Source organism: Amycolatopsis sp. NPDC048633 (assembly GCF_040650695.1).
GTDB lineage: Bacteria > Actinomycetota > Actinomycetes > Mycobacteriales > Pseudonocardiaceae > Amycolatopsis.
Genome location: NZ_JBEZHS010000007.1, coordinates 224,659 through 280,465 on the forward strand (window position 1 = coordinate 224,659; position 55,807 = coordinate 280,465).

At 71.4% G+C, this 55,807-nt stretch carries 57 protein-coding genes (1 of these 57 cut by a window edge); 17 read left to right on the plus strand and 40 right to left on the minus strand.

Annotated features, from left to right (window positions below):
• Window positions 1-365: the 3' end of a GNAT family N-acetyltransferase gene (locus AB0C38_RS16645; protein ID WP_360673263.1), read on the plus strand. It extends 595 nt beyond the left edge of the window; 365 of the gene's 960 nt are visible here — the last part of the coding sequence; its start codon lies beyond the left edge, outside the window; its stop codon occupies window positions 363-365.
• Window positions 366-374: 9 nt separating this feature from the next.
• On the opposite strand, the gene ggt is transcribed toward AB0C38_RS16645, so the two are convergent.
• The gene (gene ggt, locus AB0C38_RS16650; protein WP_360673266.1) at window positions 375-2,174 is read right to left on the minus strand and encodes a gamma-glutamyltransferase; all 1,800 of its coding nucleotides are present in this window, start codon (window positions 2,172-2,174) and stop codon (window positions 375-377) included.
• 214 nt (window positions 2,175-2,388) lie between these two features.
• Between ggt and AB0C38_RS16655 the strand changes: the two genes are divergently transcribed.
• The 3 genes from AB0C38_RS16655 to AB0C38_RS16665 all read left to right on the plus strand — a co-directional run bounded on the left by AB0C38_RS16655 (window position 2,389) and on the right by AB0C38_RS16665 (window position 5,888).
• On the plus strand, window positions 2,389-3,204 hold the full coding sequence (locus tag AB0C38_RS16655) for a lysozyme (RefSeq protein ID WP_360673269.1): 816 nt from the start codon (window positions 2,389-2,391) through the stop codon (window positions 3,202-3,204).
• Between the two features lie 180 nt (window positions 3,205-3,384).
• On the plus strand, window positions 3,385-4,404 hold the full coding sequence (locus tag AB0C38_RS16660; RefSeq protein ID WP_360673272.1) for a YncE family protein: 1,020 nt from the start codon (window positions 3,385-3,387) through the stop codon (window positions 4,402-4,404).
• Between the two features lie 146 nt (window positions 4,405-4,550).
• The gene (locus tag AB0C38_RS16665; protein WP_360673276.1) at window positions 4,551-5,888 is read left to right on the plus strand and encodes a hypothetical protein; all 1,338 of its coding nucleotides are present in this window, start codon (window positions 4,551-4,553) and stop codon (window positions 5,886-5,888) included.
• Window positions 5,889-6,164: 276 nt separating this feature from the next.
• On the opposite strand, the gene AB0C38_RS16670 is transcribed toward AB0C38_RS16665, so the two are convergent.
• The 15 genes from AB0C38_RS16670 to pyrR form a co-directional block, all read right to left on the minus strand.
• The gene (locus AB0C38_RS16670; protein ID WP_360673279.1) at window positions 6,165-7,046 is read right to left on the minus strand and encodes an IS3 family transposase; all 882 of its coding nucleotides are present in this window, start codon (window positions 7,044-7,046) and stop codon (window positions 6,165-6,167) included.
• Window positions 7,043-7,333 (minus strand): transposase, encoded by a 291-nt coding sequence (locus tag AB0C38_RS16675; RefSeq protein WP_360673281.1) that lies wholly within the window; start codon window positions 7,331-7,333, stop codon window positions 7,043-7,045. The genes AB0C38_RS16670 and AB0C38_RS16675 overlap by 4 nt, the downstream gene beginning before the upstream one ends.
• A 132-nt stretch (window positions 7,334-7,465) precedes the next feature.
• Window positions 7,466-9,574 (minus strand): primosomal protein N', encoded by a 2,109-nt coding sequence (locus tag AB0C38_RS16680; protein WP_360673284.1) that lies wholly within the window; start codon window positions 9,572-9,574, stop codon window positions 7,466-7,468.
• 108 nt (window positions 9,575-9,682) lie between these two features.
• Window positions 9,683-10,885, minus strand: a complete 1,203-nt coding sequence (metK, locus tag AB0C38_RS16685; protein ID WP_360673426.1) for a methionine adenosyltransferase — start codon at window positions 10,883-10,885, stop codon at window positions 9,683-9,685.
• A 93-nt stretch (window positions 10,886-10,978) separates the two neighbouring features.
• The gene (gene coaBC, locus AB0C38_RS16690; protein WP_360673287.1) at window positions 10,979-12,199 is read right to left on the minus strand and encodes a bifunctional phosphopantothenoylcysteine decarboxylase/phosphopantothenate--cysteine ligase CoaBC; all 1,221 of its coding nucleotides are present in this window, start codon (window positions 12,197-12,199) and stop codon (window positions 10,979-10,981) included.
• Window positions 12,192-12,461 carry a DNA-directed RNA polymerase subunit omega gene (gene rpoZ, locus AB0C38_RS16695; RefSeq protein ID WP_005152353.1) on the minus strand — a complete coding sequence of 90 codons (270 nt, stop codon included), beginning with the start codon at window positions 12,459-12,461 and terminating at the stop codon, window positions 12,192-12,194. The genes coaBC and rpoZ overlap by 8 nt, the downstream gene beginning before the upstream one ends.
• Window positions 12,458-13,126 (minus strand): guanylate kinase, encoded by a 669-nt coding sequence (gmk, locus tag AB0C38_RS16700; RefSeq protein WP_360673290.1) that lies wholly within the window; start codon window positions 13,124-13,126, stop codon window positions 12,458-12,460. Before gmk ends, rpoZ begins: the two co-directional genes overlap by 4 nt.
• Complete coding sequence (gene mihF, locus AB0C38_RS16705) at window positions 13,123-13,440, minus strand: integration host factor, actinobacterial type (protein WP_013224622.1); 318 nt, start codon at window positions 13,438-13,440, stop codon at window positions 13,123-13,125. Before mihF ends, gmk begins: the two co-directional genes overlap by 4 nt.
• Before the next feature lie 107 nt (window positions 13,441-13,547).
• A complete protein-coding gene (gene pyrF, locus AB0C38_RS16710) occupies window positions 13,548-14,396 on the minus strand; it encodes an orotidine-5'-phosphate decarboxylase (RefSeq protein ID WP_360673292.1) in 849 nt (282 codons plus the stop codon).
• Complete coding sequence (gene carB, locus AB0C38_RS16715; RefSeq protein ID WP_360673296.1) at window positions 14,393-17,707, minus strand: carbamoyl-phosphate synthase large subunit; 3,315 nt, start codon at window positions 17,705-17,707, stop codon at window positions 14,393-14,395. The genes pyrF and carB overlap by 4 nt, the downstream gene beginning before the upstream one ends.
• Window positions 17,707-18,828: a glutamine-hydrolyzing carbamoyl-phosphate synthase small subunit gene (gene carA / locus AB0C38_RS16720; RefSeq protein WP_360673299.1), complete on the minus strand. Its 1,122-nt coding sequence runs from the start codon at window positions 18,826-18,828 to the stop codon at window positions 17,707-17,709. Before carA ends, carB begins: the two co-directional genes overlap by 1 nt.
• Window positions 18,825-19,319 carry a transporter gene (locus AB0C38_RS16725; RefSeq protein ID WP_360673302.1) on the minus strand — a complete coding sequence of 165 codons (495 nt, stop codon included), beginning with the start codon at window positions 19,317-19,319 and terminating at the stop codon, window positions 18,825-18,827. The genes carA and AB0C38_RS16725 overlap by 4 nt, the downstream gene beginning before the upstream one ends.
• Window positions 19,319-20,605: a dihydroorotase gene (locus AB0C38_RS16730; protein WP_360673304.1), complete on the minus strand. Its 1,287-nt coding sequence runs from the start codon at window positions 20,603-20,605 to the stop codon at window positions 19,319-19,321. The genes AB0C38_RS16725 and AB0C38_RS16730 overlap by 1 nt, the downstream gene beginning before the upstream one ends.
• A complete protein-coding gene (locus AB0C38_RS16735) occupies window positions 20,602-21,534 on the minus strand; it encodes an aspartate carbamoyltransferase catalytic subunit (protein WP_072480298.1) in 933 nt (310 codons plus the stop codon). Before AB0C38_RS16735 ends, AB0C38_RS16730 begins: the two co-directional genes overlap by 4 nt.
• The gene (gene pyrR, locus AB0C38_RS16740) at window positions 21,531-22,136 is read right to left on the minus strand and encodes a bifunctional pyr operon transcriptional regulator/uracil phosphoribosyltransferase PyrR (protein ID WP_360673307.1); all 606 of its coding nucleotides are present in this window, start codon (window positions 22,134-22,136) and stop codon (window positions 21,531-21,533) included. Before pyrR ends, AB0C38_RS16735 begins: the two co-directional genes overlap by 4 nt.
• A 248-nt stretch (window positions 22,137-22,384) precedes the next feature.
• On the opposite strand from pyrR, the gene AB0C38_RS16745 reads away from it, so the two are divergent.
• Window positions 22,385-22,873: a helix-turn-helix domain-containing protein gene (locus tag AB0C38_RS16745; protein ID WP_003096372.1), complete on the plus strand. Its 489-nt coding sequence runs from the start codon at window positions 22,385-22,387 to the stop codon at window positions 22,871-22,873.
• Between the two features lie 87 nt (window positions 22,874-22,960).
• Here the strand turns inward: AB0C38_RS16745 and nusB are convergent, their stop codons facing one another.
• The 3 genes from nusB to AB0C38_RS16760 are packed head-to-tail and all read right to left on the minus strand — an operon-like array spanning window position 22,961 to window position 25,111.
• Window positions 22,961-23,416, minus strand: a complete 456-nt coding sequence (gene nusB, locus AB0C38_RS16750) for a transcription antitermination factor NusB (protein WP_360673310.1) — start codon at window positions 23,414-23,416, stop codon at window positions 22,961-22,963.
• A complete protein-coding gene (gene efp, locus AB0C38_RS16755; protein ID WP_360673313.1) occupies window positions 23,416-23,979 on the minus strand; it encodes an elongation factor P in 564 nt (187 codons plus the stop codon). The genes nusB and efp overlap by 1 nt, the downstream gene beginning before the upstream one ends.
• A gap of 43 nt (window positions 23,980-24,022) precedes the next feature.
• Window positions 24,023-25,111: a Xaa-Pro peptidase family protein gene (locus tag AB0C38_RS16760; protein ID WP_360673317.1), complete on the minus strand. Its 1,089-nt coding sequence runs from the start codon at window positions 25,109-25,111 to the stop codon at window positions 24,023-24,025.
• A gap of 90 nt (window positions 25,112-25,201) precedes the next feature.
• On the opposite strand from AB0C38_RS16760, the gene AB0C38_RS16765 reads away from it, so the two are divergent.
• On the plus strand, window positions 25,202-25,786 hold the full coding sequence (locus AB0C38_RS16765) for a B-4DMT family transporter (protein WP_360673320.1): 585 nt from the start codon (window positions 25,202-25,204) through the stop codon (window positions 25,784-25,786).
• Between the two features lie 16 nt (window positions 25,787-25,802).
• Here the strand turns inward: AB0C38_RS16765 and AB0C38_RS16770 are convergent, their stop codons facing one another.
• The 10 genes from AB0C38_RS16770 to AB0C38_RS16815 form a co-directional block, all read right to left on the minus strand.
• A complete protein-coding gene (locus AB0C38_RS16770) occupies window positions 25,803-27,284 on the minus strand; it encodes a beta-xylosidase (RefSeq protein ID WP_360673323.1) in 1,482 nt (493 codons plus the stop codon).
• Between the two features lie 453 nt (window positions 27,285-27,737).
• A complete protein-coding gene (locus AB0C38_RS16775) occupies window positions 27,738-28,652 on the minus strand; it encodes a GNAT family N-acetyltransferase (protein ID WP_360673325.1) in 915 nt (304 codons plus the stop codon).
• Window positions 28,649-29,080, minus strand: a complete 432-nt coding sequence (gene aroQ, locus AB0C38_RS16780; protein WP_086856373.1) for a type II 3-dehydroquinate dehydratase — start codon at window positions 29,078-29,080, stop codon at window positions 28,649-28,651. The genes AB0C38_RS16775 and aroQ overlap by 4 nt, the downstream gene beginning before the upstream one ends.
• The gene (gene aroB, locus AB0C38_RS16785) at window positions 29,077-30,186 is read right to left on the minus strand and encodes a 3-dehydroquinate synthase (RefSeq protein ID WP_360673328.1); all 1,110 of its coding nucleotides are present in this window, start codon (window positions 30,184-30,186) and stop codon (window positions 29,077-29,079) included. Before aroB ends, aroQ begins: the two co-directional genes overlap by 4 nt.
• Before the next feature lie 8 nt (window positions 30,187-30,194).
• Window positions 30,195-30,719 (minus strand): shikimate kinase, encoded by a 525-nt coding sequence (locus tag AB0C38_RS16790; protein WP_360673331.1) that lies wholly within the window; start codon window positions 30,717-30,719, stop codon window positions 30,195-30,197.
• Window positions 30,716-31,903: a chorismate synthase gene (gene aroC / locus AB0C38_RS16795; protein WP_360673335.1), complete on the minus strand. Its 1,188-nt coding sequence runs from the start codon at window positions 31,901-31,903 to the stop codon at window positions 30,716-30,718. The genes AB0C38_RS16790 and aroC overlap by 4 nt, the downstream gene beginning before the upstream one ends.
• A 48-nt stretch (window positions 31,904-31,951) precedes the next feature.
• On the minus strand, window positions 31,952-32,797 hold the full coding sequence (locus AB0C38_RS16800) for an A24 family peptidase (RefSeq protein ID WP_360673338.1): 846 nt from the start codon (window positions 32,795-32,797) through the stop codon (window positions 31,952-31,954).
• A gap of 369 nt (window positions 32,798-33,166) precedes the next feature.
• Complete coding sequence (locus AB0C38_RS16805; RefSeq protein ID WP_360673341.1) at window positions 33,167-33,814, minus strand: zf-HC2 domain-containing protein; 648 nt, start codon at window positions 33,812-33,814, stop codon at window positions 33,167-33,169.
• Complete coding sequence (locus tag AB0C38_RS16810) at window positions 33,811-34,323, minus strand: sigma-70 family RNA polymerase sigma factor (protein WP_360673344.1); 513 nt, start codon at window positions 34,321-34,323, stop codon at window positions 33,811-33,813. The genes AB0C38_RS16805 and AB0C38_RS16810 overlap by 4 nt, the downstream gene beginning before the upstream one ends.
• A 5-nt stretch (window positions 34,324-34,328) precedes the next feature.
• Window positions 34,329-34,697 (minus strand): hypothetical protein, encoded by a 369-nt coding sequence (locus tag AB0C38_RS16815; RefSeq protein ID WP_360673347.1) that lies wholly within the window; start codon window positions 34,695-34,697, stop codon window positions 34,329-34,331.
• A 105-nt stretch (window positions 34,698-34,802) separates the two neighbouring features.
• Between AB0C38_RS16815 and AB0C38_RS16820 the strand changes: the two genes are divergently transcribed.
• On the plus strand, window positions 34,803-35,240 hold the full coding sequence (locus AB0C38_RS16820) for a Rieske (2Fe-2S) protein (RefSeq protein WP_360673350.1): 438 nt from the start codon (window positions 34,803-34,805) through the stop codon (window positions 35,238-35,240).
• Window positions 35,241-35,313: 73 nt separating this feature from the next.
• Here the strand turns inward: AB0C38_RS16820 and AB0C38_RS16825 are convergent, their stop codons facing one another.
• Both AB0C38_RS16825 and AB0C38_RS16830 read right to left on the minus strand, forming a co-directional pair.
• Window positions 35,314-35,769: a PTS glucose transporter subunit IIA gene (locus AB0C38_RS16825; protein WP_360673352.1), complete on the minus strand. Its 456-nt coding sequence runs from the start codon at window positions 35,767-35,769 to the stop codon at window positions 35,314-35,316.
• A complete protein-coding gene (locus AB0C38_RS16830; protein WP_167379806.1) occupies window positions 35,766-36,005 on the minus strand; it encodes a glucose PTS transporter subunit EIIB in 240 nt (79 codons plus the stop codon). Before AB0C38_RS16830 ends, AB0C38_RS16825 begins: the two co-directional genes overlap by 4 nt.
• Window positions 36,006-36,247: 242 nt before the next feature.
• On the opposite strand from AB0C38_RS16830, the gene AB0C38_RS16835 reads away from it, so the two are divergent.
• The 5 genes from AB0C38_RS16835 to AB0C38_RS16855 all read left to right on the plus strand — a co-directional run bounded on the left by AB0C38_RS16835 (window position 36,248) and on the right by AB0C38_RS16855 (window position 40,952).
• Entirely contained in the window at window positions 36,248-37,036 is a 789-nt protein-coding gene (locus AB0C38_RS16835) for a GntR family transcriptional regulator (protein ID WP_360673355.1), read from the plus strand.
• Window positions 37,033-38,271, plus strand: a complete 1,239-nt coding sequence (locus tag AB0C38_RS16840) for a PTS transporter subunit EIIC (protein ID WP_360673359.1) — start codon at window positions 37,033-37,035, stop codon at window positions 38,269-38,271. Before AB0C38_RS16835 ends, AB0C38_RS16840 begins: the two co-directional genes overlap by 4 nt.
• 40 nt (window positions 38,272-38,311) lie before the next feature.
• Window positions 38,312-38,578: an HPr family phosphocarrier protein gene (locus tag AB0C38_RS16845; protein ID WP_013224593.1), complete on the plus strand. Its 267-nt coding sequence runs from the start codon at window positions 38,312-38,314 to the stop codon at window positions 38,576-38,578.
• A gap of 77 nt (window positions 38,579-38,655) precedes the next feature.
• Window positions 38,656-39,471: a serine hydrolase domain-containing protein gene (locus AB0C38_RS16850; RefSeq protein WP_360673362.1), complete on the plus strand. Its 816-nt coding sequence runs from the start codon at window positions 38,656-38,658 to the stop codon at window positions 39,469-39,471.
• Window positions 39,468-40,952 carry an alpha/beta hydrolase gene (locus AB0C38_RS16855; protein WP_360673365.1) on the plus strand — a complete coding sequence of 495 codons (1,485 nt, stop codon included), beginning with the start codon at window positions 39,468-39,470 and terminating at the stop codon, window positions 40,950-40,952. The genes AB0C38_RS16850 and AB0C38_RS16855 overlap by 4 nt, the downstream gene beginning before the upstream one ends.
• Before the next feature lie 187 nt (window positions 40,953-41,139).
• Here AB0C38_RS16855 and AB0C38_RS16860 read toward each other — a convergent pair whose 3' ends face one another.
• Window positions 41,140-42,072, minus strand: a complete 933-nt coding sequence (locus AB0C38_RS16860) for a D-2-hydroxyacid dehydrogenase family protein (protein ID WP_360673368.1) — start codon at window positions 42,070-42,072, stop codon at window positions 41,140-41,142.
• A 332-nt stretch (window positions 42,073-42,404) separates the two neighbouring features.
• On the opposite strand from AB0C38_RS16860, the gene AB0C38_RS16865 reads away from it, so the two are divergent.
• Window positions 42,405-42,938, plus strand: coding sequence for a hypothetical protein (locus tag AB0C38_RS16865; RefSeq protein ID WP_360673371.1), 534 nt, complete (start codon window positions 42,405-42,407; stop codon window positions 42,936-42,938).
• A gap of 1 nt (window position 42,939) precedes the next feature.
• Entirely contained in the window at window positions 42,940-43,833 is an 894-nt protein-coding gene (locus AB0C38_RS16870; RefSeq protein ID WP_360673374.1) for an alpha/beta fold hydrolase, read from the plus strand.
• 1 nt (window position 43,834) lies between these two features.
• Here AB0C38_RS16870 and AB0C38_RS16875 read toward each other — a convergent pair whose 3' ends face one another.
• Window positions 43,835-45,028, minus strand: coding sequence for an endonuclease/exonuclease/phosphatase family protein (locus tag AB0C38_RS16875; protein ID WP_360673377.1), 1,194 nt, complete (start codon window positions 45,026-45,028; stop codon window positions 43,835-43,837).
• A gap of 151 nt (window positions 45,029-45,179) precedes the next feature.
• On the opposite strand from AB0C38_RS16875, the gene AB0C38_RS16880 reads away from it, so the two are divergent.
• Together AB0C38_RS16880 and AB0C38_RS16885 are read left to right on the plus strand one after the other, a co-directional pair.
• Window positions 45,180-45,599, plus strand: coding sequence for a hypothetical protein (locus AB0C38_RS16880; protein ID WP_360673380.1), 420 nt, complete (start codon window positions 45,180-45,182; stop codon window positions 45,597-45,599).
• Window positions 45,600-45,624: 25 nt separating this feature from the next.
• Window positions 45,625-46,284 carry a TetR family transcriptional regulator gene (locus AB0C38_RS16885; RefSeq protein ID WP_360673383.1) on the plus strand — a complete coding sequence of 220 codons (660 nt, stop codon included), beginning with the start codon at window positions 45,625-45,627 and terminating at the stop codon, window positions 46,282-46,284.
• Here the strand turns inward: AB0C38_RS16885 and AB0C38_RS16890 are convergent.
• The 7 genes from AB0C38_RS16890 to AB0C38_RS16920 form a co-directional block, all read right to left on the minus strand.
• Window positions 46,256-47,524 carry a GrpB family protein gene (locus AB0C38_RS16890; protein WP_360673385.1) on the minus strand — a complete coding sequence of 423 codons (1,269 nt, stop codon included), beginning with the start codon at window positions 47,522-47,524 and terminating at the stop codon, window positions 46,256-46,258. The two genes, AB0C38_RS16885 and AB0C38_RS16890, sit on opposite strands and share 29 nt — an antisense overlap.
• Window positions 47,525-47,660: 136 nt before the next feature.
• Window positions 47,661-48,515 (minus strand): shikimate dehydrogenase, encoded by an 855-nt coding sequence (locus tag AB0C38_RS16895; RefSeq protein WP_360673388.1) that lies wholly within the window; start codon window positions 48,513-48,515, stop codon window positions 47,661-47,663.
• Window positions 48,505-50,754, minus strand: a complete 2,250-nt coding sequence (mltG, locus tag AB0C38_RS16900; protein ID WP_360673391.1) for an endolytic transglycosylase MltG — start codon at window positions 50,752-50,754, stop codon at window positions 48,505-48,507. The genes AB0C38_RS16895 and mltG overlap by 11 nt, the downstream gene beginning before the upstream one ends.
• Complete coding sequence (ruvX, locus tag AB0C38_RS16905; protein ID WP_230862612.1) at window positions 50,751-51,179, minus strand: Holliday junction resolvase RuvX; 429 nt, start codon at window positions 51,177-51,179, stop codon at window positions 50,751-50,753. Before ruvX ends, mltG begins: the two co-directional genes overlap by 4 nt.
• A gap of 64 nt (window positions 51,180-51,243) precedes the next feature.
• Window positions 51,244-53,904 carry an alanine--tRNA ligase gene (gene alaS / locus AB0C38_RS16910; protein ID WP_360673394.1) on the minus strand — a complete coding sequence of 887 codons (2,661 nt, stop codon included), beginning with the start codon at window positions 53,902-53,904 and terminating at the stop codon, window positions 51,244-51,246.
• Window positions 53,905-53,987: 83 nt separating this feature from the next.
• Window positions 53,988-54,293, minus strand: coding sequence for a hypothetical protein (locus tag AB0C38_RS16915; RefSeq protein WP_360673397.1), 306 nt, complete (start codon window positions 54,291-54,293; stop codon window positions 53,988-53,990).
• Window positions 54,290-54,676: a DUF948 domain-containing protein gene (locus tag AB0C38_RS16920; RefSeq protein ID WP_284745343.1), complete on the minus strand. Its 387-nt coding sequence runs from the start codon at window positions 54,674-54,676 to the stop codon at window positions 54,290-54,292. The genes AB0C38_RS16915 and AB0C38_RS16920 overlap by 4 nt, the downstream gene beginning before the upstream one ends.
• 128 nt (window positions 54,677-54,804) lie before the next feature.
• Here AB0C38_RS16920 and AB0C38_RS16925 point away from each other — a divergent pair, with 128 nt between their 5' ends.
• Window positions 54,805-55,695 carry a hypothetical protein gene (locus AB0C38_RS16925; RefSeq protein ID WP_360673401.1) on the plus strand — a complete coding sequence of 297 codons (891 nt, stop codon included), beginning with the start codon at window positions 54,805-54,807 and terminating at the stop codon, window positions 55,693-55,695.
• Window positions 55,696-55,807 lie beyond the last annotated feature (112 nt).

Sequence of the window (55,807 nt, forward strand, 5' to 3'; positions counted from 1 at the left end):
TGCCCGCGGACCTCTGGCGGAACAAGATCACCAACCAGACGTTCCGGCCGGAGGTCAGCTTCCTGCTCCGGGACGCGACCGGGGCTCCGGCGGGGATGCTGGTGACGATGTCCTGGGACGCCGACACCGAGGCGACCGGGATCCGCGACGCCCACTTCATGGTCGTCGGGACGCTGCGGGAGCACCGGCGGCGGGGCGTGGCCGGGGCGCTGCTCGCCCACGCGTTGCGCGCGGCCGCCGACCAGGGCTACGACCGGGCGAGCCTGAACGTCGACTCGGCGAGCCCGTCCGGGGCGTCCGGCGTCTTCGGGAAGGCCGGGTTCGTGCCGACGACGCGTTACGTCCGCTGGGCGCTCGAAGCCTGAGCCGAAGCGCTACCAGTGCGTGGGCCACACCACCTGGGCCGCACCCTGACCGCGCCGGACCGGTTCCGCGGCCGCCAGCCAGCGGCCGTCACGCAGGCGCTCCACGCCCGTCGCCGCGCCGATCTCCGCCGGCGCCGTCGAGAAGCCCTGGCCGCGCGCCTTGAGCACGGCCGTCTCGGGCAGATTCAGGAACTCCTGCTCCACCTGGGCCTGCGCCGAGTTCCGCTGCGACGCCCGCGGCGCCGCGATGGCGTCCTCCAGCGACAGCCCGCGGTCGATCCGGCCGGTCAGCACCTGCAGCACCGTCGTGATGATCGACGCGCCGCCCGGCGAGCCGGTCGCGAAGAAGGGCTTGCCGTCCTTCAGCACGATCGTCGGCGCCATCGAGGAGCGCGGCCGCTTGCCCGGGCCGGGCAGGTTCGGGTCGGGCACGCCCGGCGTCACCGGCGTGAAGGAGAAGTCGGTCAGCTCGTTGTTGAGCAGGAACCCGCGGCCCGGCACGACGATCCCGCTGCCGCCCTCCTGCTCGATGGTCAGCGTGTAGGCGACGACGTTGCCCCACTTGTCGGCGACCGTCAGGTGCGTCGTGTTCTCGCCCTCGTACGGCGTCGGCGCGGCCGTGGTGCCCGCCGCGCACGGCGTGGGGTGCTTCGGGTCGGCCGGGGCGACCGGGCTGGTCGCGGCCTTGTCCTTCGAGATCAGGCACGCCCGCGAGTCGGCGAAGCGCTGGCTCAGCAGCTCCTTGGCCGGGACGTCGATCACGGCGGGGTCGCCGATCCAGCGGTTGCGGTCGGCGAAGGCGAACCGCGTCGACTCCAGGAAGTACTGCAGGTAGTCGGCCTTGCTCGCGTGCTTCAGGTCGAAGTTCTCGAGGATGTTGAGCGCCTCGCCGACCGTGAGCCCGCCCGAGGACGGCGCCGGCATGCCGTAGACGTCGAGGCCCTGGTAGGTCGCGTGGGTCGGGGTGCGCTCGATCGCCCGGTAGTCGGCGAGGTCGCGGGTGGTCAGCTTGCCGGGGCGCACGTTCAGCGTCGAGGCCGGGTCCTTCGGCGGCTGCTGGACGGTCTTCGCGATGTCCGCACCGATCGAGCCTTTGTACAGCGCATCGACGCCGCGACGCTCGAGCTGCGCGTACGTGTCCGCGAGGTCGGGGTTCCGGAAGACGGTCCCGGGCGCCGGCGGGGCGCCGCCCGGCAGGTAGAGCGACCGCGTCGACGGGAACGCCGCGAACCGCGCGGCGTTGTTCGCGATCTGCGTCTGGAACGTCGGGTCGACGACGAACCCCTTGCGCGCCAGGTCTTCCGCGGGCTTCAGCGACTTCGACAGCGAGCGCGTCCCCCACTTGCGGAGGGCCTCGGACCACGTCGCGGGCGTGCCGGGCACGCCGACGCTGAGCCCGCTCGTGACGGCGTCGTTGAACGGCAGCGGCTGACCGTTCTCGACGAACAGGTTCGCGTCCGCGGACTTCGGCGCGGTCTCCCGGCCGTCCAGGGTGTGGACGCGGTGGGTCTTCGCGTCGTAGTAGACGAAGAACCCGCCACCGCCGACGCCGGCGGAGAACGGGTCGGTGACGCCGAGCGCGGCGGCGACCGCGACGGCCGCGTCGACGGCGTTGCCGCCGTCGCGCAGGACCTTGGTGCCGATCGCGGTGGCGTCGGCGTCGATGCTGGCCACGGCGCCCCCGAAACCGACGGCGACCGGGGACTTCGGCGTGGGGGTGGCGGCGCCGGCGGGCCCGGCCGCGACGGTGGTGGCGAGCGCGGCGGTGGCCGCGATGACGAGGGCTCGGCGGCATCTGTGCGACGGCATGCGGGCGAGTCTGCCCCTCGGACCAGGCACCTTCAAGACGCAAAGGGCGCGGATCGGGTCACTTCGCCCGGCTTGTCAACTTTTTACGAGTTTCCCCAGACTTCGAAATTGGATCACATGGCGGAGTGACGCCGCCCACGTCGCTGCCACAGAATCGTCCGGCGCGGCCCTGCACAGCCGCGCACAGCGAGGGCAACCGAAAGGACAACTGAAGATGACCGCACCACGGAGGTGGCGCCGCCTGCTCGGCGCCGCTGTGGCTGTCTCGACCTCCCTGCTGGTCGTGACCGCCGCCGGCGCCGAAGCGGCGCCGGGCCTGCCCGAACAGGACGCGTCGAACAACCACGAGATGGGCGCGGCGATCCGCGCCCACGACGGGGTGGCCCCGGCCGGGCTCGCGCCGGCGTCGGTGGACGCGAGTGTCCCGGGCATCGACGTCAGCTCCTACCAGGGCAACGTCAACTGGGCATCGTACTGGAGCGCGGGCAAGAAGTTCGCCTACGTCAAGGCGACCGAGGGCACCAGCTACCAGAACGCGTACTTCAGCCAGCAGTACACGGGGTCGTACAACGTCGGCATGATCCGCGGGGCCTACCACTACGGCCGCCCGGACGGGGCCGGCGGCGCGGCCCAGGCGGACTACTTCGTCGCCCACGGCGGCGGCTGGTCGAAGGACGGCAAGACCCTCCCGGGCACGCTCGACATCGAGTGGGGCCCGGACAACGCGTGCTACGGCAAGACGCCGGCGCAGATGGTGTCGTGGATCAAGGCGTTCAGCGACGAGTACCACGCGAAGACGACCCGCTGGCCGGTGATCTACACGGCGACCAGCTGGTGGAGCCAGTGCACCGGCAACACGGGCGACTTCAGTTCGACGAACCCTCTGTGGGTGGCGCGGTACGCGTCGTCGGCGGGGACGCTGCCGTACAACTGGGGCTTCTACACGTTCTGGCAGTACAGCTCTTCGCCCATTGATCAGGACCAGTTCAGCGCGGACATCTCGCGCCTGAAGGTGCTGGCGACCGGCTGATCCGCTGAGCCGGGAGCACGCGACGGCGTGCTCCCGGCTCGATCTCACCGCTCGACATTTCCGCAACGATTTGGTCGTCGCCGTAGCACCGCCACGCTCTCCGACGACACCGACGCCATGCGAAACCGACGGTTCCGGAGAGACAAAACATCGACTCCGGTCAGAGTCCTCGCCATCTTTGTGCTGGCCGGTATTCTGGCAGTCATCGCAACGGCATGTGCGCCATCGCCAGCACTCGACGAATCCGAAGCCACCGTCGACCCGGCCACCGGTCCCGGCGCACCCGTCCGGTACGCGGTGATCGCCACCGTCGCGGCCGGAAGCCAACCGTTCGGGGTCACCGTCGATTCCACCCTGCGAAGGGTCTTCGTCGCCGACGACGCCGTGGATTCTTCTCGCACCATCATGACGTTCGATGCGGACACCGGAGCGCGGATATCCTCATCTTCGGCGCGAATCGAGGGTGACACCGTCCTCGACATCACGGTCGATCCGCTGACACACACGCTCTACCTGCCACACTATCCCGAGAAGACCGGTGGTGGGATCACCGTGATCAATGCCGATAAAGGAGCGATCGCGGCGGAGATTCCCGTAGGCTCCGCGCCCTATGCCACCGACACCGATCCCGGCGAACACCTGCTCTACGTCGCCAATCATTCCGATGACACCGTCTCGGTGATCGACGAGCTGAGCAACACGGTCTCGACCGTGCTTCCCGCCGGAGAAAGCCCCATGGACATCGCCGTCGATCCGGCGACGCACACGGTGTATTGCGTGAACCAAGTCGGTACCGTCACCGTCATCGACGGAATCACGCACTCAGTGCGGAAGACCATTCCGGTCGGGCACAACGCCAGCAGCATCGCTGTCGCATCCGACACCCGGACCATCTTCGTCTCCAACCACGACGACAACACCGTTTCCGTCATCGATGGAGCCAAGAATGTCGTCACAGCGACCTTTTCCACTGCCGGTCGACCCGGCCGTCTCGCCGTCGATCCTGGCCGCCACGTTCTCTACATGGCAAGCTCCAACACCTCGGTCTCCGTCGTCGACACGGCGACCTACGCGATTCTGGCCACGGTGCCGGTCGGCCAGTACCCGTCCTCGATAGCGGTCGACCCGACGAAGCACCACGCCTATGTGACGAGCAACAAGACCAACACCCTCTCCGTCATCGGCCCACAAAGCCCGTAGCGGAAGTCGATGAGGTCCAGGGCCCCAGCCGGACATCTCGCGCCTGAAGGTGCTGGCGACCGGCTGATCCCGACTTCCGCGGGTTACGCGGGTGGCGCGGTCGCCGGAAGACTCGGCCGCGTCACCCACGCCGTGGAGGGAAATCCGTGCGCCTGACCGCCCTGCTCCCCCTGCTCGCCGCCGTCCCGCTCTTCGCGCTCCCCGTTCCCGCGGCGGCCGCGGGCGGCTGCTTCGACCCGGCCGCGCCGCTGACCGTCGAGGAACAGCGCCTGACCGCTTCCCTGCCGGCGGGTGGTCCCGCCGTCGGGCCCGAGCTCGTGCGGCTGGCGGGGCTCGATCCGCTCGTCGCCGAGGTGAAGCACGACCTCTGCGCGGCACGCACCCCGCGCCGGGCCGAGCGCGTCGTCACGCGGGCCGGCGACCGGCTGTGGCGGACGGCCGTCGACCGCGCGCAGGGCCGGCGTCCGGACCTCGGCACGCTCGACCGGTTCGACGACCGGCCTCTGTACTGGGCGCGGCTGCAGCTCAGCAGCGCGATTCGCCAGTGGATGCCGGCTTCCGCGTCGCAACGGACTTCGCTGCTGACGGCGTTCGACCGCGGCTCGCGCGGCCTCGACGACGTCCGGTTCCCGCTCGGCAAGACGCGGCGGGTGCTGGTGAGCGGCTTCGACCCGTTCCAGCTGGACGGCCCGGGGATCACCATTTCGAACCCGGCCGGGGCGTCGGCGCTGCAGCTGGACGGGCGCGTCCTGGACACGCCGTCCGGCCCGGCCGTGGCGCAGGCGGTGAGTTTCCCGGTCGTGTGGGGGTACTTCGACCAGGGCATCGTCGAAGCGGCGTACGGCACGGCGTTGCGCGACCGCGCGCGGCGGCCGGACGTGGTGCTGACGATCAGCCAGGGCCGTCCCGGCCGTTTCGACGTCGAACGCTGGGCCGGCGCCTGGCGCGGTGGCTTCCCGGACAACAACAACGCGTCCGTGACGGGCGGGGTCCCGCCGGCCGCGGGCTGGCCGCAGCCGGACGTCCAGTTCATCGAGACGACGCTGCCGTACGCGCGGATGCTCGAGGTGCCGGGCGCCTACCCGGTCAACTTCAACCAGGCGTTCTGCGTGTGGCCGGATTCGGCGCACCCGGGCGCGGGCACCCCGGTGTGCCGCTCGGACGCCCCGGCGCCGGGCGAGATCGCGGCATCCGGCGGCGGCGGGAACTACCTGTCCAACGAGTCGATGTTCCGCGCGAACCGGGTCCGGCTCGGTCTGGGCTTGTCGTCGGTGGCGGGCGGCCACCTGCACACGCCGGTGCTGGGCCAGCCGACGGGGTTGACGGACGCGGCTTTCGAGGCCCGCCGCCAAGCGATCGCGACCCAGGTGATCGCGTTGACGTCCGCCGCGGCCGGCGGCCCGGGTCCGGCGGTTGCCTTGCGGGAAACGGAATCCCCGCGGCCGGCGGTGAACTCCCTGCCGGGCACGGTCCTCCCCGGCTGACCCCGTGTCGTCCCCCCGATCACGAGAGTCGACCCCGAATCACGAGTGATACCCCTCCAATCACACGTGATGCCCCGGAGAACACACGAGTTCGCGTCCCGAACACGCGAGTTACGCCTGCGATCACGTGAGTTCCGTCTTCCGTCACGCGAGTTCCGGGTTCCAGCACGCGGGTGCGGTGTTCCCTACGCAGAACAACCGTGCGGCAAAGGGAATCAGCCGTGTTCAGAGGGTCGACACTCGTGTGGAGTTGCCCCGGTGAGGCGGACACGGGGTTTAGGCAGCTGGGGCCTGAACGTAGCTGATTCGGGCTTCGGCTGGGGGATTCTGGCCGACGGTGGAATGCAGCCGCTTGTGGTTGTAGTAGCGCAGATAGCCGAACACGTCCTGGCGAGCTTGGGCCCGGGTCCGCCAGATCGTGGCGCCGATCTCGGTTTTCAACGTGGCGAAGAAGGCTTCGGCGACGGCGTTGTCGTAGCAGGACCCGACCCGCCCGACCAACGGGCGGATGTCGTGTTCGGCGAGAGCGGCCCGGAACCGGCCGGAGGTGTATTGCACCCCGCGGTCGGAGTGAAACACCGCATTGTCGCTGATTAGGCCGCGGGCAGTGGCCAGGTCGACGGCGTCGCAGACCAAATCGGTGCGCATGTGCTCGGCCATGGCGTGCCCGACGACCTCGCGGGTGTGCAGGTCGATGACGGTGGCCAGATAGAGCCAGCCTTCGAAGGTGGGCAGGCAGGTGATGTCCCCGACGAACCGCTGCCCTGGTTTCTCGGCGGTGAAGTCGCGGCGGATCAGATCACCGACCGGCGTGACCGGGCCGGCCGCAGGCCGGGTCAAAGCTCGGCGTTTGCGGCGGGTGATCCCGGCCAGACCATGCTCGCGCATCAGCCGCTCGACCCGCTTGTGGTTGATCATCAGTCCGCGGCGGTGCAGCTCGGCGGTCACCCGCGGCACCCCGTAAGCGCCCCGATGCTCGGCATGGATCGAGGTGATCAGGGTGAGCAGTTCTTGCTCGGCCTCGGCCCGCGCCGCCCGGGCCGTCTCGGCGGCGACCCATTCGTGGAAGCCCTGCCGCCGCAGCCCGAGGACCTGGCACAACCGCTTCACCCCGAACTCGGGGCGGTGTTCGGAGATGAACCGGTAGCGGTAGATCATCGATCCATCTCGCGCGCAAAATAGGCGGCCGCTTTGCGCAGGATCTCCTTCTCTTTCTGCAGCTCAGCGACCTGTTTCCGCAGCCGCGTCACCTCGTCGGTGACGGCGGGATCCTCTACTGGCGGCCCGGCCTCGGTGGCCTGCTTGGCGGTGTTGACCCACGAGCGCAGGGTCTCGTGGTCGACCCCGAGTTCGCGGGCGATCTGCCGCAACGGCCGGTCGCTGGAGTTGACCAGCTCGATCGCGTCCCGTCGGAACTGCTCCGGATATTTCGACCTGCGCGACATCAGGACATCCTCCCTCCAGACCACTGTCTGGAATCAAGGTGTCCGGCCCCACGGGGCAACTCCATGTGATTGAGCGGGCATCACTCGTGATTGGGGGGTCGACACGCGTGATTGGGGGGTCGACACGGTCGGCTAGATGAGGTCCAGGGGATCGAGCTGGATGCGGATCGGTTCCGTCGCCTTCTTGGCATCCCGCCGGGCCGCCGCCGCGTGGATCGAGGCCGACAGGGCCTTGCCCTCCGCGCGGGACACCCGGACCAAAGCCCGTTCCCGCGAGGCGTTCCCCTCTTCGTCGATCTCGCCCAGCGGAACCGGGCCCAGGACCTCACCCGACGAAGGCAACGGCAAGTCCGAGAGGAACCCGGCCACCGCGTCCGGACTTCCCTCCACGCTCGCCATCCGCATGGCCGGCGGGAAGCCCAGCTCCTGGCGTGCGGCGAGCTCCTGCCCCGCGTGCCACGCCGGGTCCCAGCGGACGAGGGCCTGGACCACCGCCATGCCCGCCTCCGCCCCGACGATGACCCGCCCACCCGAAGACGAAGGGCGCACCAGGGCCGCCGCCGCCATCCAGCGGCGCAGCGTCTCCTCCCCCGCCCGCAGGTCCTGGCGCCCCAGCAACGCCCAGCCGTCCAGCAGCAGCGCCGCGCCGTAGCCGCCTTCCGCCACCGGCTCCGCGCCCGGGGTGCACACCACCAGCGCCGGCTTGCCCGGCACCGAGGCCAGCACCTCCGCCGCCCCCGAGGTGCGGACCGGGATGCCCGGGAACGCGCGGCCCAGCTCCTCCGCCGTCCGCTTCGCGCCGACGATCACCGCGCGCAGGCGGACCGAGCCGCACGCCGTGCAGCGGAACGCCGTCTCCGGGACGCCGCACCAGCGGCACGCGGGCGGCTTCGGCTGCCCGTCCACCGAGCCGCCGGGCAGGGCCAGCGGCCCCGCGCAACGGCGGCAGTGCGCAGGCGTGCGGCAGTTGCCGCAGGCCAGGCCCGGCACATACCCGCGCCGCGGCACCTGGATCAGCGTCGGGTGCCCCGCCGCGAACGCTTGCCTGGCGGCTTCGAACGCCACCGCCGGCAACCGGGCGACGCGGGCGGCCTCGTCGCGGGCGACGTCGAAGTCCTCGCCGACCGGCGTGACGCGCGGGGCCGCGGACCGCAGCACCGTGCGGTCGGCCAGGACCGGCGCGGCCCAGCCCGACTCGACCAGCAGCTGCGCCTCGGCCGTCCGGGCGAACCCGCCGACCAGCAGCGACGCCTTCGCCGCGTGCGCGCGGTCCATCAGCACGTCCCGGACGTGCGGGTAGGGCGCGTGCTGGTCGAGGTGCAGGTCGTCGCCGTCGTCCCAGACGACGAACAGCCCGGGGTCGTGGACCGGCGCGAACATCGCCGCCCGCGTCCCGACCACCACCCGCACCGCGCCGCGCAGCACCGCCAGCCAGCGCCGGTACCGCTCGGCGGGCCCGAGCCCGGCGATCAGCGCCACCACGGCGTCCTCGCCCACCAGCTCGGCGCACGCCTCGTGCACCCGGTTCAGGTCGCGGTGGTCCGGCACCACCAGGACCGCGCCCCGCCCCGCGGCCGCCACGGCACCGGCGGCCTCGGCGAGCCGGCGCGGCCAGTCTTCGCCCGGCAGGGCCTGCCAGACGGCGTTCGCGGGCTTGCCCTCGGTCAGCGCCTCCAGGAACGCCGGGCCACGCTGGTAGCGCGCCCAAGCCTCGGTGTCCGGAGAGGAAGGGGCCGCCGCGGGCGGCACGGGCGGCTCGCCCTCGACCTTCGCGTGGCGTGGCGGGATCGCGAGCCGCAGGACGTCCGACAGCGTGCCGCCGTAGCGGTCGGCGACCGCGCGGCACAGCGTGTGCAACGACGGCGGCAGCACCGGCTCGGCCGACGTCACGCGGTCGAGGAACGCCAGCTTGCTGCCGTAGTCACTGGTTTCGCCGCGCTCGATCAGGTAGCCGTCGACGAGCTGCCCGGCGAACCGGACGCGCACCCGGCACCCGGGCACGGCGGTCTCGTGCAGCTTCTCCGGCACGAGGTAGTCGAAGGTCCGGTCGAGGTGGGCCAGCGGGATGTCGACGACGATCCGCGCGACCGGCCGCTCGGGTGCGGGCTGCTGGGCGCCCTTCGCCTTCTGCCCCGGCTTCGGCGCCTTCGACTTCCGGGCACGCGACGGCGCCGCCTTCGGCACGGCGGGCGGCGGCTCCTCGGGAAGGTCCCAGAGGGCGGCGGGCTCGGAACTGCTCACGCCGTGATCTCTACCAGACCCCTCCGACACCCCGGACGCCAGAATGCCGTGAAGGGCACCTTCAGGGCTTATATGTCCCTGAAGGTGCCCTTCACGGCGAACAGATGATCAGGCGCCGGCCGCGTTCTTCAGCGCCTCGGCACGGGCCGTGCTCTCCCAGGGGAGGTCCAGCTCGGGCCGGCCGAAGTGGCCGTACGCCGCCGTCGGCGCGTAGATCGGGCGCAGCAGGTCGAGGTCGCGGATGATCGCGGCGGGCCGGAGGTCGAAGACCTCGGTGATGGCCTGCTGGATCTTCGACGGGTCGACCGTCTCGGTCCCGAACGTCTCGACGAACAGGCCCACCGGGGCCGCCTTGCCGATCGCGTAGGCGACCTGCACCTCGGTCCGCGTGGCCAGCCCGGCCGCGACGACGTTCTTGGCGACCCAGCGCATCGCGTACGCGGCGGAGCGGTCGACCTTGGACGGGTCCTTGCCGGAGAACGCGCCGCCACCGTGGCGGGCCATGCCGCCGTAGGTGTCGACGATGATCTTGCGCCCGGTCAGGCCGGCGTCACCCATCGGGCCGCCGATGACGAAGCGGCCGGTCGGGTTGACCAGCAGCCGCGCGCCGGTGGTGTCGATGCCCAGGCCCTCGAGCTCGGGGCCGACGACGTGCTCCTTGACGTCGACGCTGAGCATCCGGTCCAGGTCGATGCCGTCGGCGTGCTGCGAGGACACGACGACCGTGTCGAGGCGCACCGGCTGGTCGCCGGCGTACTCGATGGTCACCTGGGTCTTGCCGTCCGGGCGCAGGTACGGCAGCACGCCGTCCTTGCGGACCGCGGTCAGCCGCTTCGACAGCCGGTGCGCCAGCGCGATCGGCAGCGGCATCAGCTCGGGGGTGTCCGAGCAGGCGTAGCCGAACATCAGGCCCTGGTCGCCGGCGCCCTGGCGGTTGATCTCGTCCTCGTCGGACTCGACGCGGGACTCGTAAGCGGTGTCGACACCCTGCGCGATGTCGGCCGACTGCGACCCGATCGCGACGTTGACGCCGCACGAGTTGCCGTCGAAGCCCTTGGCGGAGGAGTCGTAGCCGATCCGCAGGATGACGTCGCGGACGATCGTCGGGATGTCGGCGTAGGCCTCGGTCGTCACCTCGCCGGCGACGTGCACCTGGCCGGTGGTGATCAGGGTCTCGACCGCGACGCGGCTACGAGGATCCTTCGACAGCAGGCCGTCGAGGATCGAGTCGCTGATGGCGTCGCAAATCTTGTCGGGGTGCCCTTCGGTCACCGACTCCGAGGTGAACAATCTGCTGGTAGACGCGGTCACGGTGGCCGTCACTTCCTCACCTTGTCGTCGGATGCCCCGTAACTTAGGCACCCCTTACCTGTGCAAGCGTACTGACTATCGCTCGGGGGACGGTCAACGCTTCATGAAGCTCACCACAGCGTCCCACAGGGTGGACGCAAGCTCGGCTTTCGCGCCGAGGGGTATGGGGATTTCCGTACCGTCGGAGCCGAGCAACCAGCCCGAATTGTCCTCTGTGCCGAACGCCTTGCCGTCGCCGACCGCGTTGACGACCAGCAGGTCGGCGCCCTTGCGCTTGAGCTTCACGCGGGCGTGGTCGAGGACGTCGCCGTGCTCGTCGCCGGTCTCCGCGGCGAATCCCACGACGACCTGGCCCGGCCGCCGGGCGCGCACCAGTTCGGCGAGGATGTCCGCATTGCGGTCGAGTGTGATCACCGGGTCCGGCTGGTCGTCGGACTTCTTGATCTTGTGGTCGGCCCGGTTCGCCGGCCGGAAGTCGGCGACGGCGGCGGCCATCACGACGACGTCGGCGGTCTCGGCCGCGGCGTGCACCGCCTGCCGCAGCTCCTCCGCCGTCGAGACGTGCGAGACGGTCGCGCCCGCCGGGTCCGGCAGGGCGACGGTGTGCGCGGTGACCAGGGTGACCTCGGCGCCGCGCTGGGCGGCGACGCGGGCCAGCGCGTAGCCCTGCTTGCCGGACGAGCGGTTGCCCAGGTAGCGGACCGGGTCCAGCGGTTCGCGCGTGCCGCCCGCGGACACGACGACGCGGATGCCTTCGAGGTCGCGGGGCAGGGCGCCGGGCTTGGCCAGCAGGAGCCGGGCGAGGTCGACGATCTCGGCGGGGTTCGCGAGGCGGCCCTTGCCGGTGTCGACGCCGGTCAACCGGCCCGAATCCGGTTCGGTGACGATCACGCCGCGTGAGCGCAGCAGCGCCACGTTGGCGCGGGTCGCCGGGTGCTCCCACATCTCCGTGTGCATCGCCGGGAAGAAGGCGACCGGGCACCGGGCGGTGAGCAGGGTGTTCGTCAGCAGGTCGTCGGCCAGGCCGTGGGCGGCCTTGGCGAGGAGGTTCGCGGTCGCCGGGACGACCACGACGAGGTCGGCCTCCTTGCCGACGCGGACGTGCTGCACTTCGGGCACCTCGGTGAACACGCCGGTGTGCACCGGGTGCCCGGAAAGTGCTTCGAAGGTGGCCGCGCCGACGAAGTTCAGCGCGGCTTCGGTGGGTACCACGCGGACGTCGTGACCGGACTCGGTCAGACCCCGCAGGACCTCACAGGCCTTGTAGGCGGCGATGCCGCCGCCCACGCCCAGGACGACCTTGGGTTTACTCACCCTCGGTGTGCTCGAGCAGGCCACCGTGGATCTCGCGCAGCGCGATCGAGAGCGGCTTCTCGCGCGGGCCCGGCTCGACGAGCGGGCCGACGTACTCGAGCAGGCCCTCGCCCAGCTGGGCGTAGTAGTCGTTGATCTGGCGGGCACGCTTGGCCGAGTAGATCACCAGCGCGTACTTCGAGCTGACCTTCTCGAGCAGGTCGTCGATCGGCGGGTTGGTGATGCCCTCGAGCTCTTCGTGCAGCGTCGCCTGAGTCGTCACTCTTGGTGCTCCGAATCTGTGGGACTACCGGCGGCAAACTGCTCGCCGGTAATCAAGTTTAGCAAGTGCTCAGCGGCGTCCCGCACGTCGGCGTTGACGACGCGGTGGTCGAACTCCCCGGCGGCGGCCAGCTCACGCTCCGCTTCCGCCAGCCGGGCCTGCACGGCGGCCTCGTTTTCGGTGCCGCGCCCGGTGAGCCGGCCGACCAGTTCCTCCCAGGACGGCGGCATCAGCATCACCAGCCGGGCCTCCGGCATGGCCGCGCGGACCTGGCGGGCGCCCTGCAGTTCGATCTCCAGGACGGCCGGGCGGCCCTCGGCGAGCGCCTTCTCGACCGGTTCGCGCGGGGTGCCGTAGCGGTTGCCGGTGAACTCGGCCCACTCCAGGAGCCGGCCGTCGACGACCATCGCGTCGAACTCGGCGCGGTCGACGAAGTGGTAGTGCGCGCCCTCGATCTCGCCGGGACGCGGCTTGCGCGTCGTGACCGAGACGCTGAAGTAGATGTCGGGCTCCAGCTTCCGCAGTTCGCCCACCACACTCGACTTCCCGACTCCGGACGGCCCCGATACGACGGTGAGCCGGTGCCGGGGGATGTCCCCCGCCACCGGCTCACTGCCGCGGTCGGCGTCCCGGCTCACCGGGTAGTCACGACCGACGCCGTTCACTCGCCGCTGAACTCGGCCAGCAGCGCCTTGCGCTGCCGGTCGCCGAGGCCGCGGAGACGACGGCTGGGGGCGATCTCCAGTCGTTCCATGGTCTGCTGAGCGCGGACCTTGCCGACGCCCGGAAGGGCCTCGAGCAGAGCCGAAACCTTCATCTTGCCGAGGACTTCGTTCTCCTCGGCCTGCTTCAGCACGTCGACCAGAGTGGTACCGCCCCGCTTCAGCCGCTCCTTCAGCTCAGCACGGATCTTGCGAGCAGCGGCGGCCTTCTCCAGCGCCGCAGCGCGCTGTTCCTCTGTCAGCTGGGGAAGTGCCACGTTTTCCTCCGGTAGTTCTCAAATCTGGGTGGGTGACGCGACGGTACCCACCCGTGAGCACCGGCCACAATGCGGGGGTGCCTGGTGGGACCCGGTTCCGGACCCTGCTATTGGCCGTTTTCCTGCGGGTTGGCCAGCACTTCGGCGACCCGTTCGACCGCTTGGCGCAAAGCCGGTTGCTCCGGTCCGTGACGCAAGAGGTCCCGGGACGACGCGGGAAGCACGCCGGGGATCCCCGTACCGAAAAGTGCTCGCAGATCAGCCACCGTGGCTCCCTGGGCCCCGAAACCGGGCGCCAGCACCGGACCGTTCAGCCGCGAAAGATCGAGCTCCCCCGGCGGAACCGTGGCGCCGACGACGACGCCCACATCGCCGAGCGGCCCCGCGGATGCGTTGAACGCCGCCGCGGAGTCGACGATCGCCTGCGCGACGGTCCGGCCGTCGGGCAGCTTCGCGTTCTGGACGGCGGCCGCTTCCGGGTTGGAAGTTCGCGCAAGCACGAAGATGCCGCGTCCGGCGGCCATCGCCGTTTCGGCGCATTGGGCCAAAGAGCCGAACCCGAGGTACGGCGAAACGGTGATCGCGTCGGCCGCGATCGCCGCGCCGTCGGCCACGTACGCGGCCGTGTACGCCGCCATCGTGGAGCCGATGTCGCCGCGTTTGACGTCCAGCAGCACCAGCGCGCCGGCTTCGCGCGCGGTCGCGACGACCCGTTCCAGCACCCGGATGCCCGCCGCCCCGAAACTTTCGAAGAACGCCGACTGCGGCTTCACGATCGCCGTGCGCGCCGCCAGGACCTCCGTGGCGGACAGCGCGAACCGTTCCAGGCCCGAAGCGTCCACCGGGAGCCCCCAGGCCTCGATCAGGCCCGGGTGGGGGTCGATCCCGGCGCACAGCGGGCCCCGGTCCGCGACGGCTTTCGCCAGCCGCGCCCCGAACCGCTCGGGCGCGCTCACGACTTCGCCTTCAGCGCCGCCTGCAGCTCCTGCAGGGACTTGACCCCGATGTCGCCCCGGATGAGCGCCTCGATGCCGTGCACGGCCGCCGCGGCGCCCTGCACGGTCGTCACGCACGGGATGTCGCGCGACACCGCGGCGGTGCGGATTTCGTAACCGTCGACGCGCGGACCGCTGTTGCCGTAAGGCGTGTTGATCACCATGTCGACGTCGCCGTTCAGGATGACGTCCACGATGTTCGGCTCGGCTTCGGTCGAACCCTCGTAGTGCTTGCGCACCACGGTGCACGCGACCCCGTTGCGCCGCAGCACTTCCGCGGTGCCGGACGTGGCGAGGATCTCGAAGCCGAGGTCCGCCAGGCGCTTCACCGGGAACACCATCGAGCGCTTGTCGCGGTTGGCGACCGAGACGAACACGCGCCCGGCCGTCGGCAGCGAACCGTAGGCCGCGCTCTGCGACTTGGCGAACGCCTTGCCGAAGTCGACGTCGACGCCCATCACCTCGCCGGTGGACTTCATCTCCGGGCCCAGCAGCGAGTCGACGCCGTGGCCTTCGGGGGTGCGGAAGCGGTGGAAAGGCAGCACCGCTTCCTTCACCGCGACCGGCGAGTCGGCCGGCATCTGCCCGCCGTCGCCGTCGGCCGGCAGGACACCGCTCTCGCGCAGATCCTTGATCGTCGAGCCGGTCATGATCAGCGCGGCGGCCTTGGCCAGCGGCACCGCGGTCGCCTTGGAGACGAACGGCACCGTCCGCGACGCGCGCGGGTTGGCCTCCAGGACGTACAGGACGTCGTCCTTGAGCGCGTACTGGACGTTCAGGAGCCCGCGCACGCCCACGCCGCGCGCGATCGCCTCGGTGGAGCGGCGGACGGCCTGCAGGTCGGTGTGCCCGAGCGTGATCGGCGGCAGCGCGCACGAGGAGTCGCCGGAGTGGATGCCGGCTTCCTCGATGTGCTCCATCACGCCGCCGAGGTAGAGCTCCTCGCCGTCGAACAGCGCGTCGACGTCGATCTCGATGGCGTCGTCGAGGAAGCGGTCCACCAGCACCGGGTGCTCGGGGGTGATCTCGGTGGCGCGGCCGATGTAGCCGGCCAGGGTCTCCTCGTCATAGACGATCTCCATGCCGCGCCCGCCGAGCACGTAGGACGGCCGGACGAGCACCGGGTAGCCGATCTCGTCGGCGATCCGCTTGGCGCCCTCGAACGACGTCGCCGTGCCGTAGCGCGGCGCGGGCAGCCCGGCGTCGGTGAGGACCTCGCCGAACGCGCCGCGGTCCTCGGCCAGGTGGATGGCCTCCGGCGGCGTCCCGACCACCGGGACACCGGCGTCGGCGAGCCGCTTGGCCAGGCTCAGCGGGGTCTGGCCGCCGAGCTGGACGATGACGCCGGCGACCGTGCCGGACGCCTGCTCGGCGTGCACGACCTCGAGCACGTCCTCGAAGGACAGCGGCTCGAAGTACAGCCGGTCGGACGTGTCGTAGTCGGTGGACACGGTTTCCGGGTTGCAGTTGACCATGACGGCCTCGAAGCCGGCCTCCCGCAACGCGATCGCCGCGTGCACGCAGGAGTAGTCGAACTCGATGCCCTGCCCGATCCGGTTCGGGCCCGAGCCGAGGATGAGCACCTTCGGCTTTTCCGTCTGCACGGCCACTTCGGACTGCGCCTCGGGGTCGGACTCGTAGGCCGAGTAGTGGTACGGCGTGTTCGCGGCGAACTCGGCCGCGCAGGTGTCGACGGTCTTGAACACCGGCCGGACGCCGAGGCGGTGGCGCAGCGTGCGGACGCCGTCCTCCCCCGCGAGCTCCGGGCGCAGAACCGCGACCTGGCGGTCCGACAGGCCCGTGCGCTTGGCGCGGCGCAGCAGGTCGCCGTCGAGGACCGGCGCGTCGCGGACCTCGGTGCCGACCTCGCCGATCAAGGCGATCTGGTCGATGAACCACGGGTCGATGCCGGAGGCTTCGTGCACCTGCGCGACGGTGCCGCCCAGGCGCAGCGCGCGTTCCACCTCGTACAGCCGGCCTTCGTGCGGCGTGCGCAGCGAGTCCAAAGTGGACTCCAGCGTGACGCCCTCGGGGTCGGGCAGCGTCCAGAACCCGGTCGCCTTCGTCTCGATCGAGCGCATCACCTTGCCGAGCGCCTCGGGGAAGCTGCGGCCGAACGACATCGCCTCGCCGACGCTCTTCATCGTCGTGGTCAGCGTCGGGTCGGCGCCCGGGAACTTCTCGAACGCGAACCGCGGCATCTTCACGACGACGTAGTCCAAGGTGGGCTCGAACGCCGCCGGCGTCGCCTTCGTGATGTCGTTCTGGATCTCGTCGAGCGTGTAGCCGATGGCGAGCTTCGCGGCGATCTTGGCGATCGGGAAGCCGGTCGCCTTCGACGCCAGCGCGGAACTGCGGGAGACGCGCGGGTTCATCTCGATGACGACCATCCGGCCGTCTTCCGGGTTGATCGCGAACTGGATGTTGCAGCCGCCGGTGTCCACGCCGACCGCGCGCAGCACGTCGATGCCGACGTCGCGCATCACCTGGTACTCGCGGTCGGTGAGCGTCATGGTCGGCGCCACGGTGACGGAGTCGCCGGTGTGCACGCCCATGGCGTCGATGTTTTCGATCGAGCAGACGACCACGACGTTGTCGCTCTTGTCGCGCATCAGCTCGAGCTCGTACTCCTTCCAGCCGAGCACGCTCTCCTCGATGAGCACCTCGGTGACCGGCGACTCGGTGAGCCCGGTGGAAGCCAGCCGCTCCAGGTCCTCGGGCGTGTGCGCCATGCCGGAGCCGAGCCCGCCCATGGTGAACGACGGCCGGATGACGACCGGCAGGCCCAGGTCGGCGACGGTCGCGCGGACCTCGTCCATGGTGTTGCAGACGCGGCTTCGCGGGGTCTCGGCGCCGACTTCGGCGACGATGTTCTTGAACTTCTGCCGGTCCTCGCCGCGCTGGATGGCGTCGATGTCGGCGCCGATCAGCTCGACGCCGTACTTGGCGAGCACGCCGCGCTCGTGCAGGGCGACCGCGCAGTTCAGCGCCGTCTGCCCGCCGAGGGTGGCGAGGATCGCGTCCGGCCGTTCCGCCGCGATGACCTTCTCGACGAAGTCCGGCGTCACCGGCTCGATGTAGGTCGCGTCGGCGAACTCGGGGTCGGTCATGATGGTCGCGGGGTTCGAGTTCACCAGGGACACGCGCAGGCCTTCGCTGCGCAGCACCCGGCAGGCCTGGGTACCGGAGTAGTCGAACTCCGCGGCCTGCCCGATCACGATCGGCCCGGAGCCGATCACCAGCACGTGCTGGATGTCCGTCCTCTTCGGCATCAGGCCTTCTTCTCCATGAGCGTCACGAAATCGTCGAACAGGGGCGCGGCGTCGTGCGGTCCGGCCGCCGCCTCGGGGTGGTACTGGACCGAGAACGCCGGGACGTCGAAGGCCCGCAGGCCCTCGACCGCGCCGTCGTTCGCGCAGTAGTGGCTGACCTGAGCCGCGCCGAAGGGCGACTCGAAGCGCTGCCCGGGCTCGCCTTCGAGGGCGAAGCCGTGGTTCTGCGCGGTGATCGCGACCTGCTTGGTCACGACGTCGATCACCGGGATGTTGATGCCGCGGTGGCCGTAGCGCATCTTGTACGTTCCCAGGCCCAGCGCGCGGCCGAGGACCTGGTTGCCGAAGCAGATGCCGAACAGCGGGATCTCGCGGCCCAGGACCTGCTTCGTCAGCTCGGTGGCGTGCACCGTGGTGGCCGGGTCGCCCGGGCCGTTGGAGAGGAACACGCCGTCCGGCTCGATCGCCAGCAGCTCGTCCAACGTCGACGTCGAGGGCAGGACGTGCACCTCGATGCCGCGCTGGATCAGCTGGCGCGGGGTGTTGGACTTGATGCCCAGGTCCAGCGCGACGACGCGGAAGCGAACCTCTCCGGAAGGCGAGACCACGTACGGCTTCGGCGTGGTGACCTGGCCGGCCAGGTCGGCGCCCTCCATCTTGGGGCTGGCCAGCACCTCGGCGACCATTTCGTCGACGGTGCCCAGCGCGTCGCCGGAGAACACCCCGGCGCGCATCGCGCCGAGCTCGCGCAGGTGCCGCGTCAGCGAGCGGGTGTCGACCTCGGCGATGCCGACGATCCCCTGGCGCACCAGCTCGTCGTCCAGCGTCCGCTTCGAGCGCCAGTTGGACGGCGTGCGCGCGGGGTCGCGCACCACGTAGCCGTTGACCCAGATCCTCGAGGACTCGTCGTCCTCGTCGTTCCAGCCGGTGTTGCCGATCTGCGGGGCGGTCTGCACCACGATCTGCCCGTGGTAGGACGGGTCGGTCAGCGTCTCCTGGTAGCCGGTCATGCCGGTGCAGAACACCGCCTCGCCGAGGCTCCGCCCCTGCGCGCCGTAGGCAGCGCCGCGGAACACCCGGCCGTCTTCGAGTACCAGTGCGGCCTGAGCGCGCGCGTTCACTGGGCACCTCCCTTGATCTTCAGCTGTTCAGTCCATTGTGGATAGTCGTCGAGGTCGTCGCCGCGGAAGCCGGTGTCGAGCTCGGTCTCGCCGGCACGCCAGGTGAGCACCAGCAGCGCGTCGGTGCCCATCACCTTCCCGGCGATCTTGCTGTCGCGCCGGACACCGGTGATCGCCTCGCGCGGGATCCAGAAGTCGGGCGCTCCCCCGCGTTCGACCGCGACACCGCCGCCGTGCAGCCGCAGGACCGCGCCGGTGCGCAGGCCCGCGCCGCGGGTGACGACCCGGTTCTGCCACTCCCCGGCGAACGTCGTGGCGACGTAGACGCCGGTGGACTCCAGCAGCGTCTCGCCCGCGTCTTCGGGGATGGCGGGGAACGGCGGCACCTGCACGCTCTGCGAGCGCGCCTTGCGCCGCCAGCCGACGTACATGCCCCAGAGGCAGAGCAGGAAGAAGGCGACGATCGCCAACACCAGCCAAAGGCGTTCCATCAGCAGATCTTCCCGTCCCGGGCGGTGACCCGCCCGCGCAGCAGCGTGGCGGTCACCACGCCGGGCAGCCGCATTCCCTCGTACGGGGTGTTGGCGGCGATGCTGGCGAGCTCCGCGCCCCGGACCGTCCACTCGGCGTCCGGGTCGACCAGCGTCAGGTTCGCCGGCTCGCCCACCGCGATCGGGCGGCCCTGGTCGGCGAGGTTGCCGATCTCGGCCGGGCGCTCGCTCATGACGCGGGCGACGCCGCGCCAGTCGAGCAACCCGGTGCGGACCATGGTCTCGGCCACGATGGACAGCGCCGTCTGCAGCCCGAGCATGCCCGGCCGGGCCGCGCTCCACTCGGTGTCCTTGTCCTGCACCGCGTGCGGCGCGTGGTCGGTCGCGACGCAGTCGATCACGCCTTCCGCCAGCGCGGCCCGCAGCTTCCCGGCGTCGGACTCGGTGCGCAGCGGCGGGTTCACCTTGTTGACCGGGTCGTAGGTCGCCAGGCGCTCGTCGGTGAGCAGCAGGTGATGGGGCGTGACCTCCGCCGACACCTTCGTGCCGCGGTCCTTCGCCCAGCGCAGCACGTCCGCCGTGCCCGAAGTGGAGACGTGGCAGACGTGCAGCCGCGCGTTCGCGTGCAGGGCCAGGAGGCAGTCGCGGGCCACGATGGACTCTTCCGCCGCGGCCGGCCAGCCGGTGTACCCGAGCCGGGCCGCCTGCTCGCCTTCGTGCGCCTGGGCGCCGACGGTCAGCCGCGGCTCCTCGGCGTGCTGCGCGATGACGACGTCGAGCGCGGTCGAGTACTCCAGCGCGCGGCGCATCAGCAGCGGGTCGGCGACGCAGAGGCCGTCGTCGGAGAACACCTTGACCCGCGCCTGCGACGCCGCCATCGTGCCCAGCTCGGCGAGCCGCTCGCCCTTGAGCCCGACGGTGACCGCGCCGACCGGGTGGACGTCGACCAGGCCGGCCTCCTGCCCGCGCCGCCACACGTGCTCGACGATCACGGCGTTGTCGGCGACCGGGTCGGTGTTGGCCATGGCGAACACCGCGGTGTAGCCGCCGAGCGCCGCCGCGGCCGAGCCGCTGTCGATCGTCTCGGTGTCCTCACGGCCGGGTTCACGCAGGTGGGTGTGCAGGTCGACGAAGCCGGGGAGCAGCACCTGGCCGCCCGCTTCGATGACTTCGGCGTCCTCCGGGACGTCGACGGCGCCGATCGCGGTGATCACGCCGTCCTCGACCAGGACGTCGACCGGGTCACCCTCGCCGTAGGGGCGGGCGCCCTTGATCACGGTGCTCACGCTGCGGCTCCTTCACTGGCCAAGAGGTGGTAGAGGACCGCCATCCGGACGTGGACGCCGTTGCGGACCTGTTCGGTGATGGCCGAGGCCGGGGAGTCGGCGACCGCGCTCGCGATCTCCATCCCGCGCAGCATCGGGCCGGGGTGCAGCACGACCGCGTGGTCCGGCAGCAGCTTCTGGCGCCGTTCCGAGAGGCCGTAGGCGATCGAGTACTCGCGTGCCGAGGGAAAGAACCCGCCGTGCATGCGTTCGGCCTGGACCCGCAGCATCATCACCGCGTCGACCGCGGGCAGCTCGGCGTCCAGGTCGTGGGAAACGGTCACCGGCAGGCTTTCCACGCCGTAAGGCAGCAACGTCGGCGGCGCGACGAGCACCACCTCCGCGCCGAGCGCCGAAAGCAGGTGGATGTTCGAGCGGGCGACGCGGCTGTGCAGGACGTCCCCGACGATCGCGATCCGGCGGTCCTTGAGCGAACCGAGGCGCTCCCGCAGCGTCGCCGCGTCGAGCAGCGCCTGCGTCGGGTGCTCGTGGGTGCCGTCGCCGGCGTTGACCACCGACGTGCCGGGCTCGGCCAGCCACTCCGAGAGCCGCTGGGCCGCGCCGCTGGCGGGGTGCCGGACGATCACGCAGTCGGCGCCCGCGGCGGCCAGCGTCAAGGCGGTGTCGCGCAAGGACTCCCCCTTGTTCACCGAGGAGCTGGACGCGGAGACGTTGATCACGTCGGCGCTCATCCACTTCCCGGCGATCTCGAACGACACCCGGGTGCGCGTCGAGTTCTCGTAGAACAGGGTGATCACGGTGCGGCCGCGCAACGTCGGCAGCTTCTTGACCTCGCGGCCGAGCAGCGTGTGCTTCAGCTCGTCGGCGGTGTCCAGCACCGCGGTGGCGACGGCCGGGTCCAGGCCGTCGGTGGCGAGCAGGTGCTTCAAGACTCTTCTCCCGGGGCTTCTTCTTCGGTCGCGCGGAGCAGGACCGCGTCGCGGCCGTCGATTTCGGCCAGCAGGACGGACACGCCCTCGGTGCGCGCGGTCGGGACGTTCTTGCCCACGTAGTCGGCGCGGATCGGCAGCTCACGGTGGCCGCGGTCGACCAGCACGGCCAGCTGCACCGAGCGGGGGCGGCCATGATCACGGAGGGCATCGAGCGCGGCCCGGATCGTGCGGCCGGAGAAGAGGACGTCGTCGACCAGGATCACCACCCGGTCGTCGATGCCGTCGGGGGGCAGCTGCGTCTGTTCGAGCGCGCGCGGCGGCCGGCGGCGGAGGTCGTCCCGGTAGAGGGTGACGTCGAGGGCGCCGGTCGGCGGGCGGACCCCGGAGAACTCGCCGATCTTGCCGGCCAGGCGGGCCGCGAGGGGCGTGCCGCGGGACGGGATACCGAGCAACACGGGCGGGGTAGTGTTCTCCGCACCGTTCGCGGTCTTTTCTATGACCTGATGGGCCATTCGGGCGATCGTGCGCGCGACATCGCCGGCCGTCAGGAGCTCGCGCTCCCCGGCCGAACCAGCCGCGCCACGCGGACGTGACGACACTTCGGACTCCTTCCCCGCCTCACCGGACGGGTCCTTAAAGGACGTCTGTTCCCCTGCTGGTCGGGGCTTTCGCACCGACAGTAGCAGGCACTTTGCTCAGTCTTACGGGTGGTGTGGCGTGATTCGCGGCAAGCTCCTGCTTGACCTGGTGACAACAATGCGTAACCATTACTCTGAGTATTCGACTCGAAGAGTCCCCTGGACCGGTCACCCCGACCGGGAGGGGGTGGAGAACGGAGAACGACCAGATGGGCGATTACGCCAAGGCGCTCGGGGCCAAGCTCCGCGGGATCCGCCAGCAGCAGGGCCTGTCCCTGCACGGGGTCGAGCAGAAGTCCGGTGGGCGCTGGAAGGCCGTCGTCGTCGGCTCGTACGAGCGTGGCGACCGTGCCGTCACCGTGCAGAAGCTGGCCGAGCTGGCCGACTTCTACGGCGTGCCGGTGGTCGAGCTGCTGCCCGAGGGCCGAGTCCCCTCCGGCGCCGAGCCCGCCACCAAGATCGTGATCAACCTCGAGCGCCTGCAGCAGCTGCCGGCCGAGAAGGTCGGCCCCCTGGCCCGCTACGCGGCGACGATCCAGAGCCAGCGCGGCGACTACAACGGCAAGGTGCTCTCGATCCGCACCGAGGACCTGCGGTCCCTGGCGATCATCTACGACATGACGCCGGGCGAGCTGACCGAGCAGCTCATCGACTGGGGCGTCCTCCCGCCGGAGGCGCGCCCGTCCAAGGAGGACTGATCGCCCGATGTGCTGCACCGACGAGGTGAGCGTTCCCCGGTGGGGCACCGGAGACGCTCACTGACTCGTCGGGGGGCCTGCAGTACGTCAGAGGACGGCGCGCAGGCGGTCGGCGATCGTGCCGATCCGGCCGAGCACGCCGTTGACGAACCGCGGCGAGTCGTCCGTGGACAGTTCCTTCGCCAGGCCGACGGCCTCGTCGATCGCGACGGGGTCCGGCACGTCCTCGGCCCAGAGCAGCTCGTAGACCCCGACCCGCAGCACCGCGAGGTCGACCTTCGGCATCCGCTCGACGGTCCAGCCCTGCGCGTGCTCGGCCAGCAGCTCGTCGATCTGCACGCGCCGCGCCGTGACGCCCTCGACCAGGCTGATCGTGTAGTCACCGATCGGGTCGACCTCGGTCGCGCCGACGCGGTCGGCCAGCAGCGTCACCGCATCGGCGTCGCGCTGCGAGGCCTCGTACAACATTTCCACCGCGCGACGACGCGCCTGCCGCCGGCTGATCGCGCCGCCGCGGTTGGGGTGGGGCTTCGACGTCGGCATCAGTTGGAGACGCGGCCCAGGTAACGGCCGTCGCGGGTGTCGACCTTGATCTTCTCGCCGGTGGACAGGAACAGCGGGACCTGGATCTCCGCGCCGGTCTCCAGCGTCGCCGGCTTGGTGCCCCCGGTGGAGCGGTCGCCCTGCAGGCCCGGGTCGGTGTGCTGGATGACGATCTCGACCGAGGTCGGGAGCTCGATGTAGAGCGCCTCGTTCTCGTGCACCGCGACCTGGACCTCGGTGTTCTCCAGCATGTAGTTGGCGTTGTCGCCGACGACCGCGGGCAGCACGGTGATCTGGTCGTAGGTGTCGCCGTCCATGAACACGAAGTCCTGGCCGTCCTTGTACAGGTAGGTCATGTTCCGGCGGTCCACCGTGGCCGTCTCGACCTTCGTGCCCGCGTTGAACGTCTTGTCGACCACCTTGCCGGTGAGCACGTGCTTGAGCGTCGTGCGCACGAACGCACCGCCCTTGCCCGGCTTGACGTGCTGGAACGCGGTGACGGTCCACAGCTGGCCCTCGAGGTTGAGGACGAGCCCGTTCTTCAGGTCGTTGGTCGTGGCCACGAGCTTGCAGTCTCCTGTGTCGATCTCGGGTTCGGGGCCGCTGTCAGACGACCACGAGGTTCTTGGTGCTCAGGGTGAGGAGCTCGGGCTCCCCGGCCCGCACGACGAGCGTGTCCTCGATGCGCACGCCACCGCGCCCCGCGAGGTAGACGCCGGGCTCGACGGTGACCGCCATACCGGCGGACAGTGTACCGACGCCCGTCGCGGCGAAGCTGGGCGCCTCGTGGATCTGCAGGCCGACGCCGTGGCCGAGACCGTGCGCGAAGTGCTCGCCGTGCCCCGCGGCGGTGATCACCTTCCGCGCCGCGGCGTCCACATCGGACACCTCGGTGCCGGGCACGACGGCATCGACCCCGGCCGCCTGGGCGGTGTGCACGAGGTCGTACACCTCCCGCTGCCAGTCCGCGGGGGCGCCGAGGACGAAGGTGCGGGTCATGTCGGAGTGGTAGCCGTCGACGGTCGCGCCGAAGTCCAGCTTGACGAAGTCGCCGCGCTTCAGCTCCGCGTGCGTGGGCCGGTGGTGCGGGATGGCCGAGTGCGCGCCGGCGGCGACGATGGAGGCGAAGCTGGGCTCGGCCGAGCCGTGCTCCAGCATCCGGTTCTCCAGGTCGCGGGCGACTTCCAGCTCGGTCCGCCCGGGCCGCAGGCCGCCGCCGGCGACCAGGTCGTCGAGTGCCCGGTCGGCGGCGGCGCACGCCTGGCGCAGCGCCTCGACCTCGGCTTCGTCCTTCACCAGCCGCAGCCGCTCGACCAGCCCCGGGGTCCGCTGCAGCTGCAGCCGCGTCTGGAGCGCTTCGTACTCCTCGACGCTGACGTGCTGGCTCTCGAAGCCGACCCGCCCGTAGGTCTTGGTGTCCTTCGCGGCTCTCGCGACGAGAGCGGCGGCGCTGGCCCGGTCGACGACCTTGTCCAGGTCGGGCACCTCGGCGGCCGACTGGGTCGTGTAGCGGCCGTCGGTGCAGAAGAGCGTCTTCCCGTCGCCCTCGGCGTGCAGCAGCACGGCGGCGTTCGAGCCGGTGAACCCGGTGAGGTAGCGGATGTTGAGCAGATCGGTGACCAGCAGCGCGTCGACACCGGCTTCGGTCAGAAGCCCGCGCAGCGCCGCCCGGCGTCGTCCATGGGTTTCAGGCACTTCCCCACCCTAGTGCGCCCCGGACCGGACGTTCGTCGCGTTCCGTCGGTGACTAAGCGACTCGCCAGTAGGCCGCCTACACTCCGCAGGATGAGTGCTTGGGTGATCCGCGGCCTCGGCATGGCGGTGCTGCACGGCGTGGCGCTGACGCTGCTGGCCAAGTACGCCGTCTACCACCCGACCGACCAGACGCTGGTGGTGTCGGTGGCCCTGGCGGTCCTGGTCGGCGCGGCGGCGCTGTGGAGCGCGCTGGACGCGTGGCGAGGCCTCCCCGACCGCGGCCGCGCGTGGTTCATCGCGGCGCTGGTGACGGGGGTCGTGTCGGGGATCCTGTACGTGATCGGGCGCGCGGTGTTCGTCGACCAGACGGGCGTGTCGGAGCTGGGCGGAGCGCTGACCGGCGGGGCCGCGTTCTCGGCGTTGCTGGTGCTGGTCCCGGCCGGGCTCGGGCTGTTCGTGGGCGGCCGGATCGGACGCTCCAAGGCGGCTGACGAGGACGAGGACGAGGACGAAGAGGTGCGTGAGGCGCCTTCGCCGCGGCCGCGGCGCCAGGATCGAGCGTCCGGCGAAGAGCTCTCACCACAGCCGCCCCACCGGGTCCGGCCGGCTGACGAGGCCCCCTCGCCGCGGCCGTCCCGCCGGATCCGGCCACACAGCGGGGAACCCCGCGCCTAGCGCGCCGTTTTCCGGCTCAGCCGACCAGCGAGGTGGCCTGCGGGGAGCCGTCCCACTGGGCGTCGGTCACCGGGTGTGCCGCCGAGCCGTTGCCCGCGATGATCCCCGCGTCCGGGACCCGCCACAGCCGGTGGTCGTCCAGGACCAGCGCGAGCCCGCGGCCCGGGGCCTGGACCGCTTCCGCGCCCGAGCGCAGCCGCGTCGCCACCGGGAGCGCCGCCACCTCGGGCGGTTCCTTCTCCAGCAGCTCGCCGGCCAGGGCCGCGGCGACCCCGCGCCGGTCGACCCGCACCCGCTGGCCGGCGCGGACCAGGTCCATCGTCCGGTCCGGCGACGGCATCGTCACGCCGTCGAACGTCGCGGCCAGCCGGCCCGCGTCCGCGCAGGCCTGGCTGCCGACCAGGTCGAGCCCGAAGTGCCGCAGGCCGGTCGGCGCGGCGGCCCCGCCGATCACGGTGGCGCGCACGACGTCGAGCGGCACCCGGTCGCACGGGAGGGCCGACGACAGCGGCGCGTGCCCGTCCGCGCGGCGCACCAGCCCCGGCCCTTCCTTCCACGGGCCCGGGATGACCACGGCCCGGTACGGATTCTCGGTGAAGTCCGCGGTCCAGAAGGTCAGCGTCGTCCCGGTGTCGGTCTCGTGGGCGATGACGAACGCGTCGAGCGCGCCCACCCACATCAGGTCGGCGCTGAACCCCTCGACCACCGAGCGGCCGCGCGGCTGGGAGGTCGTGGGCACCGGCACGAACCCGCCGACGTCGAGGGCCTGCACCCCGGACCCGAACGCGGGGTCGTGCGACCGGAGCACGAACTGCCCGGCGCCGTTCCAGGCCGCGGCGCGGCCGGTGGTGTCGGTGAACATCAGGTAGAACCAGCCGTCGAGGTAGACGGCCGAGGGCTGGCCGGCGCCGTAGACGTTGGCGCGGTGCACGTCGTGCGACGGCCCGAGGATCGGCTTCCCGCCCGCCGCGCGGGTCCAGTGCACGCCGTCCGGGCTGGTGGCGAGCCCGACGGCGTTGCCGAGCGCGTGGTCACCGGCCGCGCCGGTGTAGTAGAGGTAGTAGGTCGTGCCGACGCGCAGCACCGACGGGTCGCAGGTGTGCATGCCGTCGAACTGCCCGGGCGCGCCGGAGAAGACAGCGGCCGGGATCCCGCCCCCGGGCCCGGCGAACGGCCCGTCGATCGACTGGGCCTGGGCGTAGAGGATGTCGTCGCCGGCGGGCCCCGCGCCGCCGTACTGGCTGCACCACCACATCCGGGTCTGGCCGCGGTCGAGCATGACGGAAGGCCCGTAGTTGTAGACGGCATCCGCCCCACCGGCGGCGATCACGCCACCACTCTCCCGGGGGTCACCCGAAGCGAGCTTGACGTCCACGGGCCGCGGCGGAGAGCTGGTCTTCCCCCCGGCGATGGCGGGCTTGTCCCCCGCCGCCTGGGGCTGGGCGTAACCCTCGGTGCACCCGGCGACGAGCAGCCCGGCCAGGACACTGGCGAGCAAGGCACGAGCGGGTCGCCGACCCCCACGACGAAACGGGCGCACGGCATCGGAGTGTAGCGAGACCCACCCTGTCCGAGTGACGGCACGCCTACTCGACGGTCCCTCGATCGCGCACAAGATCGCGGGCGGGACAAGGGTTTCCGGGGAGTGCGCCGGTCAGACCCGGTGGCAGCCCGCTCGGGCGGCGGCCTCGCGGGTGGCTCGCCGCGGCCGGTTGCCGGCGAAGTCGGGATGGCGCGGCTGGGTCGCGTTGGCCGCCCGGACGTCATGAACGACTCTTTCATGTCGTCGGGCGAGGTGAACGAGTCGTTCATGACTTCGCAGCGGCCCGCCGGTCACACACGCCCCGACTTTGCCGTGGGCCCGCCCCGGCGGCGCAGGCGCTCGGCTGCCCCAGCAACCCGGACCCACGGCCGCTCCGAGCTTCGCGGCCGATCGGCCGCGAAGCTCGGGTCAGTCCCCGGCCGGCGGCCCTTCGAGCGCGACCAGCTCGACCTCGAAACCGGCGTCGTTCTCGAGATAAGCCGCGTAGTGCGCTTCCCCGCCCGCGTACGGGTAGCGGTCGGCGAACAGCGGGCGCCAGCCGTGTTCCGCCGCGCGCCGCGCCAGGGCGTCGACCTCGGCCCGCGTGCCCACGTGCAGCGCCAGGTGGTTCAGGCCCGGCCGGGTGCGTTCGTGCTCCGGCGCGCTCATCGCCGGCGAGGCCTCCACCACCACGTACGTCCCGCCGAGCCGCCAGCTGACGCCCGCCGGCCAGCGCTGGAACTCACGCCACCCCAGCTCGCCGAGCAGCCAGCCCCAGCTCCGCTCGGCCTCGGCGAGGTCCGGCACCCACAGCTCGATGTGGTGCGGCCGCCCGGCCACCGGCGCCAGCGCCACGAGCACGCGGTGCAGGTCGCCGTAGTGGATGCCACTGCCGACGTCGAGGAAGCCCAGCCGGGCCGCCACCTTGCGGCTCGCCGCGTTGTTCTCGTGCACCAGCGCCCAGACCGCCGGGAGCCCGAGCGTGCCGAGGCCGTGGTCCAGCACTGCCTGGGCCGCTTCGGTCGCCAGGCCTTGCCCCGCGTGCGCGCTCGCGACGTAGTAACCCAGTTCGGCCACTCCGCCGGGCAGTTCCGTCGACGGGCGCAAGTGCGCGACGCCGATCACCTCGCCGTCGCGCTCGATGACCCAGTGGCCCTGGCCGGCCGGGCCGCGGTAGGCCAGGCGGCGGTCGACCATCGCGCTCGCCGAGGCCGGGTCGGAGAAGTCCGCGGCGAAGAACCGGCTCATCTCCGGGTCGGAGAACACCTTCACGACGGCTTCGCGGTCGGCCTCGACCAGCTGCCGCAGGCGCAGCCGCGCCGTGGTCAGCGTCGGCAGCGTCATCCCGGGTGCGCGGCGAGCCACCGCAGGGCCAGCGGGTAGCCGTCGACGCCGAGACCGGCGATCACCGCGGTCGCGATGTCCGACAGCACGCTGTGGTGCCGGAACGCCTCCCGCTTGTGCACGTTCGAGATGTGCAGCTCGATCAGCGGCGCGGACAGCTGCGCCGCGGCGTCACGGACAGCGATCGAGTAGTGGGTCCACGCGCCGGCGTTGAGCACCACCGGGTTCCCGCCGTCGGCGGCTTCGTGCAGCCAGCCGACCATCTCGCCTTCGTGGTCGGTCTGCCGGACCTCGACCTCGATCCCGAGCTCTTCGCCCGTCTTCACGCACAGCGCCGCGAGGTCGTCGTGGGTGGTCGAGCCGTAGACCGACGGCTCGCGCTTGCCGAGCCGGCCCAGGTTCGGTCCGTTGAACACGAACGCCTTCACAGCAGCACACTCCCGCCGCTCGCCGGGGCGTCCGCGGCGATCGCCGAGTACGCGGCCGCCAGCAGCGACGGATCCGGGCCCTCGAGCCGGCCGGGCTTGCCGACCGCGTCGAGGACGACGAACCGCAGCACCCCGGAGCGCGTCTTCTTGTCGCCCTTCATGGTTTCCAGCAGCTGCGGCAACGCGTCGGCGTCGTACGTCGTCGGCAGGCCGATCAGCTTCAGCACGGCCGAGTGCCGCTCCGCCGTGGCGTCGTCGAGGCGTCCGGCCAGGCGCGCGAGCTCAGCGGCGAACACCAGGCCGACGCTCACCGCGGCGCCGTGGCGCCACCGGTACCGCTCGCGGCGCTCGATGGCGTGGGCGAGGGTGTGCCCGTAGTTGAGGATCTCCCGCAGGTCGGACTCGCGCAGGTCCGCGGCCACGACGTCGGCCTTGACCTGGATCGACCGGCGGACCAGCTCGGCCAGCACGTCGCCGCTCGCGTCGAGCGCCCCGGCCGGGTCGGCCTCGATCAGCTCGAGGATCCGCGGGTCGGCGATGAAGCCCGTCTTCACGACCTCGGCCATCCCGGCGACGAGCTCGTTCGGCGGCAGCGTCTCCAGCGTCGCGAGGTCGACGAACACCGCGCTCGGCTCGTGGAACACCCCGACGAGGTTCTTACCCGCCTCGGTGTTGATGCCGGTCTTGCCGCCGACCGCGGCGTCGACCATGCCGAGCAGCGTCGTCGGGACGTTGACCAGCCGGACCCCGCGCATCCACGTACCCGCGACGAACCCGGCGAGGTCGGTGACGGCGCCGCCGCCGAGCCCGACCACGGCACCGCGGCGGTCCAGCCCGATCCGGCCGAGCACCTCCCAGCAGAAGCTCGCGACGGTCAGCGCCTTGCCGTCCTCGGCGTCGGGGATCTCGACGCGGTGGGCGTCGAGCCCGGCCGCGATCAGCTCGTCGCGGATGGCTTCGGCCGTGGTGGTCAGCGTGGGCGGGTGGATCAGCGCGATCTTCGAGGCGTCGACCAGGTGCGCGGTGAGGTCGCCGAGCAGGCCGCGGCCGACCACGACGTCGTAGGGATGGGCGGTGGCGACGGGGATGCGCACCGGATCGGACACGGGGTGACTCACTCCTTGGCTTCGGCGGGGACGGCGAGCTCGGCCGCCAGGCCCGCGACGATCTCGGCGGGCGTCCGGTCGTCGGTGACGACCTCGACGGTGGCGACTTCGCGGTAGACGGGCACCCGCTCGTCGAGCAGTTTCTTGAACGTGGCGCGGGGGTTCACCCCGGCCAGCAGCGGCCGCGCGGAAGACAGGCCGGTGCGCTGCACCCCGGCGGCGAGGCCGACGTTGAGGAACACGACGGTGTGCTCGGCCAGCCGGGCCCGGGTGCCGGCGGTGAGCGGCGCGCCGCCGCCGAGGGAAAGCACGCCATCGTGCTCCGCCAGTCCGGTGGCGACCGCTTCTTCTTCCAGCGCGCGGAAAGCGGGTTCGCCGTCTTCCGCGAAGATGTCGGAGATGCTGCGCCCGGTGCGCGCGACGATGTCGGCGTCGCTGTCCCGGAACACGACGCCGAGCGCGGCCGCCAGCAGCGGACCGATCGTGCTCTTGCCCGAGCCCGGCGGGCCGACGATCACCGCGAGAGGGCTCACCAGCGCTCCTCCAGGGCCTTCAGGTACGCCTCGGCGTTGCGCTTGCTTTCGACGAGGGAGTCGCCGCCGAACTTCTCGAGCGCGGCGTCCGCCAGGACGAGCGCCACGACCGACTCCAGCACGACCCCGGCGCGCGGCACCGCGCAGACGTCGGACCGCTGGTGGATGGCGACGGCGGGCTCACCGGTCTTGACGTCTACTGTGGACAGTGCTTTGGGGACGGTCGAGATCGGCTTCATCGCGACGCGCACCCGCAGCGGCTCGCCGTTGGTGATGCCGCCTTCGAGGCCGCCCGCGCGGTTGGACCGGCGGGTGACGCCGACCGGGCCGGTGCCGCGGTCGATCTCGTCGTGGGCCTGGCTGCCCCAGCGGCGGGCGGTGGTGAAGCCGTCGCCGACCTCGACGCCTTTCATGGCCTGGACGCCCATCAGCGCGCCGGCGAGCCGGGCGTCGAGCCGGCGGTCCCAGTGGACGTGGGAGCCGAGGCCCGGCGGGAGACCGTAGGCGAGGACCTCGATCACGCCGCCGACGGTGTCGCCCGCCTTCCGCACGGCGTCGACCTCGGCGACCATCGCGTCGGTGCCCTCCTGGCCGAAGGCGCGCACCGGGCTCTCGTCGATGGCGGCCAGGTCGGCGGCGACGGGCAGTGGGCCTTCGGGCGCGTCGGCCCCGCCGATCGAGACGACGTGGCTGAGGATCTCGACGCCGAGCAGCTGCTTCAGGAAGTTCCGCGCGACGGTGCCGAGCGCGGTCCGCGACGCCGTCTCCCGTGCGCTGGCCCGTTCGAGGACGGGGCGCGCCTCGTCGAAGCCGTACTTCTGCATGCCGGGCAGGTCGGCGTGGCCCGGGCGGGGCCGGGTGAGCGGTTCGTTGCGCGCGAGGCCTTCGAGGATCTGCGGGTCGACCGGGTCGGCCGCCATGACCTGCTCCCACTTGGGCCACTCGGCGTTCTCGATCTGGACCGCGACCGGGCCGCCCTGGGTGAGGCCGTGGCGCACGCCGCCGAGGAAGTCGATGTGGTCGGTCTCGAAGCCCATCCGCGGGCTGCGCCCGAAGCCGAGGCGGCGCCGGGCGAGCTGCTCGGTGACGTCGGCGGTGGTGACGCCGACGCCGGCGGGCATGCCTTCGAGCACGGCGGCCAGCGCGGGTCCGTGCGATTCACCTGCGGTGATCCAGCGCAACATGGGCTCAATCCTGTCACGGGGGCCGGGCGGGCCCGAAGAGTGTTCCGGTCATGGCGCACCCGGGAAGAGGGCACACAGCCAGGTGGCGGCGAGCAGGGCAGGACCGTGGGGCACGCGGCGGCGGCCGAAGGGACCAGTGGGGTGCGGGGTGGGCACTGGTCGGGTGCCGGGTGTCGACGCTGGCGGCGGGGCGGGCGTGGGTCTCGGGCCGGGTGACGGGCGTGGGGCGAGTGCCGGGAGTTCGCCGGTTGGTGATGGCGGGGCCGGCGCCGGTCGAGGGCCGGCGGCTGGTGCCGGGAGTGGGGCGGATGCCGGGCGCGCTCGGCCGATTGGCAGCCGTTGGGCGGCGCTGCGGGCGGTCGCGATGGCCAGGCTGAACAGGGCCGCCAGGACCGCCGCGAGCGTGAGGGCCGCCCAACCCGCCGCGCCCAGTACCGCGCCCAGGCTCCCGGACAGCTTCACGTCGCCCGCGCCGAGGCTGCCCGGCGCCGCACGGGCGACCACGGCGTGCGCGCCGCCGAACAGCAACGCGCCCGCGGTCGCGCGCACCGCGAGGGATGGACCACCGCCGCCGAGCGCGGCCGCCCCGATCGCGGCGCCGAAGAGGGGGTAGGCGGGCAGCGTCAGCACGTCGGGCAGGCGCAGGTGACGCAGGTCGGCGAGGGCGAGCGGGACGGCGACGACCGTGAGCAGCACCGGCACCGGCAGCCACCAGCCGGGCCAGCCGCCCGCCAGCCGGCAGGCCGTGACGACCGCGACACCGGCGGCGGCCAGCGCGGCGGCGCGCCGGACCGGGATCGGGGCCTCGGCCCGGGCGAGCGCCCACGCCGCAGGTGGCGCGGTGACGGCTCCGGCGGCCGCTGCGGTGGTCAAGACGAAGATCGTCGGGGGCATGAGTCCAGGGTGCTGCGACCAGGCTGAACTGGGCAAATGCCGGGCGTAGCGAACGGTCCGTTCGCTGCGTTCCGGGCCGGGTTTCACTCCTGTGGGCGACACGCGAGACGCGAGAACCCACCCGAGCCGAGAAGGCACAACACCGACGAAGCTGGAACCGACGTACCCAGATGGCCAGCTCACGTACCTGGAGGGTCGGCTCACGTACCTGGAGGGTCGGCTCGCGTACCTGGAGGGTCGGCTCGCGTGATCAGACGGTCGGCTCGCGTGATTGCACAGCCGACACGCGTGATCAGGGAGTCGACACGTCGGTTTGTGAACCAGGTGGCTCGTCCGGGACCCCTGCGCCCCGGACGAGCCACCACCCCGTCACAAAGCCAGCCTGAGCAGGGCCCGCCCGCTCCCCCCGCGTACCTCCAGCGCCGCCAGGTCGGTCCGCTTCAACGCCGTGCCGATCACGATGCGGGCCGTGTTGTCCGGGACCGCCTTCCACGTCGCCAGCTGGGTCTCCGTCCCGGACCGCGAGATCGCCACCAGGATGTAGTCCCCGCCGCTGCGGCCGCCCGTGTAGCTGCACGACATGTCCACCTGCGTGCCCCAGTCGAACGCGTCCAGGCGGGCGTCCGCGCGGACCGGGAACTGGCCCAGCGCCGTCATCGCGATCGACGGCGGAGGCGCCGAAGGGGGCCAGGCCGCCACCACCGCCAGGGCCACGCACGCCGACACCGCCACTGCGGCCGACAACGACGTCACCGCGAGACGGATCCGGCGGCCGCGCCGGACGCGGCGAAGCACCGCCGGCAGCAGGTCCGGCGGGGGCGGGCCCGCGTCCGGCCGCAAGGCCGGGGCCGGGGCGTCGACCCGGGCCAGCAGCCCGGGCAGCCCCGCCATGTCACGCACCGACGCCGCACACCGGTCACAGGTGCGCAGGTGCTGCTCGAAGCGCTGCCGGTCCTCGGGGGAAAGCGCCCCGAGCACGTACGCCGCGTCGAACGTCGCGAACGGGTCCTCGCTCACTGGGTCACCCCCCTCTCCTCGAGCACCAGGCGCAGGGCGCGCAACGCGTAGTGCGTCCGGGACTTGACCGTCCCCTCGGCCACACCCAGCCGCGTCGCCGCGTCCGCTACCGAATAGCCCTGGAAGTAACACAGCACGAGCACCTCACGGTGCCGTTCGGACAGCTCCGCGAGCGCGTCGGCGACCAGCCAGCCCTGCACCGCGCGGTCGGTCCCGTCGCCGATCGCCCGCTCCGGCGGCCGGTCGGTCGTCACCTCCGACCGGGCCGACGCCGAGCGCCAGCCGTCGATCGCGATGCGCCGCGCGACTGTGAACAGCCACGCCCGCGCCGAACCCTGCGACTGGTCCAGCACCGCCGCGGACCGCCAGGCGCGCAGCAGCGTCTCCTGGACGACGTCCTCGGCCCGGATCCGGTCGCCGGAGGTCAGGTGGAGCGCGTACGACCACAGCGCGCCCGCGTGTTCCTCGTGCAGCGCGCGCATCAGCGCGTCTTCGGCGACTTCCCCCACGGAACTCAGGCCGTGACTCGACGCCGGTCCTTCACGAACATCAGCGCCAGGCCACCGACGATGCAGACCGCCTCGGTGATCACACCCCAGTACTCCGGCTGGCTGTTGAACTGGTCGTGGTTCCCGGCGAACCCGACGGTCGCGGCGAGCACGTACGCGCCGAGCGTCAGCACCCCGAACCCGACCGCGCCCAGCGCGGGCAGCCAGTGCCGCCAGGCCAGGACGGCGATCGCGAGGACCAGGCCGCCGATCGCGTCGAGCAGGAACAACGGCCCGACGATGCCCGGATAGTCCTCGGTCCACAGGAAGTAGTGCACGCCCGCCGAGCCGAGCAGCGCGGCCGCCACGACGATGCGTAGAACCCAACTCACCATGATCGTTCCTCCACTCCACACCCACTCGGGTACATACACGAAACGGGAGCCGATCCGGTTCACCGCGGATTGAACCGATGGGGTGTCGATCTCGTTTAGTGGGGCATGACTGCCGAAACCCACTCCCGCCGCACCGTCCTCACCACGGGGGCCGCCGTCGCAGGTGCCGCCGTCGGCGCCGTCGCGCTCTCCGCCTGCGGTTCCTCGGACGACGCCAAGTCGGGCACCGCGCAGGCGCCGATCGCCGCCGGGACCCCGCTGGTCGCGCTCGCCGACGTCCCGGTCGGGGAGGCGAAGGCCGCCAAGGCCCCGGACGGCTCCGACGTGATCGTGGCCCGGACGTCCGAGTCGGCCTGCGCCGCGTTCAGCGCGATCTGCACGCACCAGGGCTGCACGGTCGCCCCGAAGGGCGCCGACCTCGTCTGCCCGTGCCACGGCTCGGTCTTCAACGCGCTCACCGGGGAGGTCAAGCAGGGCCCGGCGAACAAGCCGCTGCCGTCGGTGGCGGTCAAGGTCGAGAACGGGAAGGTCGTCACCGGCTGACGGGCCGGCGTACGCCGAAGGGCCCTTGTGGACGGTCATCGTCCGCAAGGGCCCTTGGTGTGACAAAAGCGACTCAGGCGTCCCAGCTGAACAGCCGGTCGCCGGCGACGACATCGCGCTCGGCAGCCAAACCGGACAGCACGTCCGCCGAAGCGTCCAGCGCGACGACCGGGACGATCGCCGAGTAGCCGGCCGCGGTCACCGCCTCCGGGTCCCAGCTGACGATCGGCTGGCCGGCCCGCACCTGCTCGCCCTTGACGACGTGCAGCGTGAAGCCCTCGCCCTTCTCCTTGACCGTGTCGATCCCGAGGTGGACCAGCACGGCCTTGCCGTCCTCGGTCGCGACGACGTAGGCGTGCGGGTGCAGCGTCGCGACGGTGCCGTCGACCGGCGCGACCGCGTCCGACCGCCCGCCCGCCGGCTGCACCGCGACGCCCGGACCCACCATGGCCTGCGCGAACACCGGGTCCGGGACCTCGGTGATCGGCACCACGCGCCCGGCGACCGGGCTGAGGATCTCCAAGCTCACAGCAGGTCCTCGATGTCGCTGGCGATCGTGTCCGCCTCCGGCCCGACGATCACCTGCAGGGCCGAGGACCCCATCTTGACGACGCCCATCGCGCCGGCCTTCTTCAGCGCCGCCTCGTCGACGAGGCTCATGTCCTCGACCTCGCAGCGCAGCCGCGTGATGCAGCCCTCGATCTCGGTGAGGTTCTCCGTACCGCCGAGTGCGGCGAGGATCTTTTCGGGCCTGTCATCCGCCATCGCGGTCTCCTTGATCACTGTTTGTTCCCAACCTGACGCGAACCGCGTGTCCACCTGTACTACGCCGTTCGTCGGCATGCACGCCGCCGCGGGCCACGAACGGATAACGGTGGTTGACACCCGTCCGCGCGGCGGAGCATCCTGCCCCATCAGATCATTGGTCTAGACCGGAACGTACCAATGTTCCGGGCCGGACGCGAGCACCGGTCCCCGGTGACGCGAGAACGAGGAGGGTGACGCCGATGAGCGCGGCAGCGCACGTCCCGCCACCCGACCGGGTCGTCAACGGGCCCACGCCCAAGCACGCCCAGCTGCGGGAGATCCTCCGCCGCACGGTGGAACGGGAACTCCCGCCGGGTGCGCCGATCCCGTCGGAACGTGAGCTCGCCCAGCGCTACGGCGTGTCGCGGCTCACGGTCAGATCGGCGATCGGCAAGCTGGTCGAGGAAGGTCTGCTCGCCCGGGTGCGCGGCAAGGGCACGTTCACCGCGGCCCGGCGGATGGAGCTGCAGCTCTACCTGATGTCGTTCACCGACGACATGCGCCGGCGCGGGCTGACCCCGACGACCGAGGTCGTCTCGGCGGCCACCGAGATCCCGCCGACCGCTTCGGCGCACGCCCTCGGCCTGGCCGAGGGCGCCCCCGCACACCACCTCGTGCGGTTGCGCCACGCCGACGGCGTGCCCCTGGCCGTCGAACGCGGCTGGTACCACGCGGGCCGGGCTCCCGGCCTGCTCGAGCTCGACCTGACCCAGTCCATCTACGCGCAGCTGGCCGAGACGTACGACGTGCGTCCCGACCAGGCGTGGCAGACGGTCTGGGCCGAAGGAGCGGACCGCGAGACGGCACGGCTGCTCGGCATGCGCGCCGGTAGTCCCCTGCTCGTGTTCCGCCGGGTCTCCAGCGCCAACGGCGACCCGATCGAAGACATCACGTCCTGGTACCGGGGAGATCATTACCAGGTGACCATGCAGTTGGACCGGAACACCCCGGAGCCCGGTCAACCACCCCACTATGGAGGATCCAGATGAGCTCCACCACCGCGGAGGGGGCGACGAAGAAGAGCGGCGGAGGCCTCGCCGGTCTTCAGCGCTTCGGCCGTAGCCTCATGCTTCCCATCGCCACGCTCCCTGCGGCGGGCATCCTGCTGCGGTTCGGGCAGGACGACATGCTCGGCAAGGACGGGCTGGGCTGGAACAAGGTCGCCTCGGTCCTCGCGGCCGCGGGTGGCACGCTGTTCAACTGGCTGCCGCTGCTGTTCGCGGTCGGTATCGCGGTCGGCTTCGCCAAGAAGGGCGATGGCTCGACCGGTGTGGCCGCGGTCGTCGGCTTCTTCGTCTTCACCGCTGTCATCCAGGTCTTCGCCCCGCTGAGCGAAGTACCGAAGTACAAGGCCGGATCCACCGAGCTGGCGCCGATCAACTGGCCCTACTCGGTGCTCGCCGGTGTCGTCGTCGGTATCGTCGCCGCCCTGCTGTGGCAGCGCTACCACCGCATCAAGCTGCCCGCCTACCTGGCGTTCTTCGGCGGCCGCCGGTTCGTCCCGATCATCACGGCCCTGGTGCTGCTGGTCCTCGGCGTGATCTTCGGTCTGCTGTTCAAGTACGTCAACACGGGCATCGAGCACGTCGGTGACGCGGTCACCTCGTCCCCGATCGTCGGTGGCGGCATCTACGGCGCGCTGAACCGGCTGCTCATCCCGGTCGGTCTGCACCAGCTGCTGAACGTGCCGGTGTGGTTCATCTTCGACGGCGGTGACATCAACAACTTCATCGCCGGCAAGACGTCCGCGGGTGCGTTCACGACGGGCTTCTTCCCGATCTTCATGTTCGCGCTGCCCGCCGCGGCCCTCGCCATCTGGCAGACCGCGCGTCCGGCGCAGAAGAAGATCGTCGGCGGTGTGATGATCTCCGCGGCGCTGACCTCGTTCATCACCGGTGTCACCGAGCCGATCGAGTTCTCGTTCATGTTCGTCGCGTGGCCGCTGTACCTGTTCCACGCGGTCATGACGGGCACCTCGCTGGCGCTCACGAACGCGCTCGGTATCCACCAGAGCTTCAACTTCTCGGCGGGCGGGATCGACTTCCTGCTCAACCTCGGTGCCCCGGCCGCCCAGAAACCCTGGCTGCTGATCCCGATCGGCCTGGTCTACGCGGTGATCTACTACGTCGTGTTCCGGTTCGCCATCACCAAGTGGAACCTGCGCACGCCGGGCCGCGAGGACGACTCGATCCAGTCGGACCTCGACGCCACCGCCGCGAAGTAAGATCACCACCGACGTAAGACCCCTTAGGGAGAGGACGAACATGCCGGAGAAACGCGTCGCCGTGGCGAGCAAGGTGGGCCTGCACGCCAGGCCGGCCGCGCTGGTGGCGAAGGCGGCCGCGGCGCAACCCGTCGCGGTGCAGATCGCCAAGGCCGGCGGAAGCCCGGTCGCGGCCGGCAGCGTGCTCAACCTGATGACGCTCGCCGCCGGGTACGGCGACGAGGTCGTCATCAGCGCCGAGGGTGAAGGCGCCGAGGAGGCCGTGGAAGCGGTCGCCCAGCTGGTCGCCACCGACCTCGACGCCTGAGTACCATCCGCGAAGGCCTTCGCACCGGTCCCCGACACCGGTGCGGAGGCCTTCGTGGCGTTTCGTAGGGTGGACGCATGGACAGCGTGCGCCTGATCGACGAGTGGCCGGTGGACGACGCCGCGACAGCCGTGGTGTCCGCGAACGGGAGCGTCGTGGGCCGCCACGGCGACACCGCGCGGAAGTTCCGGCTGGCTTCGGTCAGCAAGCCGCTGACCGCCTACGCCGCGCTCATCGCGGTCGAAGAGGGCGTCGTCGAGCTCGACACGCCGGCCGGCCCCGAAGGCTCGACCGTGCGGCACCTGCTCGCCCACACCTCCGGCCTGGCCTTCGACGCGCACAAGGCCATGGCCGAGCCGGGCACGCGGCGGCTCTACTCCAACGCCGGGTTCGAAGAGCTGGCCGATGCGCTGGCCGAGCACTCCGGCATCCCCTTCGCGCAGTACCAGGCCGAAGCGCTGTTCGCCCCGCTGGGCATGACGAACACGGCGCTCGACGGCTCCCCCGCATCCGGCGCGGTGTCCACTGTGGACGACCTGGCCGCGTTCGCCGCCGAGCTGCAGTCCCCCAAGCTGCTGGACCCCGCCACCGTCACCGCAGCGACGAACGTCGTGTTCCCCGGCCTGTCCGGGGTGCTGCCCGGGTTCGGGCACCAGAAGCCCAACGACTGGGGCCTCGGCTTCGAGATCCGTGACCACAAGAGCCCGCACTGGACCGGCGCGAACAGCTCGCCGCGCACCTTCGGGCACTTCGGCCAGTCGGGCACGTTCCTCTGGGTCGACCCGGACGCGGGCGCGGCCTGCGTCGCGCTGACCGACCGTGCGTTCGGCCCGTGGGCCGCCGAGGTCTGGCCGCGCTACACCGACGCCGTCCTGGCGGAATTGAGCGCGTGAAGCCGCTCCTCGCCGCACTGCTGCTCCTGCTCGCCGCCTGCAGCGCGCCCCAGGGCGCCCCCACTCCCCCGCCGTCGTCCCCGGCCCCTGCCGAGGCCCCGCCGGCGCTCGGCACGAACGGCGCCGCCGTGCCGGCGCTGCACTGGACGCCGTGCCACGGGAAGTTCCAGTGCGCGCCCGCGTCCGTCCCGCTGAGCTACCGCGAGCCGAAGGGCACCGCGCTGACGCTCTCCGTGATCCGGCTGCCGGCGAGCGACCCGGGCCGGCGGCTCGGGTCGCTGTTCTTCAACTTCGGCGGCCCGGGCACCGACGGCGTCGGCGAGCTGACGCGGTTCGCCGACCGCTACCCCGACGAGCTGCGCGCCCGCTTCGACCTGGTGAGCTTCGACCCGCGCGGGATCGGCGGGTCCGCACCGATCAGCTGTCCCGGCGCCGACCACGCGCCCGCACCGGGTTCGCCGCTGCGGCAGCCGGACGCGTTCTTCGCGGCGAGCGCGGCGCCGGGCAAGGCGTGCGCGGCCGGGTCGGGTGCGCTGCTGAGCCACCTGTCGACGGCGAACGTGGCGCGCGACCTGGAGCTGCTGCGCCAGGCCGTCGGCGACGCCACGCTGAACTTCTACGGCTACTCCTACGGCACCTACCTGGGCGGCACGTACGCGAACCTGTTCCCGGACAAGGTCCGCGCGATGACCCTCGACGGCACCCTGGACCTGGTCGCGAACGCCACCGGGAAACCGGGGCAGGAGAAGGAGCCGGTCGACGTCCGCGCCGACGTCGCCGGGGCGCAGCAGCAGGAGCTGGACCAGTTCTTCGCGGCGTGCGCCGCGGCCGGGCCGAAGTGCGCGTTCTCCGGCGGCGACCCGAAGGCGAAGTTCGCGGGGGTCTTCGCGCGGGCCTCACGCACCACGGGCGTGGGCTCCCTGATGAAGACCGTCGACAGCGCGCTGTACCAGTCGGGGCGGTGGAAGCGGCTCGCGCAGACCCTCGCGGCGATGCCGTCCGATCCGGCTCCTGCCTCGCCGGTGCTCGACCCGTACGTGCCGACGCACTCCCCCGGGTTCCTGGCCGTCCAGTGCGTCGACAGCGACAACCCGTCCTCGCCGGCGGATTATGCGGCACTCGCGGCCCGGGAAAGCGCGCGTCAGCCCTATTTCGGGCTGGGCTCGGTGTTCTCGATGGCCCAGTGCGTCGGCTGGCCCGCGCACGACGAGGACCGGTACACCGGCCCGTGGAACCGGGCGCGGAAGAACCCGATCCTGGTGCTGAACAACCGGTTCGACCCGGCGACTCCGCTGCACAACGCGCAGGCGACGGCGGCCGAGCTGGGCGACGGCCGGGTGCTGGTCGTCGACGGGTTCGGCCACACGTCGCTGGACGCGCCGAGCGCGTGCGCCTCGGCGGCCGTCGTGCGCTACCTGACCGACCTGAGCGAGCCGGCCGAACGCACCACCTGCGCGCCGGACTCGGTCCCGTTCTCGTGAGTGAGAAACCGGGTTAGAACCCTGTTTCTCACTCACGACCAGCGCGGGCCGGTCGTTCAGTCGAACGGACGCCGGGGGCAGGGTCTTTGGACCCTGCCCGGCGTGATCCGCGGGTGGTGTCATGGTTCTCGTGCGGGCCCGCCGCCGGGCCGGTGCGGGGACCTCGGGCCCCGGCGGGCCGCACGCTTCACTCCATCAGCCGGATCGGTTCCCCCGCCTGGAACGCCGCGATGTCCTCGACGGCGTCGCCGTAGAAGATCTCGTAGGTCTCCCGGGCGACGAACCCGAGGTGCGGCGTCAGGACGGCGTTGTCCATCGTCCTCAGTGGATGGTCGGCCGGGAACGGCTCGGTGTCGTAGACATCCAGCGCCGCCGTCCGGATCTCCTTGCGCCGCAAGGCGTCCACCAGCGCGGCCTCGTCGACGATCGGGCCGCGCGAGGTGTTCACCAGCAACGCGGACGGCTTCATCGCGGCGAGCTCGGCCGCCCCGACCAGGCCGCGGGTGCGCCCGCTGAGCACGAGGTGGATCGACAGCACGTCCGAGCGGGCGAACAGCTCGGCCTTGGACACCGCGGTGACGCCGTGCGGATCAGCCTTCTCCTGGGTCAGGTTCTGGCTCCAGGCGATGGTTTCCATGCCGAAGGCCTGCCCGATCTTCGCCGCCCCTGCGCCGAGCCGGCCGAGGCCGAGCAGGCCGAGCGTCTTGCCGTGCAGCATGGTGCCGACGGTCGTCTGCCAGCCGCCCTCGCGCATGGACCGGAACTCCTGCGGCAGGTTCCGCGACGCGGCGAGGATCAGCGCCCAGGTGTGCTCGGCGGTCGGCTCCTTCAGGTAACCGGTCTTGGAGACGACGACGCCGTTGCGCCGCGCGGCCGGGACGTCGATGGCCGCGTTGCGCGGGCCGGTGCTGACGAGCAGCTTCAGGTCGGGCAGCCGATCGAGCACCTCGGCGGGGAACCGGGTCCGCTCCCGCATCGCGACGACCGTTTCGAAGCCCTGAAGCTGCTTGACGACGTCGGTGAGGGGCTCGGTGAAGACCGTGATGTCCGCCTTGAGCGAGTCCCAGTCACCGAAGGTCAGGGCGACGTCCTGGTAGTCGTCGAGAATCGCGATCCGCATGATCTCACCGTAGTAGGTGACGGCGGCCGTGGCCGGGTGACGTGGCACGCACGGTCCGGCAACCGCTGACGGGATGAACCGGCTGCCGGCCACTCGGCGTCCTGGCGGAGTTCGACGAAGGTCGATTTCCCGTCCCATTCTTCGCCCGATACACCTGTATGCACCTTTCGCACCGAACGTCCGGGAGAGCAGGATCACCAGGAGTCGGGTTCTTCCGCTTCGGGCGGCTCGGCGACCTGGCCGATGCCCGGTTTCAGCCCCGCCGAACCTGATCTTTTCCCTGGCGGGTTCGACCATTTTTGCGTGCCGTCGACCAAGTATGGGGAGATAGCGTGGAGGTGCTGCAGATCATCCAGGTCGGCGTGCTGGGACCCAGTCTCTTCTTCATCGGCTATCAGGTTCTTCTGCAGCGGCAGCAGGTGCGCAACCAAGTGGCGGTGCAGCGGTACAAGCTTTACCACCTGCTCGCCCAGCAGTACATGAATCTGCTGCTGCGCGCCGACCTGGATCCGGAGCTCAACTGCATCTGGGAACCGCTGGAGGACGACCGGCGGAAGACCCTCGACCAGGCCCAGAGCCTGCGGACCTGGGGCGCCTGGCACGCGATGAACCCCACCGAGAAACGCTGCTATCGCTTCGTCCGGTCAGCCCTCGAAACCTTGGAGCAGACCCACCAGCTGAACCAGAAGAACTGGATCGACCGGGAGACCTGGATCAAGTGGCAGGGCTGGATCGACATCTGGCGTGGGGCTCGCTTCTTCGACTACGTGTTCGAGGACGTGGAACCCCGATTGATCTCCACGTTCGTCCTCGTGCTGAAGACCGCCGGAGAGCCGGCGGCGGAAAACCACCCCGGAGAAGGATGAAATGCGGACCTCCACGCACCGGTTCTACAGTGACGGACTACGGATCGACGGCACCTTCTACCTGCCGGACGACCGAGCGGAACCTCGCCGGCAACTCCCCCTGCTCGTCGTTTGCTCGGGTTTCACCGGTCTCTGCAAGATCCATCCCGAACGTTTCGCCCGCTGGTTCACCCGACAGGGCTATGCGTGCTTCGGATTCGACTACCGCGGTTTCGGGAACAGTGAGGGCGTTCGTTTTCGGGTACTCCTCGAAGAACAAGTTCGGGACATCAGGAACGCGGTCACCTTCGCGTCGACGTCGCAGTACATCGACAGCGAGAACGTCTTTCTCGCCGGCTGGGCGATGGGCGGGGGCCTGGTGCTCGACGCCGCTCGCGAGCTGCCCGAATTGACGGCGATAGCGGCCATCAACGGGCTCTTCGACGGCGTCAGCTTCCAGCTTTCCCACCGCGGACCGGAAGGGCTGGTCGAGTTCCGCGAGAAGATCAGGGCGGAACGGCTCAGGCGGACCTTGACCGGTATCGCCGAATACGTGGACCCCTTCGAGATCTATCCGCTCGACCAGGTGACCAGGAACTATGTGACAGCTTCCCTGGAGTCCGTCGAGGGCTACGACGACACGGTGTGTTCCTTCGAACTCGCCGAATCCCTGCTTCGCTGGTCAGTCCTGCCGGCCGCGGCGGAGCTCCGCCTGCCCCTGTTCCTCGCCCACGGCGATCGCAACGAGCTGCACCTGGCGGAGCAGGCCGATGACCTGGAGGCCCGTTACGGCGGTCCGGTCGAGGCGCTGACGCTGACCGGCGCCGGTCACACGGAGTGGATGCACGACGGCAACCCGGTCTTCGGCCAGCTGTGCGAACAGTTGCACAGCTGGCTGAAGACCGTGACGAACTGAGCTACCGCCCCGGGACGAAGACGTCCACGCGGACCAGGTGGTGGTCGGAGGCGTCGTTCAGCCGGGACAGCTCGTCCGACGGTACCGGCCAGAACACCTCCGCGTGCCACGGCAGCAGGCCCTTCGACGGCAGCACGTAGTCCGTGCGCAGGTTGCCCGGAGCGACGTCGTTGAAGTCGCCCGTGTCGTAGAACGGGTCGCTCTTCTGGCCCGCGTTCGCGCCGCCCTGGGACTGGGCCGCCAGCTCCGCGCCGAGGCTGCCCGGGTGCGTCTCGATCACCCGGCGTGCGTCCAGCAGCTGGTCGATCGCGCCCGGGACGCTGTCGCCGTCGAGGGGGTCGGAGTTGTTGTCGCCCGCCACCACGAACCGCTCCGACGCGCCCAGGCCGCCGCGGTGACCGCGGTCGTCGTGGATGTAGCCGCCCTTGCCCGGCGTCACGTAGTCCGCCCAGAAGCGGATCTCGTCGTTGTTGCGCGTGCCGTTGCGGTCCTCCGGGCCGTCGAAGCTCGGCGGTGTCGGGTGGGAGACCAGGAAGTGGACCGTCGAGCGGCCGATCTTCAGCGGCAGGTCCCAGTGCGACTTCGACGACAGCCGCAGCACGTTCAGCTCCGCGGGGCTGTACCAGTCGTGCGGGGCCGGCGTCGCCGGGTCGTCCGGGAGCAGCGCGCCCGGCATGTCCTTCCACAGGAACTTCTGGAACGTCCGGACGTGCGCGAGGTCGATCGGGTACTTCGACAGCACGAGCAGCCCGTACTGGCCCTCGAACGTGCCGAAGCCCTGGGCGTCGTTGCCGAGGCCGATCGTGCCGTCGCGGTCGAGGTCGAAGCCCGTCGGCACGCCCGTGTTGACCGGCGCGGTGTAGGCGTACGGGTAGTCGATCGGCTTCGCGCCGTGCTGGCCCACGGCCAGGTAGTTCTTCCGGAACAGGTCCGCGGCCCGGTTGCCCGGCACGTAGTCGAACTCGTTGATCAGCTGGACGTCGGCGCGGTTGCGCTGGACGACCTCGGCGACCTCCTGCGCCTGGGCGTTGCCCGGCGTCGAGAGGTCGGTGACCAGCTGCCCGGCGGACGCGCGGTTGAGCGAAGCGTTGAAGGTGGCGAAGCGGACGTTCTCCCCGAACCCCGCGGAAGCGGTGGCGGGCACGAAGAGCCCGACGAGCACGGCGGCCGACAGCCCTGCGGCGATGCGTTTCACGGTGATACCTCCCAGTCGGCGGCCACCCTATGCCGGGAACCGCCCGGACGAGTGAGCGACAGGTGAACAACCGACGTGACCCAGCCCTCTTGAACACGTTCAAAAACGGGGCTACCGTCCTTCTTGAACACGTTCAAAACAAGGAGGCCCCATGGACCGCATAGTCGTCGCGTACGCCCTCTACCTGCTGATCAGCATCCCGCTGACGGTGCTCGTGGCCCGGACGCTGAGCCGGCACGGCCGCACCTTCCTCACCGAGGTCTTCGCCGACAGCCCGGGCCTGGCCAACGCCGTCAACCAGCTGCTGGTCGTCGGCTTCTACCTGGTCAGCCTCGGCTTCGTGACGCTCTTCCTGACCAGCCACGCCCAGGTGCCCACCGCGCGGGAGGTGTTCGAGCTGCTCTCGGTCAAGGTCGGCACCGTCGCGCTGATCCTCGGCGGGATGCACCTGACCAACGTGCTGGTCTTCAACGCCATCCGCCGCCACCACCTGGCCCCGAAGGAGGCACCGCGACCGGCGCCGCTCCCCTACGCCGGCGTGCCGCAGGCCCCGCCCTTCCCCGCGCCCTGACGTGCCCGGCGCTAACGTGCTGCGCGTGGCCAAGAGCGAGGAAACGCGGTCCCTGATCGTCACGACCGCGATGCGGCTGTTCACCGAGAACGGCTACGACCGCACGACGATGCGCGCGATCGCCGCCGGGGCGGGCGTCTCCGTCGGGAACGCCTACTACTACTTCTCTTCGAAGGAACAGCTGATCCAGGGCTTCTACGACGAGATCGCCCGGCAGCACCTCGACGCGGCCCGCGACCGGATCGGCGGCGAGACCGCCTTCGCCGTTCGCCTGAAGACCGTGCTGCTGTGCTGGCTGGACATCGCCGAGCCCTACCAGCGCTTCGGCACGCAGTTCTTCGTCAACGCGGCCGACCCGGAGTCGCCGCTGAGCCCGTTCAGCGACGACTCCTCGGCCGCCCGTGAAGCCTCGATCGGCCTCATGCGCGAGGTCGTCGACGGCTCCGACGTCAAGCTCGACCCGGAACTGCGCGGCCAGCTTCCCGAGCTGCTCTGGCTCTACCAGATGGGTGTGGTGCTGTTCTGGGTCCACGACCGCTCGGCCGGGCAGAAGCGCAGCCGGCTGCTGGTGGAGCGCAGCGTCCCGCTGATCGCCCGGCTGGCCGCGCTCTCCCGGCTGCGGGTGTTCCGCCCGGTCAGCCGGGAGATCGTCGACCTCATCCAGGATCTGGCCAAGAAGGACTGACCGCCCGGAAGTAGAGGAACCGCGGCGTGGTCCGCAGCTTCTCCGTCCACTTCGGATCGGCCTCGGCCGCCTCGGGGACCGGCATCGGCTCGACCAGCCGGTCGACCGCGAAGCCGGCGTCGCGGACCGCCTGGAACGTCCAGCTCAGCGGGCGCCGGTAGAACCGCACCGGGTGCGGTTTCCCGCCGAGGCCGAAGTCGTCTTCGAGCAGTTCGAGCTGGAAGTAGTCGTCCTTCCCGAACCAGCGCCAGTCCTCGCCCGGGTGGTGCACCGAGAACACCAGCACCCCGCCCGGCGTCAGCACCCGGCGGAACTCCGCCAGCATCGGGCCCCAGTCCGGCAGGTAGTGCAGCACGAGCGACGCCGTGATGACGTCGATCGAGCCGTCCGGCAGGTCGAGCGGCCGGGAGACGTCGGCCTGCTCGAAGCGGGCGACGTCCCCGAACTTCTCGCGCGCCACGGCGACCATGCCCGCACTCGAGTCGATGCCGAGGACGCCGGCGCCGCGCTCGGCCAGGAGCGCGCTGAGGTGCCCGGCCGCGCAGCCGACGTCGAGCACGCTCAGGCCTTCGACGTCGCCGGCCAGGTCGACGATCGCCGGCCGGTCGTAGAGCGCGTTGGTGACGCTCTTCTCCGCGTGCTCGGCGTAGGCCTCGCTGTAGCCGTCGTACTGCTCGGCCCGCGCGCGGGCGAGGATCGCCTCGACCACCTCCGTCTTGGCGTCGGCGTACTGCTGGATGTACTTCCACTCCTTCGCACCCAGCTCACGCTTCTTCGCCGCGTAGAGCGCCAGCTCCTCCGGGTGCGACCGCAGGCGGTCGCGGAAGAGCCGGTAGCGCGGCGTCTGGCCGTTGCCCGGCGAGTACACGTGCAGGTTGACGTTCGTGTCCGGGCCCTTGAAGCAGCGGTGCTTCTCCCAGTCCGGCTCGCGGATCACGAGCCGGTAGCCCGCGGCCTCCAGGGCCGGGAGGTACGCGTCCTCGTCGGCCGAGTCCGGCACCTCGAGCAGGATGTCGACGCAGGGCTTGGCGCACAGGCCCGGCACCGACGTCGACCCGACGTGCTCGAGGACGAGCACCCGCTCCCCCAGCGCACCCCGGATCCGCTCGGCCTCGCGCTCGAAGAGCTCCGGCCACTCCGGGTCGTAGTCGACGAGGGTGACGGTGGAGTTGAGCTTCGGCGCTTCGCCGACCCAGCCCGACTCGATCTCGTCCTCGCTCAACGCTTCTTGGCTGGTCATGACTCCCTCTCTCCAGCAGGAATTACGTCCCGCGCGGCCGGTGGCCGGGGACGTGCGCACGGGACCGCCCGTGCGCAAGGCAGTCGGCCAGGATATCAGGGAGGAGGAGCTTGGCCAGCGGTTTTCGGAGAGGCGGTCAGCTGATCGGCAGCGGCAGCAGGTTCCCGGTGGCCGCGCGCAGGGCGTCGCGCATCGCCGCTCGCGGGGCCGGGAGGCCGGTGAAGTGCTCGGCCTGCCCGAACGCCTGGTGCAGCAGCATGTCCAGCCCGGTCGCGAGCAGGCCGCCGTGGGCCGCGACGGCTTCGGCGAGCGGCGTCGGCCACGGGTGGTAGATGACGTCGAGGACGTGCGCGACCGTCGCGAGCTCGGCCACGTGCGGGAAGACGGCGTCCGGCGGCACGGTGTTCACCAGCACCGCCGCGCGCCCCAACGCCGTGAAGTCCGCCTCGGACCAGCGAAGCACGTCGACGTCGAGCGCGGCCCGCTTCGCCGCGTCGAGGGTTTCCTCGGCCCGTGCGGGATCCCGGACGACCAGGCGCACCTGCCGCACGCCCAGCGCGGCGAGCCCGACGACGGCCGCGGCCGCGGTGCCACCGGCGCCGAGCACGACACCGGTGTCCCCGGGCGACGGCTCGTAGCCGCCCGCCGCCCGCAGCGCCCCGGTGACGCCGTCGACGTCGGTGCAGTCCGCGAGCCAGCCCTTCGCGGTGCGGACCAGGGTGTTGGCCGCGCCGGCCGCGGCCGCGCGCGGCGTCACCTCGTCCGCGTGGTCCAGTGCCGCGCGCTTGCCCGGCATGGTGACCGAGAGCCCGGCCCACTCCGGGCCGAGGCCGCGGACGAGCCCCGGCAGCTCCTCGGCGCTCGTCTCGATCCGCTCGTACGTCCAGCCGGTCAGGCCGAGCGCGGCGAACGCGGCGCCGTGCAGCACCGGGGACAGCGAATGTGCCACCGGCTTGCCCAGGACCGCGGCCCGCCGGGGCTCAGAAGGCACCGTTCGCCTTGGCCTTCTCGACGTTCTTCTTGTGGTCGTCGAACGTGACCCCGAAGCAGGAGAGGCCGTTCTTCTCGCACTTGACGAAGTAGACCCAGTCGCCGGCCACCGGGTGCACCGCCGCCTGGATGGCGTCGGCGCTGGGCACCGAGATCGGGGTCGGGGTCAGGCCCGTGATCTTGTAGGTGTTGTACGCCCCGGCCTTTTCCCGGTCGCCGTCGTTGGTCGCCAGGGTCGGTCGGTCCAGGACGTAGTTGACCGTGGAGTCCATCTGCAGCCGCATGTTGATCGCGAGCCGGTTGTAGATGACCCGCGAGAGCTTGCCGAAGTCGGCCTTCACGGCCTCGCGCTCGATGATCGAGGCGATGATCAGCGTCTGGTACGGCGTCATCTCCGGGCCGGTCGACTGCGGGCTCAACCCGGCGTTCTGGATCGCCTCGGTCGAGCTGCGCACCAGCTGACCGACGATCTCCTGCGCGGACGCCCCGGGCCGGACGTCGTAGAGGCCCGGCGCGATCAGGCCCTCGAGCCTGCGGTCCTTGCGGTCGGCCTTGTTCGCGGGCTCGATCGCCCAGTCCGGCGCGCCGAGCGTCTTGAGATCGGCCGCGTCGACCACCTTGCGCAGGTCGTCGGCGCTCACGCAGGTGCTCTTGCCGTCGATCTGCGCGCACGACGCCTTCGCCATCAGGCTGTACACGCCGGGCGTGACCTTGCCGTCGGGCTGGGTGATGTCGTCGAACTGGGTGTACGGCCGGATCTCCAGCTGGCCGACCCGCGAGCCGGCCGCGAGGATCCGGTCGACCGCCGCGGCCCCGGACATGTGCGACTTCATCACGTAGAAGCCGTGCTGGATGCGCGACAGCTTCGAGTTGTCCTCGCCGGCCTTGACGAACGCCTTGCCGCTGGCCACGACGCCCGCCGTGGCGAGCTTCGCGCCGATCGCCGACGTCGAGTCGCCGTCGTCGACCTGGAACAGCACGTCCCCGTCGCCGGTCCCCTCGAAGTCGTCGTAGCCGAAGACCTTGTTGAAGCCGTAGTAGGCGCCGCCCGCGAGCAGCACGATCACCACGAGCGCGGCGACCCAGCCGAGGGCACGCTTGCTTTTCTTCTTGCGCGGCTTCTTCGGCTCGTCCTCGTAGTCGTCTTCGTACTCGGCCTCGTCGTAGTCCTCGTAGTCGTCGGCGTACTCGTCGTACTCCGCGTACTCGCCGTCTTCGGCGAAGAACTCGCCGGACTCCTCGTGCGCCGGCTCGGCCGGGGCCGGGGCCTGCGCGGGGATGATGTCGGTCACCGGTTCCTCGCGCACCGGCGGGGGCGGCGGGCGGCGGCGCCGCGGCGGCTCCACGCCGGCTTCGGGCACGCCGACAGAGCGGTCACCCGGCTGGACGGGCCCCCGCGGGGGTTCCGGTGCCCCGCGACGCGGGTCGGACGCGACGTCGGGATCGAGCGCCGCACGACGCCGTCGCGCCTCGCCGGTGTCCTCGGGATCGGGTGCCGCCCGGCGCCGCCGCGGCTCGGCGGCCTCGGCCCGGAAGCGGGCCATGTCGGCCACCTCGTCCGAAGCGCCACGGGGGCGGCGCGGGACCTGGCCTTCGTCGTCCGCCGCGCCCCGGAGGCGGGCGGCCTGCGCTTCGGCCGCCTCGTCCAGGTCGAGCATCGCCTGGTGACGGCGCGCCGCTTCGGCTTCGGCGAGCTCTTCGGGGCTCGGCCGGCGACGGGGTGCTTCGGGTTCCGGGGCCGGACGGCGGCGGCGCGGGGCCTCGCCCTCCGGAGCCGGAGCAGGAGCCGGGGCCGCGCGGCGGCGCCGGGGTTCGCCGGTGTCGCCGGGCTCCGGGGCCGCGCGGCGGCGGCGCGGGGCCGCCCCGTCGGCGGCACCCTCGTCGAGGCCGTGGCGGGCGCGGGCGGCCCGGGCGGGCGCGGCCTGCTGGGCCTGGGGGTCGAACTCGTCGTCGGCCGGGGGCAGCGTGCCCGGCGGCTCGAGACGGCGACGGCGGCCGGACGGCGGTGCGTCGCGGCGCGGGTCGTAGCCCGGCTCGGGCCGGGCCCGGCGGGACGGCTGGGGCAGCTCGTGGGAGCCGCTGTGCCGCGAAGGCTGCGGCAGCTCCTGGTACCCGCTCGCGTGGGGGTCGTGCGGGTCCGCACGACGTGGTGCGGGCCGGGACGGCGGCGGTGTGGCCGGCCCCGGCTCACGGAGTCGCCTGCGCCCCCGTGGGGGCTCAGGTGGCTGCTCGTCGTTCATCGGTCTCCCTCCCGGGCGCGGTGCGCAGCAGCGGCGTCGATCCAGGCCTGCAGGATCTCGACGGCGGCGGCCTGGTCGACCACCGCACGCTGCTTGCGGCCTTTGACCCCGCGCTGGGAGAGGATGCGGGATGCGGTGACCGTGGTCAGCCGCTCGTCGCCCAGCCGGACCGGCACGGGCGCGACGCGCCCGGCCAGGCGTTCAGAATACGCGATCGCCAGCTCGGCCGCCGGACCCTGCCGGTTGGCGAGGGTGCGCGGCAGCCCCACGATCACCTCGACCACCTCGTGCTCGGTGACGAGGGCGGCCAGCTGGTCCAGATCACTGTCGTCGGTCGCATCGCGGGAGAGGGTAACCAATGGCGACGCGAGCACCGGGGCCGGATCGCTCAGGGCGACCCCGACCCGGACGGATCCGACATCCACCCCGAGCCGCCGGCCGCGGCCCGGATCGCCGGGACCAGGCCGATCCGGGCCGCGGTTTCCGCGGTTAACCAATGCCGGCGATCGCCGAGCGCAGGGCCGAGACCGCGTCGGCCGCGCCGGCCGGGTTCGTGCCACCACCCTGGGCCATGTCGGGCTTGCCGCCGCCGCGGCCGCCGATCTTCTCCGCGAAGGACGGCACCAGCTTGCCCGCCGCGATGCCCTTGTCCTGCGCCGCCTTCGTCGTCGCGACGACGAAGCTCAGCTTGTCGCCGGCCGGGGAGAAGAGCGCCACCACGCCGGGCCGCGAGCCGAGCCGGCCGCGGATGTCCGACGCGAGCGCGCGCAGGCCGTTGCCGTCGACGTCCGGGACGACCTCGGCCACGACCGAGACGCCGTTGACGTCGACCGCCTTGTCGGCCAGCGCACCCGTCGACCCCAGCACCTGCTGGGTCTTGAGCTGAGCGATCTCCTTCTCGGCGTTCTTCAGCCGGGTCAGGACGTCCTCGATGCGGCCGGGCAGCTGGTCCGAGGGCACCTTGAAGGTGTTCGCCAGCTGGGAGACCAGCAGCTGCTCCTTGCGGACGTACTTCAGCGCGTCCGTGCCGACCAGCGCCTCGACGCGGTGCACACCCGAACCGATGGACGCGTCCGAGACCAGCTTGACCAGGCCGAGCTGGCCGATCCGGTCCACGTGCGTGCCACCGCAGAGCTCGCGGGAGTACTCGCCCATGTCGACCACGCGGACGTCGTTGCCGTACTTCTCGCCGAACAGCGCGACCGCGCCGAGCTCGAGGGCCTTGTCCTTGGTCGTGGTGAAGCTCTGCACCTCGACGTTGGTCTGCAGGTAGTCGTTGACCTCCTGCTCGACCTCGGTCAGCACGTCCGCCGACACCGAGCCGGGCGTGGTGAAGTCGAACCGCATGCGGCCCGGCGAGTTCAGCGAGCCCGCCTGCGCCGCGCGCTTGCCGTACGCGCCGCGGACGGCCGCGTGCACCAGGTGCGTCGCGGAGTGCGAGCGCTCGATGGACAGCCGGCGGTGGGCGTCGACCGAGCCGGTGACCTTGGAGTCCAGGCCGATCTCGCCGTCGACGACCTCGACGCGGTGCACGAACAGCCCCGGGACGATCTTCTGGACGTCCAGGACCTTCAGTTCGACGCCGTCGCCCAGCAGCACGCCGGTGTCGGCGACCTGGCCACCGCTCTCGGCGTAGAACGGGGTGCGGTCGAGGACCAGCTCCGCCTTCTTGCCCGCGGAGACGCTGCGGACCGGCTGCCCGTCTTCGAGCAGGGCGACGACCTTCGCCTCGGCCTGCAGGTCGGTGTAGCCGAGGAACTCGGTCTCGCCGTGCTGCTCCAGGACCTTCCGGTACTCCGAGAGGTCGCCGTGGCCGGTCTTGCGCGCCGCCGCGTCCGCCTTCGCGCGGGTGCGCTGCTCGTTCATGAGCGTGCGGAAGCCGTCCTCGTCGACGCTCAGACCCTGTTCGGACGCCATTTCGAGGGTCAGGTCGATCGGGAAGCCGTAGGTGTCGTGCAGCTGGAACGCCTTGTCGCCGGCCAGCACGTCGCCGCCGCCGCGCTTGGTCTCCTCGGCCGCGAGGTCGAAGATGCGCGAACCGCTGGTCAGGGTCGAGAGGAAGGCCTCCTCCTCGATCCGGACGACCTCGTTGATCCGGTCGAACCCGCCGACCAGCTCCGGGTAGGTCGGGCCCATGGTGTCGCGCACGACCTTCGCGAACTCCTGCAGCACCGGCTCCTGCACGCCGAGCAGGCGCGTGGAGCGGACGATGCGGCGCAGCAGGCGGCGCAGCACGTAGCCGCGGCCGTCGTTGCCCGGGGTGACGCCGTCGCCGATCAGCATGACGCCGGTGCGGGCGTGGTCGGCGATCACGCGGAACCGGACGTCGTCGGCGTGGTTCGAGCCGTAGCGGCGGCCGGAGAACTCCTCCGCGCGGCCGATCACCGGGCGCACCAGGTCGGTCTCGTAGACGTTCTCGACGCCCTGCAGGATCGTCGCGACCCGCTCGACGCCCATGCCGGTGTCGATGTTCTTCTTCGGCAGCTCGCCGATCGGCTTGTGCCCGAGCTTGGGGCTCAGGTCGCCGCGGACGTCCTGCATGAAGACGAGGTTCCAGATCTCGATGTAGCGGTCCTCGTCCGCGACCGGGCCGCCCTCGCGGCCGTACGCCGGGCCGCGGTCGTAGTAGATCTCCGAGCACGGGCCGCCGGGACCGGGCACGCCCATGTCCCAGTAGTTGTCCTTGCCGTCGCGCTCCTGGATCCGCTCGCCCGGCAGGCCGGTGAGCTTGCGCCACAGGCCGGCCGCCTCGGCGTCGTCGTTGTAGACGGTCGCCCAGATCCGGTTCGGGTCGAGGCCGAAGCCGCCTTCGCTCTGGGGCTTGGTGATCAGCTCCCAGGCGTTCTCGATGGCGCCTTCTTTGAAGTAGTCGCCGAAGGAGAAGTTGCCGGCCATCTGGAAGAACGTGTTGTGCCGGGTGGTCTTGCCGACCTCGTCGATGTCCGGCGTGCGCACGCACTTCTGCACGGAGGTCGCGCGCGGGTACGGCGGCGGCGCCTCACCGAGGAAGTACGGCTTGAACTGCACCATGCCGGCGTTGACGAACAGCAGGTTGGGGTCGTCGAGGATCAGCGGCGCGCTGGGCACGCGCGTGTGGCCCTTGCTCTCGAAATGGCGCAGGAAACGATCGGTGATTTCGTGTGTGTCCACGGGTCAGGTCCTTGTTGCTGGTGCCGGGGTACGGGATGACGACGGCGGCGGAGCGGCTTCGGCGATCGCGCGGGCGCGACCGGTCAGCCCTCCGCCCGGCGAGCTCGCCGGACGGGGCGCCGGGCTTCGGCGGCGTGCCGGCCCGAGGCCTGCGGCGTCACCACGCCCGACCGCTGCTCGACCATCTCGTGCAACTCCTGCTCCCGCTCACTCATGCCCGCGCGCACCTCGGCGCCGAACGAACCCACGGCGCCCGCCAGCTCACGCACGGCTTCGCCCAGGTTCGATGCTAACCCCGCGGGAGTGGCCTGACGAGCCGTTTCGGCGGCCTTGCGCGACAGCACGACCCCGGTGACGACGCCGACGCCGAGCCAGAACAGCCGCTTCACTTGCCGGCCTTCTTCGCGGCCTTCGCGGCGCTCTTCTTCTTGCGCGCGCGGATCGCCTTGCTGAGCCCGTAGGACAGCGCCGCGGTCTTGACCAGCGGGCCGCCCAGGGTCGCGGTGAACACCGACGTCAGCGCGGAGACGTTCCCGGTGACCGCCTGGGCGTTGGACGTGATCCCGTCGACCCGCTCGAGCTGGGTGTTGACGTGGGTGATCGTCTGGTTCGCGCCGATCAGCAGCGGGTCGGTGTTGCTGTTGGTGCGCTCGATCGCCTCGGTGGCCGCGTCCAGCGTCTTGCCGAGCTTGATCAGCGGGATCGCCAGCAGGACGACCAGCACCACGAATGCTCCTGCGGCGATCAACGCGGCGATCTGCCCTGCCGACACGGGCCCTCCTCGGTTCACGGGTATTGAGTGCTGGTGAGGTTACCGCCTGGCCGGGTCCCCGACCGTGTCACCCCGCGCGGGCCGGAAAACGCCTCGCTCCGGCGGTCGCGGGGCGGTACACCTGGGCGATGGCACACGACGACGGACCCGGCCCCCGGGTGCTCGCCGGGCCGGGCGGAGCCGCGGCCGACGTGCTGGCCACGTTGCCGGGCGCCGACCTGACGACGGTCCAGCTGGAGGTCGCGCGGCGGCGGGCGGCGCGGCTGGCCCCGGCCGACGTGCTGCGCCGTCACCGCGACGACCGGTTCGTCCCGGCGAGCCCGCTGCCGTTCGCGCTGCTGCGGCGGGTCGAGGACGCGCTGCTGGGCGCGGCTCCGGGATTCGACCTGGTGACGCTCGCGCCGCTGACCCCGCTCGGCACGCATTCGGTGGTGACCGGGCTGGCCCAGCACCGGGTCGTCCCGACCGGCCGCGGCACCGAGGTCGCCGCGGATCCCACGACCGGCCTGGCGCTGGAAGCGGCGGCCCGGCGCTCCTCCGGGGAGGTCGTCCGGCTGGCGACGGTCCAGCGGGTGGTGCGCGCCCAGCGCGTCGACGGCGCCGGGATGTTCGCGCACTTCTCGCTGTTCGGCGCGGTGACGGCGGGCCGCGACACAGGCGGTCTGGAGTTCGAGCGGGCGGCGGCGCTCGAGCACGCGCGGCTCATGACCGCGGGATGCCGCGCGCTGGGCGCCACGGCGGTCTCGCTCGGGGTGACGGTGCTGGACCCGAGGTTCTCAGGTTTGCTGGACGACGTTCCCGACGTACCCACACACCCGTTCCCGGACCGCGAAGGCGGCCGAGGCGGCTACTACGAGGGTCTGTGCTTCAAGGTGTACGCGTCCTTCGACGGCGAGCCGGCGGAAGTGGGCGACGGCGGCTTCACGCCGTGGACGCAACGGCTCCTCGGCAACGCGAAGGAGCGGCTGATGACGAGCGGCCTGGGGGTAGACCGCCTGGCGACGCTCCTCCCGGCTTAGCAGCGCCCCAATGTGGCCTTGGTTGCGTTGAACGCACCCAAGGGGCCCTTCGGTGCGTTCAACGCACCGAAGGCCACATTGGGGCGCTGGGGACCCTGGGTCAGCGCTCCTT

What these genes read in the sequence shown, in the direction of transcription:
- ggt (WP_360673266.1), bottom strand. Translation starts at nt 2,174, where the DNA reads ATGCCGTCGCACAGATGCCGCCGAGCCCTCGTCATCGCGGCCACCGCC.
- AB0C38_RS16655 (WP_360673269.1), top strand. Translation starts at nt 2,389, where the DNA reads ATGACCGCACCACGGAGGTGGCGCCGCCTGCTCGGCGCCGCTGTGGCT.
- AB0C38_RS16670 (WP_360673279.1), bottom strand. Translation starts at nt 7,046, where the DNA reads ATGATCTACCGCTACCGGTTCATCTCCGAACACCGCCCCGAGTTCGGG.
- AB0C38_RS16675 (WP_360673281.1), bottom strand. Translation starts at nt 7,333, where the DNA reads ATGTCGCGCAGGTCGAAATATCCGGAGCAGTTCCGACGGGACGCGATC.
- carB (WP_360673296.1), bottom strand. Translation starts at nt 17,707, where the DNA reads ATGCCGAAGAGGACGGACATCCAGCACGTGCTGGTGATCGGCTCCGGG.
- AB0C38_RS16725 (WP_360673302.1), bottom strand. Translation starts at nt 19,319, where the DNA reads ATGGAACGCCTTTGGCTGGTGTTGGCGATCGTCGCCTTCTTCCTGCTC.
- AB0C38_RS16745 (WP_003096372.1), top strand. Translation starts at nt 22,385, where the DNA reads ATGGGCGATTACGCCAAGGCGCTCGGGGCCAAGCTCCGCGGGATCCGC.
- nusB (WP_360673310.1), bottom strand. Translation starts at nt 23,416, where the DNA reads ATGCCGACGTCGAAGCCCCACCCCAACCGCGGCGGCGCGATCAGCCGG.
- AB0C38_RS16765 (WP_360673320.1), top strand. Translation starts at nt 25,202, where the DNA reads ATGAGTGCTTGGGTGATCCGCGGCCTCGGCATGGCGGTGCTGCACGGC.
- AB0C38_RS16775 (WP_360673325.1), bottom strand. Translation starts at nt 28,652, where the DNA reads ATGACGCTGCCGACGCTGACCACGGCGCGGCTGCGCCTGCGGCAGCTG.
- aroC (WP_360673335.1), bottom strand. Translation starts at nt 31,903, where the DNA reads ATGTTGCGCTGGATCACCGCAGGTGAATCGCACGGACCCGCGCTGGCC.
- AB0C38_RS16800 (WP_360673338.1), bottom strand. Translation starts at nt 32,797, where the DNA reads ATGCCCCCGACGATCTTCGTCTTGACCACCGCAGCGGCCGCCGGAGCC.
- AB0C38_RS16815 (WP_360673347.1), bottom strand. Translation starts at nt 34,697, where the DNA reads ATGGTGAGTTGGGTTCTACGCATCGTCGTGGCGGCCGCGCTGCTCGGC.
- AB0C38_RS16820 (WP_360673350.1), top strand. Translation starts at nt 34,803, where the DNA reads ATGACTGCCGAAACCCACTCCCGCCGCACCGTCCTCACCACGGGGGCC.
- AB0C38_RS16830 (WP_167379806.1), bottom strand. Translation starts at nt 36,005, where the DNA reads ATGGCGGATGACAGGCCCGAAAAGATCCTCGCCGCACTCGGCGGTACG.
- AB0C38_RS16835 (WP_360673355.1), top strand. Translation starts at nt 36,248, where the DNA reads ATGAGCGCGGCAGCGCACGTCCCGCCACCCGACCGGGTCGTCAACGGG.
- AB0C38_RS16840 (WP_360673359.1), top strand. Translation starts at nt 37,033, where the DNA reads ATGAGCTCCACCACCGCGGAGGGGGCGACGAAGAAGAGCGGCGGAGGC.
- AB0C38_RS16845 (WP_013224593.1), top strand. Translation starts at nt 38,312, where the DNA reads ATGCCGGAGAAACGCGTCGCCGTGGCGAGCAAGGTGGGCCTGCACGCC.
- AB0C38_RS16850 (WP_360673362.1), top strand. Translation starts at nt 38,656, where the DNA reads ATGGACAGCGTGCGCCTGATCGACGAGTGGCCGGTGGACGACGCCGCG.
- AB0C38_RS16860 (WP_360673368.1), bottom strand. Translation starts at nt 42,072, where the DNA reads ATGCGGATCGCGATTCTCGACGACTACCAGGACGTCGCCCTGACCTTC.
- AB0C38_RS16870 (WP_360673374.1), top strand. Translation starts at nt 42,940, where the DNA reads ATGCGGACCTCCACGCACCGGTTCTACAGTGACGGACTACGGATCGAC.
- AB0C38_RS16880 (WP_360673380.1), top strand. Translation starts at nt 45,180, where the DNA reads ATGGACCGCATAGTCGTCGCGTACGCCCTCTACCTGCTGATCAGCATC.
- AB0C38_RS16890 (WP_360673385.1), bottom strand. Translation starts at nt 47,524, where the DNA reads ATGACCAGCCAAGAAGCGTTGAGCGAGGACGAGATCGAGTCGGGCTGG.
- mltG (WP_360673391.1), bottom strand. Translation starts at nt 50,754, where the DNA reads ATGAACGACGAGCAGCCACCTGAGCCCCCACGGGGGCGCAGGCGACTC.
- AB0C38_RS16925 (WP_360673401.1), top strand. Translation starts at nt 54,805, where the DNA reads ATGGCACACGACGACGGACCCGGCCCCCGGGTGCTCGCCGGGCCGGGC.